This is a genomic window from Spirochaeta cellobiosiphila DSM 17781, from assembly GCF_000426705.1.
Classification (GTDB): domain Bacteria; phylum Spirochaetota; class Spirochaetia; order DSM-17781; family DSM-17781; genus Spirochaeta_E; species Spirochaeta_E cellobiosiphila.
Genome location: NZ_KE384555.1, coordinates 57,672 through 115,342, shown reverse-complemented (window position 1 = coordinate 115,342; position 57,671 = coordinate 57,672). Strand labels below are relative to the sequence as shown.

The following is a 57,671-nucleotide window of genomic DNA, read 5'->3' as shown; positions in this document are numbered from 1 at the left end:
TTTGACAGACTTAGGAACTAGTCCCTTTTGGGGGCAAAAAGCGGGAAAAGGGATTATTAAGGTTGCTATGGATAACGCTACAACTAGAGAGGGACGTTTGATTGCCATGCCTTTGAATATAGATCCTGTTGTCATTTTTTATCGAAAGAGTATAGCTGATCAAGCGGGTGTCGATTTTGATAAGATAAAAACATGGGATGAATTCATAGAAGGGTGTCAGAAGCTTCAGGAAGTCGGCGGGGGTGATTTTCTTCTCCCAAAGCCTGATGATTTGGTTCTTGCAACACTAAACTATGGAGTAGGCGTTTGGTTCAATCGTAAGGGGAGAGCTCTCATGCCAAGGGATAAATTCCTTTCTCGATTAAACTTGGCTTCTTATATGAAGCCAAGAGGTATTGATGGGCAGTATAGTATCTATTCTAATCATTGGCTCAGGGCCGTATATAATGGAAATGTACCTGTGATTGTTTCTGGTTCCAATATGAGAGGATATCTTGAAGCCTTTTCTTTGGATGGCTTTGTTGATTGGCGGATGGCATCCCTTCCTGAGAATAGCTATTCCTTTCACCAAGCAACCTACTTGGCTATACCCAGTAATGTTCCTGAAGACAAGAAAGCGGCGGCATGGGAACTAATTAAGTATTTTACTACTACAGAGGCAGGACAGTTAACATTCTATAAATTCTCAGGTAAATTTCCCGTATTACAGAGCGTTTATGATGATCCCTCTATCAATCGCACTCTCTCTTTTTATGGGGACCAGAACCAGGACAGGATATTGGTTGATACGGTCAAGCATATTCCCCGTACTACTATAAGTCCCTATGATTATGAGGCTTCAGCCGTCTTTATTAAGGCATTGGAGGATGTTATGAATCAGAACGCCACTCCTGAAAAAGCCTATGATAAGGCGTTGAAAGATATTCAAGCTTTGGCTGATTAGGATTCTACCACTTATATTCCCTTGCGCATTCAGACTATTCATATAATGTCTCTTTAGTACAATCTTATTCATAGGTTCCCCTATTATGTAGAATAAATATTATGATAGTTGTTGATGTCAACATATTGAGGGATGTCTTTCTATTAAATGGGACTGTTTATTTTGTGGGGCTTTCTTTGGGAGTTTATTTTAATTATTTGTTGTATAGGTAAATAATGATTTATTTATAGGTGAATATATCTGGGGAATGCCTTTTAGATTTCTATAAGTTTTTGTTGACAATTAACTAATGTCATTGCAAGATAATTTATATCTTAATAATAAAACTAGTATCTAGGAGAGGTTTATGAAAAAAATCACGGCAATCGTTTTTGCTCTGATAGCGGCTACCACTTTTATTTATGCCGAAGGACAGAAGGATAATTCTGACATTCCTGCCTTCGACCCTAATAAGGAATATAACTTAAGTATTGGAGGTTATGGGGATTTAGAAATCGCCTATCGAGCTGTTTTTGAGACAGAGGAATTTAAATCCAAATATCCTAACATTAATATAGAATACCAAATGGCTGATTTTGATGGTCATCACAATCGACTAACCACTGTATTAGCAGCTGGAGAGGCTACTAATGATATAGAGGCTTTGGAAGTAGGTTATATTGCCAAGTTCGTAGAAGGAGGAGGCTTAACTAACTTAGCGTCTGCTCCTTTTAACGGTCAAGAAGTAGGAAAGGACATTGTAAAGTTTGCAATGGCAAATGCAACAACAAGAAAGGGTAATTTAGTGGCTATGCCTGTAGATATTGCCCCTGCTGTTCTTTTTTATAGAAAAAGTTTGGCTGATAAAGCGGGAATTGACTTTGATAACCTTAAATCATGGGATGAATTTATTGAAGTATCCAAAAAACTAGTTGCTGATAGTGATGGTGATGGTACTGTAGATAAATTTGCTATACCCCATGCCAGTGAAGTGGCAATGATGCCCCTCAATGGTGGTAAATCAGGTTGGTTCAACAAAAAAGGACAAGCTCTGGAACCAAAAGAAAAGTTTATCTCCTCTCTTGAACTCGTTCGAGACATCAGACAAGCTGGTATTGATGGGGATTTGGCAGCCTGGACTGGTCCTTGGACTCAATCCTTCGCAGATGGTACAGTAGCGGCCATTGTGAATGGAGCCTGGTTCGGTGGTTCTCTTAAATCATGGATTGCACCTGATTTAGCTGGTGACTGGCGTGTTGCCTATCTTCCCGGTAAGACTTATGCCTTCCAGGGAGGGACTTACTTATCTATTCCTCAAAATGTTCCTGCAGAACAAAAAGCGGCGGCTTGGGAAATCATTAAATACCTGACTACAACAGCCAATGCTCAGTTAACTACTTTTAAAACTATTGATGCTTATCCTGCCTTAACTACTGTATATGACACTCCTATTATGCACGAACCTGTGCCTTACTTTGGAGGACAGAAGGTAAGAGAAATATACGCGGATGTTGCAAAGCATATTCCTAGTGATACTGTAACAGAATATGATGCTGCTGTTTTAGCTGTTTTCAATAATGCTATTACTGATGTTATCGTTAATGGAGTAACTCCTGAAGACGCTTATCAGAAAGCCTTAAAAGAAATCGCTGTCATTGCTGACTAATTAGCTTTTAATGAGATCTCCCTTAAGGGGGAGATCTTTTTTTATATTTTATAAGGAACCGAATATGAAGTCTTTAACATCAAAGTCTTTAACTTATTTTCTCTTAGTGGTCTTTGCCTTTATTTTTGCCTTTCCCTTTTATTATATGCTTGTACTGTCAACAGTTCCGGGAACACAGATATATCAGTATCCACCACATATCTTTTTTAAAACATCCTTGTTTACTAATATAAAGGCTTTGTTTGAAGATTTACCCTTTCTGGTGAACTTCTTTAATAGTGTAGGAATTGCTGTTCTCTCTACAGCTTCTGTAATCTTTTTTTGTACGATGGGAGGCTTTGCCCTCTCCAAATATGAGTTTAAGGGCAAAAAACTTGTTTTTCTTTTTATCCTAAGTACCATGGCTATTCCACCTTTTTTAAATATCATTCCTTTTTTTAAGATGATGGTAACTTTCCATATGTATGGTACATGGCTTCCTTTAATCGTACCAAATATGGCTAATGCCTTTGGAATCATTCTGATGACACAATTTATGAAGGATTCTATCCCTAATGAACTTATGGATGCCGCACGTATTGACGGATTAAGCGAATTGAAAATCTTGACGCATATTGGATTCCCTTTGTCCAAATCCGGGATCGCCGTCCTGGGAATTGTGACTTTTATTAATAGCTGGAACAACTTTATGGGCGCACTGGTTATGCTTCCTAATACGGAGAGCACTACCTTGCCTGTGGCCCTGTCAAAGTTATTTTTGCAAATGGATGGGGATCGGGGAGGTCTTATGGCGGGGACTGTCTTAGCCGTCCTGCCTCTTATGGTCGTCTTTATCATATTCAATAAACAAATCATTGCTGGTCTGACAGCTGGAAGTGTGAAGGGGTAGTCATGATATCAAAGCAACAAAGATGGGCTCCTTATGCCTTTATTAGTCCTTTCTTTATTTTATTTTTGATCTTTGGAATCTTCCCTATTGGATATTCTCTTGTGATGTCCTTTTTTAAATGGACTGTTAATGGTCCTCAGGAGTTCAGGGGGGTATCTAACTATATTAAACTCATTACGGTAGATCCTTTTTTTAGAGGCTCTTTGTGGACAACTTTTCTCCTTCTTATATGGGGATCTTTATTACAGCATGTATTTGCCATTCCTTTAGCTATCCTGTTGAATAATAATAAAGTAAGGGGCAAGACTTTCTATAAGATTCTGTATTTTTTGCCATACATCACCAGTACTGTTGTTATAGGGATGATCTTTAGTCAGCTTTATGACACAAACTATGGTTGGTTAAACTTTATATTAGAAAAAGTCTTCCATATGGAAAAAATCAAATGGTTACAGGAGCCTATAGCCATGAGGGTAAGTGTCTCTGCTATGGTTAACTGGCGATTTATCGGATGGAATACGGTTATTTATTTAGCTGGGTTACAATCTATTGATAAACAACTCTACGAAGCCGCTGAAATCGATGGGGCTTCTAAATTGCAGACTCATTTTAAAATCACTTTGCCCCTCTTGTTACCTATTATCTTCTTTGCTGTCTCAATGAGTATTATTGGCGGAATGCAACTATTTGAAGAACCTTTTATTCTCTTTGGGGGATATAAAAATATGGGGGGACCTAATAACGCTGGTTTAACAAGTGCCTATTATTTAATGGCCACTGGTTTTAGTTTTAATAGATTCGGTAAAGCATCCAGTATTGCCTGGATATTATTCCTGATCATTATTGCTATGACCTGGATAAATAAGCTTGTGACTGACAAGCTTCAGAATCGATAAGTTCCATAAACTTTATAAGTAGGAAAGGACAGCCCTTCCTTCTTTGGTTTTCAATCATGACGATTGGCTTAAATGTAAAGTTGTAGGGTTATCCTTGTTTGACTGATGGCGTAGCTTGGGGTAAATATTTTATTTACCTCTTGCTATCTTCCTGTGTGAATCCTATGCTTGGGGCATGTTTGGGAGCACACAATGAAGTATAACCGAATTATTTATCCAATCATCCTGTGGACTTGGTGTTTACCCCAAAGTCTTCTTGGTTTTTTTATCTTTCTTCTTATTAGAATCTTCGATAGAAAGTCCTATCACTATCCTTATCTCAGGTCTACGCGTATGGTTCGTACTAATGCCTTGGGTGGCGGATTAGCATTGGGATGCTTTATTTTTTCCTATGATTATGAGCGAGCAGGAAAGAATCCTTTTACTATTCAAACTCAATTAGATCGTCATGAATGGGGACATTTTAGGCAGAACCTTCGTTTAGGACCTGCCTATTTATTAGTGGTCGGGATCCCGTCCTTCTTTTGGGCTGTTCTGTATCGTATAGCCCATTCCAGGTTAAAGAGTTCTTATTATTCTCATTACCCTGAAGAATGGGCGGATAAATTAGGAAAAGTAGAGCGTTAGAGTTTTATACCAAAATAGTATCGAGGATAGAGTTTAAAATCAGTTCCTTTCCAGGATAATTGCTCAAAATCTCCTTCAAATATTTCACTTTCGAAAGTGACATCGTCAATGGAAGCAATCCAATTAGCTCCTCCATATAGGGCAATGCGTTTTGTCAGATAAAAACCACCTTGTATTCTGTAAGAGGGATATACATTGTGTTCTGATAGATGATAGTTATCGCTTTCGAAAGGGATTTGTTTGATAGCGATCGTTTGGGCGCTTAAATCTGTTTCCAGGAAGATTTGTTTGTATTGTTCTCTTATTCCTAAACCGACACCCAGAATGGCATAATCCGTCTGTTCAAAGAGATCCTCATTGGGCATTCCTGCATAGGCTATTGTGTAGAAATGTTTCGTCCCCTGTTGAAAACCTATATAAGAGTACTGATTTTGATCCATCCAGTAGGTTGGATGGAAGATTCCATCTTCACTAATATTAATAAGGCCCAGATTGAATCCTTTCTGATGTTTGTTAAAATTAACCAGTCCAATTTGCATCCCATTAGTCTCTGTGGCTTTGTTAACAAAGCCGAATTGTAATCCCTTTAATTTGTCCGCTCTGTTATAGCCGCCAAATTGTGCTCCTGAGAAATCATGGGCTGAATTAATAATACCTGATAATTGCAAACCTTTCGTTTGCTGTCCCATGATAATATTGATCAATCCAGTCGATTGAATCCCCGAGACATTTCCATGGACAATGCTCAAGAATCCTGAGTGTTGAATTCCTTTAAAGTTTCCATCTACATAGGCTACGGCTCCAGATACCTGGAGGCCAAACATGTCCTGTTGAACGTTTGTAATAATCCCTGATAATTGAACTCCATAGAAGTCATTTCTGGCATGGGATAGTATTCCCGATAATTGCCAACCAATCGCACGGCCGGAGGTCGTTGCAGATAAAGGGGCGGCTTGAAAGGAGTATAAGCGATTAACATTGCTGAAAAGAAGACCCATTCCCATGAGGGCATCCTGATCACTGGGGCCTAACATCGGTGTGGATAGCCATTCCCAATAGAAAATATCAAAATCCGGATCTTCCTGTGTGTCTGTTGTATTCTCCTGTGCCCACAGGGGTGACATAAATATAAAAGATAAGGCCATAGCAAATAAGATATTTTTTTTCATCATAATCCCTTCCTTAACTATACTACTTAATAGAACAGTAATCACAGAAGTATCTATTACTTTTTTTTATCTCTTTCTCTGTACCAGTTTATTCATAAGTCATTGTTATATATTATGATGGGTATATTTAGAAGGGACTTAAGGTGAGGTGATATGCCTATTAATGTTGAAGATTTATATAGAAAGTATGGACCTATGGTTCATAGACGTTGTTTGGCCCTCCTTAAAGATGAGGATCGGGCTTTAGATGCCACCCAGGATGTTTTTCTTTTATTAGTTAGAAAGGAGAACAAATTGGAAGATAAAGGTTTATCCAGTCTTCTTTATACCATGGCAACAAATGTATGTCTGAATATTATGAGAAAGGATAAGAGATCCTTGGAAATATATGATGGAGATCAAGTTGTATTGACAGTAGCCGCCTCAGATAGAACAGAAGAGCAGGTTCTGACTAAACATTTTTTGGAACAATTGTTTACTGAAGAGAAATCTTCTACTCAAACGATAGCGGTTCTGCACTATGTGGATGGCTTTACTCTCCAGGAAACGGCCAAAATGGTGGGAATGTCCGTATCGGGAATTCAAAAACGTCTTCGCTTATTAAAAGATCGTGGAATAAGGCTTAAGGAGAAATAAATGATGGATGATAGAGTCCCAGATTTGTATTGGGAGCAATTAGCTTTAGGGGAATTGGATGATGACCTGGCTCGGGATTTACTCAAGAGACCTGAGGCAAAAGCTAAATTAGAAGCGATTCAAAGAGATAATGAAGCCTTTTGGAGTAAACCTTCTTCTATTTTCGTTGAGGAAAAGCTAAAGAAAAGTCAAAAAGAACATCGGAGAGGATTTAAGACTTTGGTGACTCTTGTACCTTTAGCGGCAGCAGCTCTTTGTTTGTTTCTCATACTGCCTACAGAAAAAGGAGATAATAGTTTAATCCCTACAGAACAGGGTATCCGTCTGAAAGGATCAACTCAACTAAAGATATATAAGCAAATGAAGGGAGAAGCTACCTTACTTTTTTCTGGTGACAAAGTAAAAGAAGGGGATAAGCTTCAATTGTCTTATTCTGCTGATCAGGGACAATACGGGGTTATCTTTTCCATTGATGGAAGAGGTATCGCGACTTTACATTATCCTGAGGATGGCACAGAGGCTGTGTTACTGGATGCTGGTTCTGTAGAGTTAAGCTATTCCTATATTCTTGATGATGCTCCTCAATTCGAAAGATTTTATTTTGTCTATGGCAAAGAAAACTTCTCTTTTGATTCAATCATTGATGAAGCAAAATCCGCTGGTACTCATGGGGCTCTTAAACTTCCAGCTCCCTTAGAGTATAAAAGTGTTCTATTAAATAAATAAGTAGGGAGTCTATTTAATGTGCCGAAAAATATTTACAGGAATACTTTTATTAACATTAGCTTTCTTTGCAGATGCTCAGAATTCAGAGATATCAAGGTTTGCTCTTTATATAGGATCCAATCAGGGGGGGCCAGGAAGAAGCACTCTGCGTTATGCAGGTGATGATGCCAAAGGCGTTGCAGATGTTATGGAAGAGATTGGCGGGATTGTATCCAACCAGCGTATCATCTTATTGGATCCTGACATCAAGGAGATCGATAACTCAATATCCTTAATAAAAACGCGTGTTGATAAGGCTAAGTCTAAAGGTCATCATACGGAACTTTTTCTCTATTATTCCGGTCATTCTGATGAACAAGGCCTTTTATTAGGGGATGAGACCTATCAATATTCTCATTTAAGATCTGCTATCAAGAATATCGATTCTGATGTTCAAGTAGCCATTTTGGATAGTTGTGCCTCTGGTGCTTTTACCAGAACAAAGGGGGGACGCAAAAGTTCACCTTTTATAGTTGATGAAGCAACAAGGACGGAAGGACATGCCTTTCTTACCTCCAGTTCTGAAAACGAGTCTGCACAGGAGTCTGATAGTATTGGTGGAAGTTTTTTTACGTATTATCTGATTACCGGACTACGAGGTGCTGCAGATTATTCCGGAGATAATAAAGTAACTCTCAATGAAGCTTACCGTTATGCCTTTGATGAAACTTTAGCTAGAACTATTAATACTCAGGCAGGACCACAACACCCTAACTATGAAATTCAACTTAATGGTTCTGGGGACCTTATTCTTACCAATATTAAGCAAGATGGAAGCCAGCTCATATTAACAGAAGATGTCATGGGCAGAGTTTTTGTTCAGGAAGAGACAGGACGGGTTTTAGCTGAACTTAGAAAAGATCAGGGAACTACCGTTAATTTAGCACTTCCCTCTCAAATCTACCTTATTAGTCTTGATTTAGGAAATACTTTGCTCAGCAGCAGGGTTAACCTGAAAAAAGGACGAATTGAGAATTTGTCGTTAGCTGACTTTAAGAAAGAAACAAGAGAAGCTACCGTCGTGAGAGGAACTGGTGCTCCATCAGGGACTTCTAATGAGGATGAAGACTTCGAACAAAAGATTGTTAAAACAACAGAAGAACTTCTTAACCAAATATATACTTTTCAAAGTACTGTGGATATCAATAAGGATGAAGACATTGATAAGGAAGTGTATCAAGGCATTAAATTAGGTCTTTATGCTAAGAATTATCGTGTTGAAGGTGCCAGTATCGGTTTTATCTCCCATGTGGAGGAAAATCTTAGAGGTAGCCAGCTGAGTGTTTTCGGCTCCTATGTAGGAAAGGATGTTCAGGGAGGACAATTATCCGGTCTGATTAATATCAATGGTGGTCAATTAGCAGTTATACAGGCCTCTGGGTTATTCAATATCGCCGGGAATCTGAAAGGTATTCAATTAGGTGGGCTATTTAATCACTCTTTGGGTTCTGTTCATGGCATTCAGGCGGGAGGTTTGTACAACATCTCCAGTGATGATAGTTCAATGGTTCAATTATCAGGATTATTTGGTTATCATAATGGTTCCAATAGGGGGATTCAGCTATCAGGGATCTTCTCTGTCGTAAGGGATGAAAGCGTTGGTATGCAGCTATCAGGCTTGCTCAATGTGGCAGGAGATAGTTTTAATGGGCTTCAGGGGAGCGGCTTGTTTAACTTTTCCAGGAATGACAGTCAGATAGCCCAATTTGGAGGACTTTCAAATTACCATATGGGTTCTTTTAAAGGTGCACAATTTGCCGGGTTGTTTAACTTTGCTTCCAAAGATGCTTCTGGCGCTCAGGTTGCCGCTATTATGAATTATTCTGGTGATGATATGTCTGGTATTCAAATATCTTCGATTTTGAATATTGCGGGTACACTTAAGGGAACACAAATCAGTATCATTAATACTGCTGGTCGCATGGAAGGACGTCAATTCGGGCTTATCAATATTGCAAAGAACTTAGAAGGTCCTGCTTTTGGTTTAGTAAGTATTGGGGGTAATACCAAGTATCACGCCATTACCTGGATAGATGATCATCAAAATACCTATGTAGGACTGAAAACGCAGAATAAGAAGGTCTACAATATCTACTATGGTGGTTTATACAACGATGAATTAGTTAATAACCAATTGAACCATGCTATTCTTGGAATAGGGCTTGGTTATACTTGGGAAATCGGACTCTTTGATCTATCAAGTGATGTATCGGCTAAGATTCATCTTGGGGATTATAGTTCTTCCTTTTGGAAAACAGCACCCTATTGGAGAACGAAGCTATCCCTTGATGTTCTGGATAAGCTGTCCGCCTTTGGTGGTATCGGTTTTGATATTAATCAAAACAATAGAAGGGTTATTAATGATGAAAACCAAAGTAATTATGCTGTAGTAGAAGCGATTGACATCGGTATTAAGCTTTATCCTAGTTTCTTTTTGGGGTTATCCTACTAACTCATAAAAGTTGACCGGCTAAATCTAAATTAGTAATTTAGCTATATTCAATTATCTTGATTATTAGGAGTGTAGATACTTTGGCGAAGCTTTTTTCTGAATTTAACATTAAAAATATGAATCTCAAGAATAGAATCATGATGGCCCCTATGTGTATGTTTAGTGCTGGTCCTGATGGTAAAGTTACTGATTGGCATTATGTCCATTATTCAACCAGAGCAGCAGGTGGTACAGGATTAATTATTCTTGAAGCTACAGGAGTTGAACCAAGAGGAAGAATTACTGTGAATGACCTTGGTATATGGTCGGATGACCATATAGAAGGTCTTAAAAAGATTGTAGATTCCTGTCATAGCTTGGGTGCCAAAGTAGGAATCCAATTAGCCCATGCAGGTCGTAAATCGGCAACTACTGAGGAAGCCATAATTGCTCCCAGTGCGATTCCCTTCAGTGATGACTACAAAACTCCAGTAGCTATGGAGGAAAAAGATATTGAAGCCGTTATAAAGGCTTTTGCAGAGGGGGCTCGAAGAGCACATGAGGCAGGTTTTGATGTTATCGAATTACATGGGGCTCATGGCTATTTGCTCAATGAGTTCTTGTCTCCTTTAACGAATAAAAGAGCTGATCAGTATGGGGGAACCCTTGAGAACAGAGCCCGGTTCCTAAAAGATGTCCTGGGAGCTGTTCGTAGAGAATGGCCTCTGGAAAAACCTATTATCCTAAGAGTATCAGCAGAGGATTACGTCGAAGAAGGAAACCACCCAGAAGACTTAGCCCAAATCATCAATATGGTTAAAGATTTAGGTATTGAGGCTATTAATGTAAGTTCCGGTGCTGTTGTTGATGCTGTTCCCACAGTCTATCCAGGTTATCAGCTCGCCATGGCAACACATATAAAAGAACAGACTCAGCTTCCTGTCATAGGGGGAGGATTAATAACGACCCCAGAATTAGGGGAAGAAGCTATCAGAAATGGAAAGCTTGATATGATCTTTCTTGGTAGAGAGCTATTACGTAATCCCTATTGGCCGATGGAAGCGGCCCATAAATTAAAAGAAGAACACCAATGGCCAGTACAGTACGAAAGAGGTAAGTGGCGAAGTTAAAATTATTACAAAAGAATATTTCTTATATATAATAGGAGAAGAAAAGGGAGGATTTAATGAAAACTATTAAGTTACTAGGAATTTTTCTTCTCCTATCCTTATTGGTAAGTGGTTGTGCCACATCCATTCCGGTAAAAATGAAGAGGCCTAGTCCCATGGGGTTACAGAAATTTAACTATGTTTCTGTGATTCCTTTTGAATATGATGAAGAAAACACCAAAAGTATCATTGAAGGTAAAGGTTTTTTAGAAAAGATCCTTTCAGCCTTAAGTGGTAGTCAGAACAATGAAGATTATAGTGAATTAACAAAGCTTTTAACCCAGGAATTGGGCAATAATGTCGCTAATTCCGGTTTCTTTTCCTACATTCCCTTTGAGACATTAAATGAAGAAAGCAAAAGGGATCAAATTGAAGTATATATATCAGGCAAAATAACCAGTATTGAAGATCGGGATATTGAATCAAAGGAATCTGAAACTTATACAGACGATCAAGGTGTTGAGCAAACTCGAATGGTTTCCTATACAACACGATCATCTGTTATCCAGGTTAATTATTACATCATTGATAATGACAATGTAATAATCAGTTCCAAAACCTCGGAAGCCACTGTAGAAAGTAAAGAAGAACATAGTATTGATCTAAAAAGCTTTGAAAAACTACACAAAGAAGCTATCGAAGAACTGGTTGAAATCATTTCTGATAACTTACTACCAGAGAATTATACTGCTTATCGTACTTTGGCAAAAGACAAAATGAAAGACGAGCGAATGGAACAAGCCAAAGAATATGTAGAAAATGGTTTTTACAAAGATGCCCTTGTTCTCTATCAGCTCATATATAGTGATACTGGTAACTTTGCTGCCGGTTATAATGGGGCTATCCTTACAGAAGTTCTGGGAGACATTGATAAGGCCATGGAAGACATGGAAGCCTTAGCAAGATCAACTATGAATAAGAAAGCTGTTAATGAACTAAAACGAATGAAAAACACAAAAGCTGAAATGGACAGTTTTAACTAGATATGACGAGCTGGTAATATTTATATGGCCAGCTCATTTATTACTTAACGCAAATATCCAAAAAATGAGCTGTTACAATAATCTATGCAACAGCTCTCTTTTCCTTAATTAGTGGTTTATGGTTGTTTACCAATGTAAGCCAGGATACCACCATCAACATATAGTACGTGACCATTAATAAAGTCAGAGGCACTGGAAGCCAAGAATACCGCAGGACCCATAAGATCATCAGGAATTCCCCAACGTGCTGCTGGAGTCTTAGAAATGATGAATTTATTAAAAGGATGCTCTGGTGTTCTTAAAGGTGCTGTTTGTGGAGTTTCAATATAACCAGGTCCAATACCATTACATTGGATGTTGTATTCTCCATACTCACTAGCTATGTTACGAGTAAGCATTTTAAGACCACCTTTGGCAGCTGCATAAGCAGATACGGTTTCCCGTCCAAGCTCACTCATCATTGAACAAATATTGATAATTTTACCAGATCGTCGTTTCATCATAGAAGGTAGAACAGCCTTCGCGCAGATAAAAGGACCGTTCAAGTCAACATCAATAACCTGTCGGAATTCATCAGCACTCATTTCATGCATAGGGATTCTCTTGATGATTCCTGCATTGTTAACAAGAATATCAATAGGTCCTACTTCCTTTTCAACCTTTTCTACCAATTCTTTCATTTGGGCTTCGTCAGTAACGTTAGCCACATATCCGTAAGCTTCTATTCCTTCTTCTTTGTAAGAAGCCATACCCTTATCTACTAGATCTTGGTTAATGTCATTAAAAACGATTTTGGCACCGTACTTAGAAAAACCCTTAGCCATGGCAAAACCTATTCCATAGGATGCACCAGTAACTAAAGCTACTTTGCCAGTCAAATCGAAACTATTCTCTGTGAACATTATTTCCTCCCTCACTGAAATTACAAACTATATTATAATGCTTTATAGGATTTGTTCTACAAAGATAGCGCTTGAAAGGAGGACAACTTTTCTACTTCAGTGACAATCCTTATGATATTCGCCAGTCCTGAGCTCTTGTGCTGTCTGACCCAGAACGGTTAATGCTCTTTTGCGTGACTCTGTTAATTTGTGTCCTACATTAAGTCGGATATAATGATCAAAATGATGACTTGTTGAAAACAGTGCTCCTGGTGCTGCAATAATCCCTTTACCAGCTGCTTTCTCGAAGACCTTGGTTCCATCGATATCCTCAGGTAAGGCTACCCATAATAGACAGGCTCCCGAAGGTTTTCTTATGTAACTGCCTGGGGGCAGAACCTCAGATAAGTATTGGATATGATCATCAATTCTCTTTTCCAGGGCCGATCTTAGGCCCAGCAAATGCTGGCGGTGAGCCTTTGTCGCCACAAATTGTTTCATCAGTTCCTGAGATAGGTGATTCGATTCCATAGATAGGGCTAATTTTGCTTCAGCCAATTCTTTTATCCGACCTTTAGCATGTATCCATCCCAATCTGATACCGGGGGCAATGGATTTGGAAAAGGAAGATAGGGTAATGATAAGGGGAGAATCAGAGTAATAACATAGATTTGTTGGTCGTACTTTGTTAAAGGAAAGATCTCCATAGACATCATCCTGAAGGAGATAAAATTGATATTCTATAGCCAGATTTACTAAACGTTTCTTCTCATCTTCCGCCATTGTAATACCAGTAGGATTATGAACATTCGGCTGTGCTATGACCATTTTTACTTTATTGTGTATAAGTTCCTCTTGAAGTATATCCAGATCCAGTCCCTTTTCTCCAACGGGAACTTCAATGATTTTGACATGACGTCTGGATAATTGATGGAAATAATTATGGTAAGTGGGGGATTCCACCACCAAAGTATCTCCGTCCTCCAATAGTTGCTGAAGGACTAAAGCTAAGCCTTCTGTGGCTCCATTTGTTATAAGAATGTCATCAGGATTTATACCGGGACTAACGTTTCTATATTGTAAGCTTATACGCTGTTTCATACGTGTATCCCCTTCCAGGTCTCCATAATTGAGCCAGGAATGATCCAGTTTTAACATCAGCTTTTTAAGAAGTTCACCAGGGAGAATATCATCCTCGGGAGCGGCACAGGCGAAGGTAGGATCAATGGTTATCAGCTGAGCATATAACTGGTCTAAACGTTGACCACTTTTTCTAGCTTCTGTTACATATCTGTCGGGGAGGGGATGGGGCGTTCCTATACCCTGCTGTGTCATAGGGAGAGCTTTCTGATTAATATAATACCCACCTCTCTCTGTGGTTTTAATAAAACCTTCATCTACAAGCAGATCATAGGCTTTGATAACAGTATTCAGTGAATATCCCGATTGGGAGGCTTGTTCCCTAAGGGATAATAAGCGCTCTCCCTGATCAAAATAGTCTCCTGTTATCTGATTCTTTACATTGTGGTAAAGCTGCTCATACTTCTTCATCTTTTTATTCTATTGTACCCATAATAAATACACAATCTGTATCTGTACCCTTTTTAGGTATTTATCTAACCTGCTATCAAGGAGTTAGCCATGAATAATGTAAAGAAATACTCTTTATTTATCCTTGTCTGTGCCATTTTTGGTAATACTTTTCTCGCCATCAGTCTGGGATTGAAAGCAGGGGCCTCTCCTCTGTTATATGGAGGAATACGGTTCACAGCCGCTGGTTTTATCATGATTATGGTGATGTTACTCACAGGAAAAGTATCTATTCAACAATTAAAATCCTTATGTCTGAGATCAGCCTTTCTATCCCTTTTTCTCGTGGTAGGAACTTTTGGTTTAATGTTTATAGCTCAGACAAAAGTTGATTCCGGCTTTATGGCTCGACTGGATGCTACAGGACCTATATTCACAGCTCTGTTTGCTTCACTATTCTTGCATAAAAGACTGAATCCTTATCACTATATTGCTTTATTATTAGGAACGATGGGATCATTCTTGATTGCCGCTCCTTCAAGTGCTACCCATCCTATTATGTATCTTATCGCAGCTTGGGGATGTGTGATTCTCTATGCTGTGGGTAATGTCCTGTATCCCCTTTTATTTAAAAAAGAGGAAAGTGCTGTTACTATTAATGCCCTTCAGTCCTTGATAGGAGGGCTTCTCTTACTGGGATTAAGTTATATAGCAGGGCAGACTGCCTTCCCGGCAAAGGCCATACTACCTCTTCTGTATCTTATCATTGCCGGTTCTATTATAGCCCACACTGCTGTGATGGTACTTGTGAAGGAAGCGGGGCCCTTATTCGCTTCTGGATGGTTATATGTGGCCCCTATCATAGCCACCCTATCTGGTTATATCATTTTAAAGGAAAGCATTTCCTTCCTTGAGATGGGAGGAACCATTCTTGCTCTGATAGGAACCTTTCTCCTGGGGGTAGGTGAGAATAAATCAGCACAAAAGCAAAAAACAGGGACAAAAAAATAATCTTGTGACATTATACTTTTATGATAAGGACAATGATAGAAAAAGATGGTCCAGGAGTCCTGGATGTGTACAAAAAAGGTTTGGATGCTCGCATTGCTACCTTTCAAACAGAAGTTCCCCCATGGGAAGAGTGGTGGACAGGCCATCACCACCATTCCTGCTTTGTCTATGAAGCAGATGGTGAGGTAAAGGGTTGGTCTGCCCTATCGCCTGTGTCCAAAAGGGACGTTTATCGAGGTGTGTGTGAGCTTAGTATCTATGTAGATCCTGAGTATAGCCACAAGGGAATTGGAACGAAATTATTAGAAAAGACAATAGAGTCTTCTGAGCAGGAAGGTATTTGGACATTGTTTTCCAGTGTCTTTCCCGAAAACATCCCTTCCTTAAAGCTTCATGAGCGCTTTGGTTTTAGAGTGATCGGCAGAAGAGAAAAAATCGCTCAATTAGACGGAGTGTGGAAGGACACAATCATTTTAGAACGGAGAAGTACTGTTATCAGTTAATATTATGGATAAGATAAAGATAGGTATTAGCAGTTGTTTGCTTGGTAATCAGGTTCGCTATGACGGGCAACATAAATGGGATCGTTATATTACAGAGACTCTCAGCCAATGGTTCGACTTTGTTCCCGTCTGTCCTGAAGTGGAATGTGGAATGACCATTCCCCGGGAGTCTATGCGTTTAGTAGGTGATCCTGAAAATCCCCTCTTGTTAACTGGTAAAACGAAGCTGGATAAAACAGAACAGATGCAGTCCTGGATTCCGGGTAAACTGGATCAATTGGCCCAGTCGGATATTGTGGGTTTTATATTCAAATCAAAAAGTCCTTCTTCCGGTTTCTATAATGTAAAAGTATATAATGAAGAGGGCGTTACCATTAGTCATAAGGGACAAGGTTTATTCGCCAAAGCCTTTGCCCGAAGATTCCCGGATATTCCTGTCGAAGAGGAAGGACGACTTCATGATCCTGGTCTCAGAGAACGCTTTATAGAAGCTCTTTTTACCATGCAAGATTGGCGTAAGCATGTGAAAGGGAAAAAGGCCAGGGACCTTGTTGATTTTCATAGTCGACACAAATACACCTTTATGGCTCATAGTCCTTCTTTACTTAAAGAAATGGGAGCTCTTGTGGCTTCCTTAGGTCAAAAAGATCTGGATAGCCTTCGTTCTGAATACTTGGCTTTACTTGTTAAGATGGTGGGAGAGCAGAAATCCTTAAATAATAATTACAATGTTCTCCTTCATATGCTGGGATATTTTAAGAAGAAGATATCACCTGAAGAAAAACAGGAATTACTACAGGTCTGTGATCAGTACCACAAAGGTTATGTTCCTCTGGTTGTTCCTTTAACCTTAATCCGTCATTACTCTCTTATTTACAAAGAAGAGTACCTCTTAAGCCAAAGGTTCTTAAATCCCCATCCCATTGAATTGGGCTTGTTAAATCATGTTTAAGTTCTACGAGAGCTGATATTCAATATAAAATTCTAGGGTAAACTCACCATTCTCTGTATAGGGAGGAGGAAAGGGTGCCGCCCTTTTGGCACTGACCATAGCCCCTTTATCTAACAAGGGATAACCTGATGATTCAAGGACGAGGCATTGGGCTAACTTCCCTTTGGCGTTGATTACCAGACGAATCTTTACTTTCCCTGTTTGATTACGCCGTTGGGCTGCCTTCGGGTAGAGTTTATTACGTCCTACCTCAGTGAGAACCATATTCTGATAATTCACAAAAGCTGGTGATACTTGAGGTTCTGGCTCCGGCTCTGTAATGGGATCCTCCTTCTGGGGGAGGACTTCCTCAATGATAGGAGCTTCCTCTTTAACCGGTTCTGGTTTAGGAAGCTCTTTAGGAATAGGGGGCTCTGGTTGAGGTTTTGTTCTAATAGGTTCAGGTGCTTTGGGAGGAATCACTAGACTTACTTCTGTAACCTTTTTATCCATAGAGCTGGGAACAAATTTATCCACAGTCTTATCTGGGGCAAAGAAGAAGGCTCCTCCCCATAGAACAGCATTTACAGTAATACTAAGGACCAGACGATTCATATTGAATTCCTATTTTCTCCCCGCCGCCCTTACGTATTTCATCCAGGACTTTGACAAACATCCCAAAATCAACCTGTTCATCACTGGCGATGCTAATAGTTCCTTCAGGTGTACTAGCCACCCATGTTGATATGATAGGGCTGATTTCCTCTAATTCCACGATTTGGTCATCAACGGCGATTCTACCATCTTCCCCAACGGATAGGCTAATGTGAGTCTTTTGTTGTTCTCCTGTGGTTGCCTGAGGTAAGTCCATAGGCAATATAGACTTGTTAAATTCAGAGGCAATCATGAAGAAGATAAGTAAGATAAAGATGACATCAATAAGGGGCATGATATTGATATCCTCTTCAGATTGATGATAGGCCTTGATTTTATTCAGTGGCATTCGATTCTTCCAAGGTTAAAATCGCTATTTGCATATCTAAAGTTCTATCTGTGATGATCTTTTTGAATATCCGTAAACATACCAGAGAGGGAATCGCCACAACTAGCCCAAAAGCTGTGGTCAACATTGCCTCCCATATTCCTCCAGATAACTGTCCAATATCGACCGAAGCCCCTGCATTGGCCATTTGCTGGAAGGCTTTGATTAGACCTGTAACGGTTCCTAATAATCCAAGTGAAGGAGCAATGGTCATGATACAGGATAATATCCATAAGCCCTGCTCCATTTTATCAATTAGAAGGGCATTGGCTTTATCCAGTGAAGCATTATACTGCTTCTGAGGTAAATATTTGCTAATATGGTATTGGTTCATGATCTGTTTTGCTTGAGATCTTTTGTTTAATTGGGTTCCCTCCATGGTGATATGTTTACGATTATAACTGGTAATAATAAAAAACAGGATGCGTTCCAGGACGATAACTGATGCCAAAAAGAGAAGGGCAACCAAAACATAGTTAATGACTCCGCCCTTCTGAATTAATGAAAATAATGACATAAAAAACCTCATAGTGATGTCTATATAGTAAATACAGATTAATTCTTATGACATATATGGGAATAGTGTGTCAATGTCGTAATAAAAGACTATAAGATGTTATTTAACATAGGAATATTATCTATATATCCTTATGTTCAAGTATTGCTAACCAGGTGAATAGAGAATTGTATAGTTAATGGGAGCTAATTTAATTGTTGCCTATAGAATTATTTGTCTGATTATTTTAATAATAATTAATAATAAGAAATGGGGACGATCTACACTCTTTATAGGGGGATTTATTTCATTATTGATCTCAAAGATGTGATTATTACGGGAAAAATGTAAATAAATAAAAGATAAGAAATATTAGCGCGCCTACTTGAATAATTAACATTTCTTCTAATAAATTAACCAGGATTAATACATATTAACTGACTAGGAGAGTAATATATGTCTTTTTGGCGAGAACGTTTTCGCTTGGCTATCATGGTTATTGGCACCTTATTGTGTGTCGTAAGTCCCTTGATGGCCGAAGATTCTGACACAGAATCAGAAGCTCCCACCATCATTGTTGAGGGAGAACAGGAAAGTAATAATGGGATTACCAATCCTAATGATATGGACGGATATGTCCCTAATGAAGTAAGTGCTGGTGCAAAAGTCGCTACACCTATCGAAGAAATACCTCAAGCCATCTCTGTTATTGGAGAGGAAGAGCTTAAGGACCGGGGTGTTCAGAAGATTGATGAAGCTTTGAGATACACTGCTGGTGTTGTTACTCAGACTTATACAGATACGGATTCAGAATGGTTTTATATGAGAGGTTTCAACGCCCGAGAGACTGGTCTCTATCTGGACGGATTACAGATGCTCAGTTTTGGATTCGCCGTTCCCATGATTGATTCTTATTTGACTGAACGAATAGAGGTTCTCAAGGGGCCTTCCTCTGTTCTGTATGGTGGATCAAGTCCCGGTGGATTAGTGAATAGTGTCAGCAAAAGAGCCAATGGACAACGAATCCGTAAGCTGGATCTAGGGGGGACACTAGATCCAAATGGGTATGTTGCTTTTGATATGGGAGATACGTTTGGTGCTGATAGTCCTTGGAGTTATCGATTAGTAACAAAAATCAAAGGGGGTAACACCCAGGTTGAATATGCCTATAACTTTAGAGGTTTAGTGGCGCCCAGTCTACTATATCAACCAACTGATCGTACCCGTGTTCAGTTGTATGGTAGTTATCAATATGATAATCAGAATCATGGAAATGGATTCTTTCCTTATGTAGGAACTGTGAAGAAAGCTTCCTATGGTTATATCCCTCGCGATTTATATACCGCCGGTGATCCTGATGAAGATCTGTTTCTTAATAATCAAGTACTTACAGGTATCGAAGGAGAGCAAGTCCTCAATGATCATCTGGTGCTTCATTCTCACACAAGGTTTGCTTATCTACACAGACAGGAAAAATATGATTTTGTGTATGATACAGATCATACTGATAATGTTCTTAATCGAGCACGATATAACATTGACGTTTTTAGCCTCATTCTTGAAAGTGATAATAATGCCCTCTTTGATTTTAATACAGGAAGTATTTCTCATCAGGCAATGGCTGGCATAAATTATCAGTATTATAATCATGATGCAGCTCAAAATTACGCTGCAGCTGATCCATTGAATGTCGATAATCCCGTTTATACCAATAATACAGATGTTGAAAGAGTAGAAAAAGATTTATTCTATTTGAATAAACTTGGTTTCTATTTACAGGATCAAATGGATTTAGGTTATGGATTCTTAACGACAGTTAATGGCCGTTATGATCTTTTTGGTATTGATTATGAGAACAGAAGTACACGGGATAACGCTAATACTCTGGATCAGGCCTTTAGTGGCAAAGCTGGTTTAATATACCAAAGTAAGTGGGGTATTAATCCTTATATCAGTGCAAATAGATTCTTTAATCCACAAATGGTTCCTGCCGCTGATGATGAGGCATTAATCCCGGAAACTGGTGAACAATATGAAGCAGGATTAAAGTATAAATCTGATATTTTTAATACCTTCTTAACGACATCCCTTTATCAAATAACAAAAAGAGACACTCTTCAAAAGATCGGGACAAAATATGTCCGTAATGGTGAAGTCCGGTCTAGAGGGTGGGAAGTGGATGCTAAGGTAAGTCCGTTAATGGGCTTGGACTTAACAGCAGCACTAACTTTACAGGACATTGTGATTGTTAAAGATAAGGATTCTAGTATAGAAGAAAATCGTCCCTTATTTGCCCCTGAGGTAATAGCTTCCCTTTATCCCAAATACACTTTTCAATCGGGTACTTTTAAAGGTGTAGGATTTGGTGGTGGTATTAGATATCAAAGTGAAACTTTTGCAGATACTGCCAATAAATTAGAAATCCCTGGATACACCTTATATGATGCTTCTCTGCATTATAATAGGGATAATTGGGGACTCAATCTCTCTGTTACTAACCTATTGGATACGACCTACTATGCCGGTGAAGGTGATTATATATTCTACGGTGAAGGCCGAAGAGTCCTCCTTCAAAGTCACCTATCTTTCTAATCAGTAAAACATTACAGTCCCTCTTTGGAGGGGCTTTTTTATGCCTATTCCCTGCATGTCCTTATCAGCTTTCTCCACTTTTCAACATAAGAATCAAAGTTAGAAGGCCCTTCTAAAAAAGTTAGAAGGACTAGCTAAAGATATTAGAAGGCCCTTCTAAAAGTTTTAGAAGGCCTTTCTAATATTGTTTTTCCCACTAGCTTTATCTGTATATGTTGTTATGTATCAATAGAAGTAAGTAGGGCGCTAAAGATTAATGATCCCGTCTTTCATCAGAACGTTCATTCTTTGGTAGAAAGGGGGAGATGATACGGGAATAGGGCAGGATTTGTTACGTGTAGCCTATTATAATGTAAAAGGTAGGTAAATAGTTGTAAAAAGGAGAAAATAAAATTGAAAAAACAATTATTTTTGATCTATCTCTTAATCTTAGGTGTTACTGTATACAGCCAATCTCATTACCAAATACAGTTCAATGAATTAATCGGTGAAGGAAGGTATGAAGAAGGATTAGTTCTTCTCAAGGAATGGGAGAAAGCTGAGCCAAATGATATTGAAATGCTTATCGGATATGGTAATTATTATTGCAATGTTAATAGGCAAGAGAATCCTTCAATGGGGCGTAATCCTGAAGATGGTAAATACTATGCTGCCTATCTTCATGTTATATGGGATGTTGATGATATACACAAAGCTGTCAGCTATTTAGACGAAGCTCTAACCCTCGCACCTTATCGTCTCGACATCTATCTTGGTAAGAATTACATGTTGGATTTGATTCATGATACAGATTTGATGACAGAATCCATTCTGAAAATGTTGAACACACAAAAAGAAGATCAACCTAACTGGCTATGGACAAATAATAAGCCACTATCTTCTATTGGTCGAACTGTTGAGGATGTCCTCGTTTCTTCTGTAAAAGATCGGTTGCAGTATATGAATAGAAATCCTGTAAACAATAAGAACAATATACAAAAAATTATCGATGCTGAATTAGCCCTTTATCCTGATAACATAATATTCCTAAACATTGCAGGAAACTTTTATGATGATTTGGGAAACAGGAACAAAGCTATTAATATGTATAATCGTGCTCTTGAAATCAATCCAAAAGACTATATTGTGATGTACAACATGGGCTTGGTTTATGAAGCTTTGGGAGAAAAGGAAATGGCTAAAAAATATTATCAGTCTGCTTTGGATAACGCAACAAACTCTCAACATAAAGAACTATTGAAAAAAAGAATTCAAGGGATCAGTCAGTAGCTTTCTTCTGAGTATAAAAAGATATCCCTCTTAAAAAAGAAGGAGGGATATCTGCTTAAATCTTAAAAACGTCGTACAGCTCTGGCTCTACCTGCGCTAGCTTGATTGATTAGTCCATTGCTTCCATTTGACATGTCAATGTATCGGGCCTCAGTAGAACCATAATCCGATGATACCCAATAACGTCCAGAGCTCGATAAATTACTAAGAGCAGACTTGTTTTTATAGATTTCTTTCATCTCATATAATGAAGGTAGGAACCAGTCTGAGTAACCATTGATACTAAGATTATTACAAGTTTTGGCTAGAAAAGTTGTATTTCCTAAATTATTGGAATTATAGGATGCTATGATTAATGTTGTATTTTCTAATCCTTTTCCCATATCAAAGGATAACCCACTGGTTGTTGGGGATGGTGTACTTGAATCCCAAGTAACAACAGATGAACCAATATCACTTGGGGCTGCCTCCAAATACTGCCATCCTGCAGAATTATCCGCTGCTACATAGAAGATAACACCCCCTGCTGGGCCTGTATCTCCCACGGAATATCCATCAGAAGAACCGTCTTCCTCGGAATATCCATCAGAAGAACCATTTTCCTCGGAATATCCATCAGAAGAACCACCTCCTCCAGCGCTTGCTTCACTACATCCCGCCATGACTATAATGCTGGTCAGGGTTAAAAGGCTTAATATGCCTACCATTTTGTTTCTCAATTCATACTCCTTTACTTACATAATTCATAAATGACTGGTTGGTTAGTAATTTAGCACGGTTCAGCTTTTTAACAATGATTCTGAAAAAAAAGAGAAGGGGAGCCTTGAGTCTTGCACGGGAAAGGCAGGATTATTGAAACATTTGCGTTATTAATGTGTATATTCAGGTAGAAGACCCAGCACATAAAAAGGGAAGATAATGCAACAAGACTTTTTTAAGAAATTCAATATAAACCCACTCAAATTTGATCAAAGCGGACTAAAGTGGGAAGATCTTCTGGCTATCAGCACCCATTACGATACAATCAAACCTGATTTAGCCGCTGTGGGCAAGTTCGCCGTAGAAAGTATTCTCAAGTGTAAAAACGTTCATTCCATTAATTACAGGGTAAAGGACAATGAACATCTCATAGAGAAAATCATTCGTAAGACTATTGCTGATCCCTGTCGTCGAATTAGAATCGATAACTATCAAGAACAAATCACTGACCTTGTGGGAGTTAGAGCTTTACATTTATTTAAGGAAGATTGGAGCGCTATCCATGAGTTTATGATGGATAGTTGGAATCTTGCTGAACCTCCAAAGGCCTATGTCCGGCATGGGGATTCTCCCAGAATCATCGAGTACTATAAGGAAAAGGACTGTGAAGTAGAGGAACATCCCTTTGGGTATCGTTCTGTTCACTACCTTATTGAAGCAGGATTGGGCAAAGAAAAACTCAAGGTGGAAGTCCAGGTACGCACTATATTTGAAGAAGCTTGGGGAGAAATCGATCATGTTGTCCGCTATCCCTATCATAAGGATAAGGATATGCTCGTCCGTCTATCATCCATTCTTAATCGCTTGGCTGGTGATGCAGACGAACTGGGAACCTACATGCGTTATTTTAAAACCTACAATGATCAAGTTGAGGCTTCCCATCAACAGGAGATCGAAAGTAAAAACCAAATCATTGACAGCCTTCGCCAACAGATCAATCAACTAACTTTGGATGAAAATCAACTTCAAAGCTTGACGAACAGTTTGGATGCTCTCGAAGGTACGAAGCAGAATATTAAAAAACCAAAACAGGAATATCTCTGGTTAGATTCCTTTATGGATTCGCCCCTGTTCAAGAACCTAAGCCATCAATTGGAGAAAATCGTTCAATCAGAAGGTTTCCAGCCCATTGAAGTGTCCGAGGAAGACTTTGCTATTATGGAGAATGCTCAGAAGGAATTGTTTCAGATACTGGGTAATCCAGAGAAGCTTAACCGATTTTTATCAGATGGTCATGTGAAAAACTTAATGAACCAGATTGAATTTGTGGAACCGAAAAAGTCCTAATCAAGGAAAAAGTATGGATCTTTACCAGGACACACATTACATTAGACAACATGACATTAAATGAACAAATAACTCAAACCTATTTATCCTACCATACTCCCAAAGAGGAAGCTTTTTGGGAGTCCTACATGGGACTTAGTTCTTATGTAGAGGGCACACTTGAACAAAAAGAAGAGGAATACCTCGACTTTGTGAACGATCCCCAATGGTTGGATAAAATCAGGGAAGCCCTTAATCATAATTTGGAAGATAGCGAAAGATTTGTCTTGGAAGGTTGGAAGAAATTCTTTCAAGTTAATCGGATCGATCATCCCAGGGCTCTTGCTATCACAAAGGAATTACTTCCTATGGTCGAGAGGCTTCTAAAAGTACGGAAAAACTATAAGGCCCAATTCGTCAATCCTAGGACAGGCCGGGAAGAAAGCTATCCCGTTAGTAAGCTTCTCGTTCTTGTTAAAACCGATCCTAGTGAAGAAGTGAGAAAGGCTTCCTGGGAAGCTCTACGAGCATTAGAGCATCAATATTATGAGGCTGGATTCCTTGAAGTTGTGAAGAAGCGTAATCAAATGGCTCGTTTACTGGGGTACTCCGATTATTATGATTACAAGAGCCAAATGTATGAAGGAATGAGTAAAGATCAAATCTTTCATTATTTAGATTCTCTTAAGGAAGCGGCTATTAAGCATCTCAGTCCCAGGACGGCATGGAATATGGCTTACGAAAATATGGGAGAGCTCAACAACCTTATCGATCCCTTTGTTCCTTTAGAGACCTCCCTGGATGTGTGGGGACAATCTTTTAGTAGAATGGGATATGGTTTTGCCGGTGCCCAGATCAACATTGACCTTATAGCCAGGGATGAAAAATATTCTAATGGTTTTATGCATGCCCCCCTTCCTCCCTATGTGGGTCCCAAGGGATGGGTTCCTGCCCGTATTAATTTCACAGCCAATGCCTTACCAGGACAGGCTGGTTCCGGTTTAAAAGCCATAGAAACCCTCTTCCACGAAGGAGGACATGCAGCACATTTTGCTAATGTCCGTCAGAAGGCTCCTGTCTTTAGCCAGGAATTTCCCCCAACTTCGGCAGCATTAGCGGAAAGCCAATCCATGTTTGCTGACAGCTTTATTACCGATCCTAATTGGCTTCGTGTATATGGCAAGACACTAGAGGGCGTTTCTATCACAGAAGAGCAAATTGCAAAGATTCAAAAGGAAAAGATTCGTACCTTGCCTGTTGCGATGCTAAGCCTCATGACTATCTGTTACGCAGAGAAAGCCCTTTATGAAATTCCTGAGGATAAGCTAAGTCCTGACTATGTACATAGGGTAATCGAAGAGGCTGAAAGGGAAATGTTTGGAGGCGAACTATGCTTCCGACCTACCTTCGCTGTTCCCCACCTTCTTACAGCTGATGCCAGTTGTACTTATCATGGTTATGTTCTTGCGGAGATAGCTGTACATCAACAAAGGCATTATTTCTATGAGAATTTACCCTATGTAGTTGATAATCCTGCTGTTGGGGAACGTCTTAGAGATAAGCTTTGGTTCTGGGGAAGTAGTAAAGGCTTTGAACAATTGATTGAAGCCGTTACGGAAGAACCCCTTAGTTCTCAATACATCATTGATAACATCAATGGAAAAGCTACTCCTCACAGGGATTCTCAAAGGACAGAAGCTTCGGTTCTAGAGGGAAATATTACTTTGTGTCACGGGGATGAAGTGATCTCTTCTTCCACACAGGGGAATGGGCAAAAGTTATCCAAAGACTTTAGTGAATGGTTGAAAAAATATTAAATTAAAGGTCGACTCATTGATATTATTGAGAAAAAATCCTAAGTTAAAAGTTGACTAAAAGGAGGAGGAATTATTTTAGTTTCTCCTCAATTTTCCTTTTAAGGAAGTATAAAATGAGTAAAAACAAGCTGTACATAGGTTTAGATGTAGGTTCTACAACAGTTAAAGCGGTTGTCATGGAGCCAGATACAGAATCTATCCTATACCATAACTATCTGCGTCATCATGCCCATCAAAGGAATTCTGTAAATGTCTTATTAAAGGAAATAAAAGAAGCTTTCCCTAACGAGTCCTTTCAAATGGCTATCTGCGGCTCTGGTGGGCGGGATATTGCTGATGATCTGGGTGTATTCTTTATCCAGGAAGTTGTATCCAATGCTCTGGCTGTAAGAGAAAAACATCAGAACACCAGTGTAGCTGTGGAGCTGGGGGGACAGGACGCAAAGATCATTTATTTTCACCATGATGAGGCCACTGGTAAACTCATTGCCTCTGATATGAGAATGAATGGTTCCTGTGCTGGGGGAACTGGTGCTTTTATTGATGAGGTCGCTAAAATCCTTCAGGTCCCTGTAGAAGAGTTCGAACAACATGCCTCTCAGGGGAAAGATGTCTATGATATATCCGGTCGATGTGGGGTTTTTGCTAAAACAGATATTCAACCCCTCTTAAATCAAGGGGTGTCTAAAGCTGATATTGCTTTATCCACATTCCATGCTATAGCTAAGCAGACCATTGGTGGTCTAGCTCAGGGATTGGAGATTCATCCTCCTGTTCTCTTTGTTGGGGGGCCTTTAACTTTTAACCCCACCCTTATTCGGGTATTCAAAGAGCGTTTAGGCTTAGAAGAGGATGAAGTTCTTATTCCTGTTAATCCGGAAGTCTTTATGGCTTTTGGTTCTGCCTTGAGTATGAAGAGTCTCTTTATCGATCAAGAACAAACCTTTGATATACAGAAAGGGATAGATACCCTGGCCAATCCTGTTAAAAGGGAAAAGACAAGTGATAACTTTGAGGCCATACCTTTCTTTGATAATCAAAAAGAATTGGATACCTTTGTTGAGCAGAATCAACTTCCTCAAATCACTCCTCCTGATCTAAAGGCAGGAGATACACTACAAGTCTATGTCGGTATTGACGGCGGATCTACCACTAGTAAGTTCATCTTTATGACTCCTGATGAAGAAGTGGTAGATGCTTTTTATTCTTCTAACAAAGGGGAACCTCTAAAAGTAGTCAAAGAGGCTCTTCTTCAAAAGCAGCAGTATTATGCTGATAGGGGAGTCACTTTAGAAGTCCTCGGCCTTGGAACAACAGGTTATGGAGAAGGATTATTCGCTAAAGCCTTTGGTGCGGATTACCATACCGTTGAGACTGTTGCCCATGCAGAAGCCGCTTTGAAACATGTCCCGGAAGCTTCTTTTGTTCTGGATATCGGTGGGCAGGATATGAAAGCCATTACCATATCTGAAGGGGTTGTTACGGGTATCACTCTTAATGAAGCCTGTTCTGCAGGTTGTGGTTCCTTTCTGGAAAACTTTGCCAGTAATTTAGGTATTCCTTTAAGTGATATTGAGAACAAGGCTTTTGAGTCCAAGAGTCCCAGCCGTTTGGGATCCCGATGTACGGTCTTTATGAACTCCAGTATCATTACGGAACAGAAAAACGGGAAAAGCCCTTCTGATATCGTAGCCGGGTTATGTAAGTCCATTATTGAGAATGTTTTCACCAAGGTTATTCGAATCAATAACTTTGATCTTCTTGGCAACACTATTGTGGTCCAGGGAGGAACTTTTAAAAACAGAGCTGTTCTGAGAGCCCTTGAAATGTACACCAACAAAAGAGTTGTACGTGCTCCCTATCCGGGGGAAATGGGAGCCATTGGTATTGCTCTTTTGACAAAGCAAAGACAACAAGGCCGGCCTTCCACCTTTATCGGCTTTGATAATCTACATGAGTTCGGTTTCACCCAGAAGAGCGGGATTATTTGTAACTACTGTTCTAATAACTGTTCCCGAACATTGATTACTTTTCCATCAGGGGAGATTTTTGTAACTGGTAATCGCTGTGAAAGGGGAGAAGTGATTGGCGATTCTGCAGAAGATAAGCAAAAGGTTAAGGACTTAGCCAAGAAGCTTCGTAAAACAACAAACCTTGATGAGTATCGACGCCGTCTGTTATTCAAAGATTATGAGATCAAACAGCTTAGTCAGCCTAAGGACATTACCCTTGGTATTCCCAGGGTTCTTGAATTCTGGTCCAGTATGCCCTTCTGGAATGCTTTCCTCAGGTCCCTTGGATTTAAGATTCAACTATCAGCCCCTTCCAGTATGAAGCGTTTCGAAGAGGGCCTTCCTACTATACCTTCGGATACTGTGTGCTTCCCGGCTAAGTTAGTGCATGGTCATATTCTTGATCTTATTGATAAGAAGGTTGACCGTATTTTCTTCCCTATGATGAACCGTATGGCACCGGAAGTGAAGAATGTTCAAAGTGAACATGTCTGTGCCGTTGTTAAGGGGTATCCTCTTGTGATTAGAGAGAATCTGGAACCTCAGACCAAATATGGAGTAACCTTTGACACGCCTCTGTTCCACTGGCTCGATGATAGAACCCGTCTCTTACAATTACAAGACTATTTCTCCCAGACTTTCGGTTTAAAGAAAGAGGATATTGCTGCTGCTGTAACTATTGGCCAAAAGGCCCTGGATACGTTCCATGAAGAGCTGGTTCTCCAGGGACAGGAAGTTCTGGCTTCCCTGGAAGGTTCAAATGACTTCGCTGTTCTTATGGCAGGTCGTCCTTACCATACGGATAATCTTATTAACCATGATTTGGCTAATCAGTTCCGTAATATGGGGATTCCCGTACTAACCATCGATAGCCTTCCGGGCATCTGGGAAAAGGAATTAAATGTTACAAGAGCCGAATTAACCAATAACTTCCATGTGAGAATGATGGCCGCTGCTAAGTATGCGGCTACCCATCCTAATCTGGAATATGTTCAGATCGTAAGCTTTGGCTGTGGTCATGATGCGGTTATCACCGATGAGATTACCCGTCTTCTCAAAGATGGAGGGGATAAGGATCCTCTTGTTCTTAAGATGGACGAAAGCGATGTGGCGGGACCTCTGGCTATCAGAGTGAAATCTTTTGTAGAAAGTATTCGTACAAAACGAAAGAAAGTGGGACCTCCCACTCCCAAGGCATTTAAGGATCCTTATGAAGTTAAGTTTCATAAGGAAGATGTGAAGGAAAAGGTTATCCTTGTTCCTAATGTCTCAGAGGCTTTTGGTATCCTTATATCAAGCGTTATTAGAAAGCAGGGGTATCGGGTAGAGTCTATGCCTTTGGCAGGGGATAATGCCCTTCGTCTTGGTAAGAAATATGTGCATAATGATATGTGTTTCCCTGCCCAGATTAATATTGGGGAATTCCTGGATTATATTGAAAAGTCGGATTATTCCCCTGATGAGGTGGTTCTTGGTTTGGCAAAGGATCAATGTGACTGCCGTTTAGCCCATTATGCAACAGCCGCCCGTCGTGCTCTGGATGAAGCAGGATATCCTCAGGTTCCTATCATTACCACAGACCGTGACACTAAGAATATGCATCCAGGTTTTAATCTTAATCCTCTCTTTGACTATAACATGGCATGGGGATTAGTTATGATGGATAATCTGGAAGACCTTCGTCATAAGATCAGACCTTATGAAAAGACAGCTGGTCAGACGGATAAGGTTTTTATAGAACAAGTGAAGATTATTTCTTCCGCTTTGGAAAAGAAGGGCGTTCGCGGGGCTCTAAAGGCCTTCCGAAAGTCTATAGGCATTCTTGAAAAGGTTCCCCATGATCGAAGTGAACCTTATCCAAAGGTCTTTATCATAGGGGAGTATCTTCTCAACTACCATCCTGCCAGTAACTATAATATTGAATATTATCTGGAAAAGAATGGTATGGAAGTGATAATGCCCCGCATGATAGATATCTTCCGTCGAGAGTTTGTTAAGCAAAAAGCAGAGGCTCATAATTACCATGTGAAGTATCCTGTCATGGATTGGATGATGGTGAATATAAGTGACAAAATGATCCAGTTTGTTAACGATAAGATTGATAAGATTTGTCGTCAAGAATCGGAAATCATTACTCCTTATACGGACTTGTATGAAATAGCTCGTCTCTCAGATCCCTTGGTAGACCGTATCTTTACGTCTGGTGAAGGTTGGCTTATCCCCGGTGAGATCAGTCATCATGCCCAGCATGGGGTCAGCAGCTTTGTGATTATGCAGCCCTTTGGTTGTCTTCCTAATCACATAACAGGGCGGGGGATTGTTAAGTCTCTTAAGAAGAAGTTCCCCGACTCTCAGATTCTTAGTCTGGATTTCGATCCTGATACAAGCTTTGCCAACATTGAGAATCGTCTACAGATGTTGGTTATGGGAGCCAAAGAACGGGTTCAGGAAGAAAAGAAAAAACAGATAGAAAAGGAAGGAATTGAGGTATGAGTTTTGATATAACCTTTAAAGTGAGGGATTACGAGTGTGACTTGCAGGGGGTTGTTAATAATGGGGTTTACCTTAATTATCTGGAGCATACTCGTCATGAGTATCTTCGCAGTCTTGATATCGATTTTAAAGCCCTCCACCAGGAGGGTATTGATCCTATGGTCTCCAGGGTAGAGATGGATTATAAAAGACCTCTCACCAGTGGAGATGAATTTATTAGCAGCCTTTCGGTCCGCAAGGAAGGGAGGCTTCGCATTATCTTTGATCAAAAGATCTATCGGGGAGAAGAACTTGTTCTTGCGGCTAAAGTTATAGCTGTTGTCGTCAAAAACGGTCGCCCTGTTCCTCCCGAGCAAGGTGTACCCGGTTGGAACTTAGAACATTGATTTGATCCTGATCCATCTCTCTTCAGCTCTTTTGGCAGATACCTTCATAGAAGGTTTTACTTCTGGACTGAAGAGGGATAATTTCCATTCTTCTATAAACCATCTATATTCATGGTACAGCTTCCTCTTTTCCGGCGACCAGCTCTCATTGGGATCAAAGCGATAGAGTTGCTCAATCCAGGGATCTATTTCCAGCTGTTTATTATGATCTTTAACAGGATCGAGGATTCCCCTTTCTGTTCTCTTAAGAATTCCCCGGGCATAACGCCCCAGATTAAAGACTTCGTCCACAGAGTATCCCTGGGGAAAGTCCTTTGGAAAGAGTGTTTCCAGATCAGACATTCTCTCCTGAACAAAACTACCCTTTGTTTGACTATCTGCTTTGGCTAGGAATCTTCGTGTCACCCCATACTGAATAATGCTGTCCTCAAGTATTTGGAAAGCCTGCTCTGTTCGTTGAGGCAAGAGATCTCTAACAGTTTCCAGGCCTCGTTGCCAGTCCTCTTTGGTCAGGGTTTGCTTATTCCATAAACCTGTTAATAGGGAAGACCAGTAACGTTCTGCTATGGCCGTTCGACCACCGAAGTATACAGCATCATTGTGCCGTTCCTTACTTAACTCAGAGGATCGCTTTAACGCCTGGACTTGATGGGATAATTGGTGAAGCATAAGATTTTCTACTCCCCCTATCATTAGCTCCTTTGCCAGAAGGGGATCTTTGTAGAGCCGGAAGGCTGTATTGCTTCCTTCCTTCGTTAGGGCAGGATAGAGGGTTATACTCTGCTTTTTACGGAGGGTAACCTTAAGTTCTGATGGAAATTCCTCCCATATCCAATCTTCTATGATATTGATTTCTTCTTTTTTCTTGATCTTGTTGAGATCTGTGCTTGTGGCGATCTTTTCATTGAGTACCCCTGCATTTCTGGCTGTCTTGAGCTCTTTTCCTTCAGAGTCTGTTAGAGATACTCTCATCTTCAGATGATCCGGGAGTTTATCCTGATTCCATTCATCGATGGGAATTTGGTGTTGATATTCTTTGAGTATGATCGTGCTTAAGTTTTGGAGAAAAGGGGTCGTGTGGTCTGTGAGTAAGCTTGTGATATGATCAACTTTATCCGGTACTGGTACTAAAGGAATCCGATAGGCTTTGGGAAGCCCTTTGATAAGGGCTAAAACCTTTTCCTTTAATAAACCTGGCACAAGATATTCCACTTCATAGGGACTTACTTCATCCCTTTGGGCCAGAGGTACTTTGAGAGTCACCCCATCTTTGCGGCTGTCTGGATTGAAGCTGTATTCCAGAACAAAATCACTTCCCCCTGAGGTGAAGCGATCAGGAAATAACTCTGCTAAATCTTCTGGTTTATCCTTCTGGAGTAGATCCTCTTCCTGTAGGATAAGGTCATCCTGCCCTTTTTCTCTGATTCTTTGAATCAGGCTGTTCAAGTCATAACAGGTTTTAAGCTTCTTTTTGTAGAATTCAAGGAGCTCATAATCGCTGATTAGGAGATCTTTTCTTCTCGTTTTGTCTTCTATATTCTCGAGGGATTGGCGTAATTCACTATTGTACTTAAGAAACTCTAATTTTATCTTCTGCTGAGGGAATAGATCTTCTTCTATTAAAGCCCCCTGGATAAAGATATTTGTACTCTCTTCGGGACTAATAGGTCCATAGGGAGCCTGTTCGCCATCTTGTAGAAGAAATCCATAATAGGTGGTTTTTCTAGCGGCTTGTACTTGTCCGCTTTTTTTATTCCAATGGGGATTACTATAGGAGTATTTTACCAAATGACTGGCCAGGTCTATTAACCAGGTAGGATCAATTTTGGCTGCTTCCCGGGCGTACAGTCTTCCTGTCTTGATCATAAGCCCACTCATTATCCAGGGATGTCCTTGACCAAAGAGACTTGAACCGGGAAATACCATAGCTTCTTTAGAACCTACGGTTTTATACATATTAGGATTAGGCTTGCGACCTTTGGGTGCTTCCATGATGATTTGCTTAGCAACCTGAGTCAGAAAACCTGATAATAAAGCCCTATGCAGTCTGGTATAACCGGGGGGAAAGTCTTCTGATTTTGAAAGGAGTTCCTGATCTCCCAGATTCTTTACAGGTAGCTTTTCCTCTTCTAACATCTCTTTTATTTGTCTGTAGATATCCTGCCATTCATTGACTCGCTTAAAAGATATGAAGTTCCTTTTACAAAATTTGCGGACAGCTCCTTTACCTTGAGATCTCTCCCTTTCAATAGCAGTCCATAAGTTTAGATAGAAAAGCATATCCGAATCTTTACTTCGGAATTGTTGATGGGCCTGATCTGCTTCTTTCTCTTTGTCTGTAGGTCTTTCCCTGGGGTCCTGTATGGATAGGGCTCCGATAATGACAAGACTATCTTCCAGACATCCTTCTTTGGCTGCTTGAATCAGAATACGACTATGTCTGGGATCGAGTGGAAGGCGGGCCATGATCTTCCCTTCTGTGGTGAGACGGTAACTTTGGTTATGGCCTGATTTTTTTTGAGGGATTTGTTCGATGGCTTTTAGTTCTAATAGAAGTTTATACCCATCCCTGAGGTGTTTATCTGTAGGGCGGTCAATAAAGGGGAACTTTTCCATGTCATCCAGACGAAGGTTGATCATTCTGAGGATAACTTCTGATAGATTTGTCCTCAGGATCTCAGGAAGGGTGAATTCCTCCCTATTTCGATAATCCTCTTCTGAGTATAAACGTATACAGATCCCTTCCTGAACACGGCCGGCCCGTCCCTTTCTTTGATCTGCACTGGACCTTGATATTCTTGTAATTGGCAGGCTCATTGCTCGGGAGCCTGGACTATATTGACTGATCCTGGCCAGGCCTGAGTCAATTACATAACGGATTCGGGGAATGGTAAGGGAGGTCTCTGCTACATTAGTAGAAACGATAACCCTTCTAAAATCACCAGGTTTAAAGACTTTGTTTTGTTCATTTCTACTGAGTCTGGCGTAAAGGGGAAGGACTTCTGTATGTCCCAATCCTAAACCTTGTAGATTATCCACTGTCTCTCTAATATCATTTTCTGTCGGGAGAAAAATGAGAATATCCCCTGTATTCGTGGAGCTGAGTATGTCTGCTGTTTTCAGTGCACAGGCTTCGGCTACATTGTCCTCTTCTTCAATGGGGGCATACTTTACATCAACAGGATAGGTTCTCCCTGATACTTCGATGATAGGAGCCCCTTCAAAAGCCTTGGAGAACTTCTGTGTATCAATAGTTGCTGATGTGATGATGAGCTTAAGATCTCGTCTCTTATGAAGTAGGCTTTTCAGAATCCCTAATAAGAAGTCAATGTTCAGACTACGTTCATGGGCTTCATCAATGATAAGAGTATCATATTCATTGAGGAAGGGATCTCCCTGGGTCTCGGCCAGGAGGACCCCGTCAGTGATTACTTTTATATAGCCCTCATTGTTAAGGTTCTCAGCAAAGCGAATTTTAAAACCTACGTCTTTACCAAGGGGCTGACCTAATTCTTCTGCAATACGGGAAGCGACCGACGTGGCGGCAATACGCCGGGGCTGTGTACATCCTATACGGCCACTGACACCCCGACCGGCTTCCAAGCAGAACTTGGGGATTTGGGTCGTCTTACCAGAACCAGTGGCTCCTGAGAGAATAAGTACTTGATTATTTCTTATCGTTCGAATGATCTCGTCTTTCTTGGCTACTATAGGTAGATCTGGATAACTGGCGATCCTTGGTAGGTTCCTCTGCCTTCTCCGGCGACGTTCTTCTGCTTTGGATATTTTATTTTTTAACGATTCTATTTCTTCGTCTGTTGCTTGTTTCTTTCTTTTTAATCGCCCTAGTTCTTTGCGTAAGCTTAATTGCTCCAGTCGTGGCGCTTTGCGAACCAGACTTTCTAATTCTTTCATGAAGAGAATCTTAACAGAAGTTTGACCCCTAACCAAGGCTTTATTGCTTATTAGAGTATAAGTGATTGGGTGAGTTTATAATGACTGTTAGTAAACCCATTCTTTTCATAGAAGGCATGAGCTTTTAACCTTTTTTTATTGGAGGCGACTTCAAGACTGACACAACCTTCTGTGACCGCAATGTCTTTGAAATGTGACAGCATTTGAGATCCTATGTGGGAACCTCTGGCTTCAGGGAGTACGATTAATTCTAGAATCTCTGCCACTAAACCGCAATGATGGAGGTGAGGGGCTATGATCATGGAGCCAAAGGCTAAGGTGGTATCCTCCCTTTGCCCTATTAAGAGTGTATGATTAGGATTAAGAAGACATTGAGTGTAATAGCTTTGGAAAAGTGTTTCATCAAAAATGCTGTCTTCTAAAAGATTGATCATTCTGTAAGCCTGTTGAGCATCCTCTGTGGTCGCCTGTCTGATGGTTAACTTCATGAATACCAGAATATCACTTTACATGAAATGGGACAATTTTATTAATGTGAGAAGTTGATTTGTTAGGATTTTTAAGGGTAACTTATTATGAGGGGGAATAGTATGAAATGTATCGGTTTAATTGGTGGAATGAGTTGGGAGTCAACTCTGGATTATTATAAATATATAAATGAAGCTGTGAAAGCTCGTCTGGGCGGACTACATTCCGCTCAAGTTATCATTCATTCTGTAGACTTCGCTGAGATCGCAAGGTTGCAGTCCTTGGGGGATTGGTACGAATTAACTAAGTTTATGACAAATGCAGCCCAATCTTTAGAAAGGGCTGGGGCTCAAATGGTTCTCATTGGGGCTAATACTATGCATAAGGTCTTTGATCAGGTTCAAGTCGAAATCGATATCCCTCTTGTCCACATAGCCGATGCGGCTGGTGAAGACATCAAAAGGAAGGGATTCTCTAAGGTGGCTCTTTTAGGTACTAAATATACTATGGAAGAGGATTTCTATAGAGGGAGACTTAAGACCGTTTATGACATTGATGTTATGCTCCCCCAGGCAGAAGAACGGGATTTGATACATAAGGTCATCTATGAAGAGCTTTGTATTGGTAACTTAAAAGAAGATAGTAAAAAGGCTTATCTAAATATAATGAATAGACTCATAACTGAGGGAGCTCAGGGCATTATCATGGGATGTACAGAGATACCTCTCTTAATCAAACAAGAGGATTGTGAATATCCCTTATTCGATACAACCCGACTTCATAGTGAGTGGGCTGTGGATATGGCCTTAAGTGATGGATAGTCTCTTCTTCCTTATCAATGGAATGGCTGTTTTTTTTGGTTTAGGATCTTTAGCCTTTACTGTGACCTTATCTGTTGTCACTAAAAGTGCAAAGCTTCGTTTATACAGCTTCATTCAGTTGCTTCTCATACTCCGTCATGGGCTTTATATTTTTAAAGCAGATATTCCGGTATTGGATTTACCTGAAGGAATCATCAATTATTTGTATTTGTCAGATTTCTGCCTGATTCTTCTTTTGATCTACTCCGTATGTTTTTACTTGAATAGGATTCTCTCTTTAAATTATAAAAGGCAGTTGCTGCCTTTGTTAATTCCTTTTACTGTGCTGTACTTTTATGCGGGGATCTCCTCCCTGGGCTCATGGTCAACATCGGCTATAGGTAGCTTTTCTCCTTTAGTATGGATTATCTGTGGATATGGATCTCTTATCTATCTTGGAGTCCTTTCCTTGATCAATTTGTATAAATTGAAAGCAGAGGAATTACGAAGCCTGGGTAAAATAGCTTCTGTCATTGTTATTGTCTTTTCTGTTGTAATGGCTGTGGATGATCTGTATCTCTTTCCTTCTCTTAATAGGTATGGCTTCTTTTCTTTTCCTCTGTTTTTACTGGTTTGGAATGTCTTAAGTATTGTGATTTTAGTGAGTCTTTATTTAAAGCCAAGTGAAGGTAGGGGAATTAAACTGGCCAAGTTAGCTGATACTTATAGTCTTAGTGCGCGAGAGAAGGAAATAGCTGAGCACTTAGTATCTGGCTTATCCTATAAGGAGATAGGGTCTTGTCTGAATGTCTCTATGGGGACTGTGAAAACTCATGTCTATAATATATACAATAAAACAGGGGTCTCTAGTAAATTAGAACTCATCTCAAAGGTGCGTGATTGGGAATCATGACAATTCCTTAGGTCTAATTTGGCAATTTCATGAACATTCATGATTGTCGTCTCTCTTCCGGAAGTTGATGATTATCTCATTAGCTTTTTAGGAGGCGATATGCGCTTTATCTATCTATGTTTTGTTTTGTTTTTGTGTGGTTGTCATTTAATGAATCCCAATCAACCTGGTAATCTTGTCCCTGCTACTGTAGATCAAGACTCTTCTCTTCCGTCTTTTCCTTTGAAAGATACACTACTTCATCTAGAAACCATGGGTAATCCGGATAATCCGGTTATTATTTTTCTCCATGGAGGGCCAGGTAATGACTACCTTTCTATGACCCGCCTAGCTGATGAGTTTGAAGGCGTTCGTCTTAGTGATAATTATTATCTTGTCTTTTGGGATCAGAGAGGTTCTGGGCTGTCCCAGCGACAAAATGATCCAAAGACACTATCTCTAGATCAATACCTTGCGGATTTAGAATATCTGGTTGACTCTTTTGCTCCTGGAAGACAGGTAATATTATTTGGACATTCCTGGGGAGGGCAGTATGCTGCCCAGTATATGAATGCCCATCCTGACAGGATTGCCGGAGCCGTTTTATTTGAGCCAGGTGAGTTTAGTACAGCGCTAGGTAGGAAAATGGAAAGTTCTTCTGTTAATTTCTTGAGTGAAGTTATTAATGATTTCCTTTGGATTAGACAGTTCTTTTCCGTATCTGATCATGAAATGGCTGACTATCTATACCTTATCAGTTTAGGAGATCCTGCTTATGGTGCTGATAGGCATAATGATCCTTCTCCTAATTGGAGAATCAGTGCTTCTGTTCTGCAATTTCTCTATTTTGAAGAGTTGGTGGATGGGGAGTTCGATTTTACTTTGAACCTGGGAAAAGTAAAACCTGAGATTCTCTTTATAGCTGGTGGTTTGTCGACAGAGATGGGCGAAGGTTTTCAAAAACACCAAGCTCAGCTTTTTAAAAGGGCCAGGGTAGAAGTCGTCCCGGATGCTGGTCATAGCGATGTGACATGGTCAAAGGGGGATGTCAGTATGAAAATCGTGAATCAATATTTGGCAACTCTTGATTTATCAGGAGCACGAAAATGAAGCGATTAATCATTATTACATCCTTTTTACTCCTACTCTTAACCTATTCGCTAAGTGCAGAGACTTCACATAGTACCATCTATATTGCCTTTGGTTTTGATTATGGCCTGGCAAGTTTAACAACCGGTTACAGCCATAGTATCAATAAGGATTTGGATGTTTCTATAGATTTTACCATCCCCACTGTTAAAATGGATACGGACGAGTATCGATTGCGCGTAGGGGGAGATCTGCGTATCTTTGAGGCAGGGTCTATTTCTATACCCCTGCATTCTTCTCTGGTCTATCGTGGTTTTGGTAATTCTTTAGTAAAAGGACATGGCTTGGGCATGGAGTTAGGTATGCGCCCAGGTGTTTATTTTGAAAACTGGTCTTTGGGAGGGGAGTTTATTTGGGATCGTCAATTGGTAACTTATTTAAAGCATAGCGACTATTATAAAAGATGGTTCTATAAGGATGTCAAAGATGGGTGGTATTCTGCTTCGGGAGATACTCTTCGTTTAGGCATAGTAAGTACTTATTCTCTCTCTGATAGCTTTGCCCTGGGTTTTAATGGAGGATATGAATATCATGGCCTTTACAAAACGGTAGCCCCGCCGGCTTATCTTGTAACCACTGCACGTTATATATACTGATATTATTATGATACTATTTTATAAAGCAGTAATCACAGAAGTATTTATTACTTTCTCTTATCTCTTTCTCTGTACCAGTTTATTCAAAAATTATTGTTATATATTACGATGAGTATCATTATAAGTGATCTGTTTATTTTTAAGATTTATATAGAAAGTATGGACCTATGGTTCATAGCTGATAAGAAACAAAGGAGTGTTTTGTGAAGAATAAATTTATGGGGCTTATATTTATCCTGTTATGTCCCATGGCTATAATAGCTGGTTCTTTTTCTATTGATGAGAGAAAAGTAGAGAATGTAGAGGGAATTAAAACCATTGTCTTTGAATTAGATGGTCCTAGCAGTGTGATAACGATAGATAGGGCTAGGCAGTCCTATCTATTAAGGGGAGGAAAGAATAAAGACAAACTTGAACTTACATTAAATGGTTTTCTGGATACCTCAAACAAGAAGAGTGTTCCCTCCCTATTAGTAGAGAGAAAAGATTCGGTTCTGGTTATTAGAATATTTAAAAAATCTCTGTTCATGTTCCAGCTTATTCAGAAAGGATCATTTAACTTTGAGGTTGTTTTACCTGAATCCTTTGAGGGAGATCTTTTGGTCCGTGATATTTCAAATGATATTCAACTTAATCAAATTGAAGCAGCTAGTCTGACAGTAAACTCCAGCTCTGGTGATGTATTCCTTACTGACGTGGACAGTTCTGAAGTAGAAATTAATGCTAGCTCTGGTGATATAACAGCTAGTGATATGAGATCGGATAAACGGATTAATTTTAAAGCTTCGTCTGGTGACATTGATATAGATCAGTGGACTGTTAATCTTGCTAACCTTTCCGCTAGTTCAGGATATATTAGAGGAAAAAACATTCTTGGTTCTGTTCTTAGTATTGACGCTAGTTCAGGTAGAATTGAACTGGATAAAATATCTGTGGACGATCTAATGACAAGAGCTTCCTCTGGTAAAATAAAGATTGCTCATCTATCCTCTTCTCATTCTGACATTTTTGCTTCTTCTGGTAATGTTTTAGTAGGTATGGATTCCTGGAAAGGGAATATGAATATTAAAAGTAGTTCAGGAGACGTTTTAGTAGAACTACCCTCTGGGTCAAAGTTTAATTTTAGTCTTAATGCCTCTTCTGGAAAAATAAAAAGTGACTTCAAGTTACTAACAGAAATTTCTGGACTATCACATAGTAAAATCAAAGGTGAAGCCAATGGCGGGGGCTACGAACTAGATATTAAAGCTTCCAGTGGAGACATCACCATTAAAGAGCTTTTGTAAATTGGTCTGTTTGGTGAAGCATTTGGGAGTATAAACTATCTCTCTGCTGGAAATATTTATAATATAGTCATGCAATGAATAGTATTGTTTAATAATGCTGACCGGTTGGTAAGTTTTTTATTGTTATATTAATGTCTTCCTTTTATAGTTTAGTTAAGCTAGCAATTAAAGGAGATGAATATGAGAAAAAAAATAGCGTTCAGTACGTTCATTGCATTGCTCTTGGTTTTCTATTCCTGTGAGAACTTTATGATGGATTCACAATCCTCAGATAAGGTGAATTCGATTGAAGAGGAATCCTCATCCCGTTCTGTAAGTGATTTTTTTGTAGGGCTACAATTAAGTGATGCTGGTATTACAGGAAATAATTTTGGTGAAGAAGTATATACATATTCTGTAGGTCAGAAGCGAAGTCACTGGTCCCCTTGGGCTTTTGATAGTAACAAATACAATCCTGACGCTCTAAGAGTGAATCTTGAAATCGCTAGTACTATTTTAAAAGATGGAATTGATTTTAGAATAGGGTTCCAATGTTCAGATGACAAAGGTGGTAGCCAGTATGGGGATATTTTTTATACTCAATGGGCCAGTGAAGCCATAAACAATTCAGAATGGTCTGATTGGGGTGGTGATTCTAATCTAGTAGGCTTTGATGGTATTCGTGCACGTATTGAGACAAGAATAATAGAAGAATTTAAATGTTCTGATGTTAGGCTGCTGGTCCAATTGGCTGACGATAAGGGAACAAGTCAATATGGGGATATTGGATATACAAATTGGGCTACACAAGGGGGCGGATGGTCTGCCTGGGTGTCTGATTCAAATAGATATGACCCAGATACTGTTAGAGTTAAACTTGAAGTAAAATAGAAATTTTATTGCTAGCTATAATAAATAGAGAATTACTAAAACGTATGAACATAAAAAAACTCCTAATTAATTGATAAACAATTATTAGGAGTTTTACACCATAAATCTTTATTGATTAAAGATTTGCTAAACATGAAAGTTTAGCAGGGGCAGGACTCGAACCTGCGGCCTCCGGGTTATGAGCCCGACGAGCTACCTACTGCTCTACCCTGCGTCGTTCGTTGTGAGTGGTAATATAATGACTCCACGAAAAAGTGTCAACAGTGATTACCAAATTTATATTAAACTTTCTTTGAGTGCTTTTAATACAGCTAAGTTTTGCTTTTCTGTTCCAATGGTTATACGTATCCATTCAGGCATCCCAAAGCTTATGAGAGATCGTATTGTTACTCCCGCTTTTAACATTCTATCAAAGATCTTTTTAGAATCTTGATTAACATTCACACAAATAAAATTGGCCTGAGTTGGATAATAAAATAGTCCAAGTGAAGTAAGTCCCTCTTCCAATTGGGCTAGGCCCGTTTTGTTACTTTGAAAGGATTGTATAACAAAATCACGATCATCTAGGGCCGCTTTAGCGGCTACTTGCCCCAGAGTCCCTACATTGAACGGTTGTTTTGCTTTCCAGATATCTTGAATAATATCTTTATTGGATATTCCATAACCAACACGAAGAGCGGCTAAACCATAGATCTTTGAGAATGTTCTTAAAATAATGAGGTTGTTGTACTTATTAAGTAAATTGACGGAATGGGGATAATCTTCTGCACGAACATATTCATTGTAAGCTTCATCTAACACGACTAACACTTCGGAAGGTACTTTATCCAGAAATTTAAGGATATCTTTTTCGGGCCAATAGGTTCCTGTAGGATTATTGGGATTACATATAAAGATCATCTTAGTACTGGACGTTATAGACGCCTCCATAGCTTCTAAGTCATGATATCCCTCTTTCAAAGGTACTTGTATAGGAGTGGCTCCCATAATTTTTGTTGCAAAGAGATATTCACTAAAAGTCTCTTTAGCCAATATGACTTCATCATTTGGAGTTAGATACGTGAGCCCTAAAAGGGTAATGATTTCATCAGAACCATTTCCAATTATCAAGTTATCATTCTGAGTTCCAAGATGTTGTGACAATCTAGTTCGTAGCTCACTATACGCTCCATCTGGATAGATAAATGACTGATCTAGGTATTGTTTCATAGCCTGAGTGGCTTTTGGTGAGGTCCCTAGAGGGTTTTCGTTGCTTGAAAGTTTAATAGCCCCCGGTACCTTAACACCAGCACTATAGGGAATTAAGTTCTGTATTGTTTCTCTTGTCTTCATAAAAGTACTCTATCCTTAAGTATTAATGGTTGAAAAGATCCTCACTTGTAAATATTCTAAAAGATCCGTACTTTTTAGTTAATTTAGTGAGAGAAAATAATAAGAGGAGATATGATATGGCAGAAATGAGAGACGGTAAGGTAATATTATTAAATGGTTTTAATACTGATGAGATAAGAGCTATTATGAAGGCCGTTAAGTCAGTAGTTGAGAATCCTAAGGATATCGCTTTTTGTATGACAACAGATAATAATAAAGAATGGAAAATCAAAGACCTTATTCATGATGTCAGAGGTGACCACGAATATTTACAAAACAATCCACCCCAGAGAGGTTAAACTTTCATGAATGTAAAAAGCATAGCAAAAGTTACTCCTATATTACTTTTAACTTTAATAACAAGTTGTAATTTGTTTTTTAGTAACTCCTCTGATGATGATATAGCTGGCCATTTAATAATCCAGAATTCATCAAGTTATTCACCCAAGGAAATTTATATTACAGAAGTGGGTGCCAGCTACTATTCGAATAGCTCTATTTGGTTTGAAGTTTATAATCCCAATAATGTATCCGTAAATTTATCGGCTTATTCGTTACGAAGTTATGGAACTAATAATAGCCAAGATGATGTATATGTCATGGAAATCCCCTTACATTCTTATACGTTGGCACCTCATGGTTATGCCGTATTAAAAATTAAAAATAGCCATTCTCCTGATTCATTACACTCCCAAGGTGATTTTATACCCACTGTTGTCTATAAAAACGTGACCTATCATTCATTTTGGTCTGACTCAGGTTATGTTGAATTGGTTAGGGATGGAGTCACTTATGACTTTATTAGATTTGGTAACTGTTCTATAGAGCCTCAAAGTGGTTATTTTTCTGGTAAAGCTGAAGGGTTTCCCTCCTCTTTATCGTCTTATAAGTACTATGGCTATTATGGTAATTCCTTATCCAGAAATCAGAGTTCTGAAATGTATATAGATACCGATTCTAATAATGATTGGGCTCTTCGTAAATTTTCGACGCCCAGCTCTATTAATGATATAACTAATGATACTGATGCTGATAATGATGGTATTCCAGATCAAGCAGAGAGTCCAGGAGGAACCTATGGAGGTCTTCCCTTGTATGATTATGGAGCTAGGACAGGTAAAAAAGATATCTTTGTATATGTGAGCTATATGGATCCAACTTCAGTAGAACTACTGGGATATAACAAATCGAATAATGAATATTATTTCACTGGCTCTAGGGGATATGATGCTGGTGTAGATCCTCAGATTGAAGCATTTAATAAGGTAGTTGAAGTGTTTGAGGCAAATAATATCTCCCTCCATATAAATATTGGTAATAAATTTAGTTCTAGCTTTAGTAAAGAAAAGTACAACTTAGACAATACAAGTCATGAAATACCTTACAGTCGATTGGTTTCTTTAGGTAACTACAGTTCTAGTTCTAACTTGTATGATATTAAAGCAAAGTATTTTCCCATGGTAGGTAAATGGATATACCATTATTGTGTCTTTGGCTTTTTACAAGGTGCAGGAAATGCAGGCTCCTCTGGGATTGCAGAATTGGGCACTAATGGGGCCGGAAATGATCTTATCATTACTTTAGGTGGTGTTTGGGATTTAAACACCGATAGTAACGAAAAAAAGCAGGAATTAATAAATCTCCAAGCATCTACTTTTATGCATGAATTAGGACATAATTTAGGATTACATCATGGTGGTGATGAGGATCAGAATTATAAACCCAATTACTACAGTGTTATGAATTACCTATACCAGTTATATGGGCTTCCAGATACTAATAGTGAAACTGTAGGTGATAGGTATTATTTAGAGCAATATAATAATGCGCAACCTGATATAAAAACTAGGTGGCTTTCCCTAATGAGTGACTCCTCCAAGGAACCTATTTCCTTTGGAGTTGAGAATGGACCTAATACATCTTCCTTTAGCCTTGACTATAGTCATGGTATGGGCAACGATATAGATGAAAAAGCTATAAATGAGAATGATGGAATTGGACAGGGTAATGCAAGGTTAGATTATAATGGAAACAAAAGTATTGATGCTTCAGTTTCCTATGATATCAATTTTACTAATGGAGAAAAATCTAAGCTTAAAGACTATGACGATTGGTCTAACCTAATATTCGCTTTTTCAAGAGATTTCTATGCTGATTCTAGAAGTACTTCAAATAGAAACTTAGAAGACATTGTCAATGATCGTATGCCTTATGCCGAAGAAATTCCTTTAAAAAGTATAGCTTTTTAAGTGTTCGACAATGTCATATTGATAGTCCTACGAACAGAGGTTGAGAAAGTAGTTCTTTTTTAATTCTATTATTTGACTGGAAGAGGGGGGAGCAAGCTATTTCACTTTAGCAATTAGATAATCAGTTTACTTAGAAATATGGATGTCTGTAAGGAATTTAACAGAATTATGTTAAATTCCTTTGTTATTGTCTATAGAAACAGTTTGACAGAAATAGCTAAGTCTATCATAATCTGTGCAAATGAACGCAAATAGATCCTATTTTACCAGCTATTTTTTCTTCTTTTACTTTGCATGGTATGCACCAGGGCCTGTTTGCGGTAGATCCTCCAAGTAAGAGGAATTATTTTGAATAACAGGCCCGGAGCAAACGCTTCGGGCTTTTTTTATACCTGGGAGGTAAGTAATAAATGCAAGTAATTGATTGTACTATTCGTGATGGTGGATTAATGAATAAATGGCAGTTCGATGATGCCTGTGTGCGAGAAGTTGTTTCGGCTGCTGTTCGTTCTGGAGTTGATTATGTTGAGGTTGGTTATAAAGCCAGTACTGAATATTTTGATCCGACGGTATACGGAAAATGGCGTTTTAGTTTGGAAGAAGATTTGGCTGACATTTGGTCAAGTTCATATTCTAATTCCAAGTTGTCCATTATGGTAGATATAGGACGATTTAAACTAGATATGTTCATCCCTCAGAGTGACTCTTTGATTAAGACATTTCGAATAGCTTGTTATATTGATCAAGTGAAAGAAGCTATCGAAACCTCCCTATATCTAGATCAATTAGGATATGAAACCTTCATAAATATCATGGCTATTAGTTCTTCCTCTCAAGGGGAGTTAAAAAAAGCATTACAATTGATTGATCAGACTAGCCCATGTAAAGCTGTTTATGTTGTGGATTCTTTTGGATCATTAAGTATGAATCAAACAGCCGGTTTAATTAAATTGTACAAAGATAGTTGTCCCTCTAAGAAAATTGGATTCCACGGACATAATAACCAACAATTAGCCTTGGCCAATACTTTAATGGCTATAGAATGTGGGGCTGAATATGTAGATGGAACATTTTACGGTATGGGTAGAGGGGCCGGGAATTGTCCTCTTGAACTTCTTTTAACCCAATTGGGCAAGACCCCTACAGAGATTAAACCCATTGCATCAGCTATTGAAAGACATATCAATCCTCTTAGGCAAAAGTTACGATGGGGATATCATCTTCCTTATGCTCTCTCTGGGCTTCTCAATACCCATCCTCGAAAAGCAATGGCTGCTATGCTAAAAGATGAAAGTGTTATGACTGATGAGTTTTGGAATGTGGCTTATTGAGGAATTGATTGAGATTCTCCGAGAGTTGTTTTTCCAGCTCCTGTATGTGTAATCCAAGTAATTGGCTTACCTGTATAAGTAGTTTTCCCATAACTTGGGGATACTCAAGAAAGCTTTGATTTTCTTTATAGGGAAAATCCGAGTCTAACAGTAATCTGTTAAGAGGAACATTTTGGAGTGCTTTTCTCCCTTTTTTGTTATTCTCTCTTAAGTTAAAAGGGGCAAAACTGATATAGGCTCCCATTCGTATAAGTCTTTCGATTAATTCCGGACTTCCTGAATAGGCATGAAAGGCAATAGGTATGGTCATGCTGTGTTCTTCCAGGATTTCAGTCATGGCACCCCAGGCTTTGACACAATGGAGGCTAACAGGACGGCTGTGTTCTATCGCTATGTCTAATTGTTGCCTAAAAGCTTTTTTTTGTAAGTCAAAAGAAGGTCCCTTATTTTTATCCAAACCGATTTCTCCAACACCGGCATTGTTTTGTCTGCTCAGGTATTGAATTAATAGTTGTTTTGTTTCGTTATTCCATTCTTCTGCCCACCATGGATGTATTCCATAATAAGGTTTACACTTCGTTTCTTTTAAACTTCGATTGTATATCCCCTTCCATTGAATAAGTGAGGCTGACATATCCCAACATTCATGGGGTAAGGTATGTATATTGCTACAGTAAGATAAATGGATGTGAGTATCTACCATGAAGTCCTCATATTCTTATACCCCTTATTGCCAGACCCGTATTCTAAGGATAGAATACAGGTCATATGGATGAACAGTATTTAACTGATAATATTGATCTTATTAGAGAAGTATTTCAATACACTCATAGATTCACAGGTACAACATTCGTGGTTAAAATTAACTACAAATTGTTTGATCATATCTATTTCCCTTTATTGGTAAAAGATTTAGCGACTCTCCATAAAGCAGGGATCAGGATTGTATTGGTTCCCGGAGCTACAGAACGTATTGATGAAATTCTCAAGCAATTCCAAATGGACACGGATCGAGTTAATAATATTAGGATCAGTACCCAGGAATCCATTCCTTTTATAAAGATGGCTGCTTTTGATGTTTCTAATAGACTCATGACCATGTTGGCAGGACATAGTGTAACGGCTGTTACGGGGAATTGGGTTAGAGCTAGAGGCCTTGGCGTTCAAGGGGGAATGGATTATCAGTTCTCCGGCAGAGTGGAGCGCATTGATGCCGCTCCTATCCATACCGTTTTAGACGAGGGGTTCATTCCTATATTCCCTTGTATCGGGTGGAATAGTAAAGGGCAACCATATAATATATCAAGTAATGAACTAGCCATGCAGGTCGCTCTTAATTTGCAAGCCGAAAAGTTATTTTTCTTAACAAATTACTCTCCTTTTCAAACAGATTCCTATAATGTTCAAAATCTTTCTTTAGTGGTGAATGAGAATAGAATCAGTCGTATGACCATAGAAGAAGCGAGAGCTTTTATTACACAAAATATGGATAATTCTGAAGATCTGTCCATGCTGGATCTAGCCGCTCAAGCATGTGAGGGAGGCATTAGCCGGGTTCATATTCTGGATGGGCAAATACAAGGGGTTTTACTAAAAGAGATATTTAGTAACCAAGGAATCGGTACGATGGTTCACCAGGATCCTTTTGAGTCTATTCGACCTATGTTACCTGAAGATGTATCAGAAGTCCTGCGTATGATGAAGCCCTTTGTTGATCAGGGTATATTAGTTCCCCGTTCTGAGAAGGATATGTTTCAACGTATCAAGGACTTTGTTGTTTATGCTGTGGATGGGGCTATTCATGGATGTGGGGCTCTTCACCTGTATGGAACGAAAGGGGAGATCGCTGCAATAGCTGTTGACCCCGGGTTTCGGCATTTAGGTTTAGGCCAAAAGATTGTTGCTTATTTGATACACAAAGCAAAAGAATTAGGGCTTGATGAGGTTTTTCTTTTAACAACCCAAACTTCTGATTGGTTTATCAATCTTGGCTTTGAGTTAGGAAGTGTCAAGGATCTACCTGAGCCCAAACGCAGTCATTACAATCCTGGCCGAAAGAGCAGAATCTATTCGAAGGTTCTAAACCATAAATGATTAATGATTTTATTAAAAGTCTTCCTCCCTTAAAATCACTGGGGCGATTATTCCATGGTAGGGGATATCTTTCCTCTCCCTGGAAGAATCTTGTCATCGAGTATTATCCCCCTTATATTAGGTTTGTCATTTATGGTGAGCTTCCTGTTTCTCTTGATTTGTTATGCTCATCTATAGTTGAACATTATCAAGTTGATTGTGAAAAAATAATAGTTCAAGATAGAAGATCTGTCCCTTGGACTGTTGAAGTTGGTTTAAAAGATCAGGAGCCTTTTGTTGTTCAAGAGGGGAGTTTATCTTTTTGGGTGAATCCCTTCACTCCTCAGAACTCTGGTTTATTCCTGGATACGAAACCATTACGTACCTGGCTTCTCAAGAATTCCGATAATAAAAAAATCTTAAATTTATTCAGTTACACATGCAGCTTATCTGTAGCAGCGGTCGCTGGAGGAGCTGTGTCTGTACACAATTGGGATATGAAAAAATCATCTTTGAGTAAGGGGCGTGAGAACCATCGATTGAATGGACATGACTTGAGTAAAGTAAAATATTTCGGTCATGATATTTTAAAATCCTTTTCCAAGATAGGGAAAAATGGACCTTATGACATTGTTATTATGGATCCTCCTCCCGGACAGAGCTTTTTTTCCCCTCAAAAGGATTATCCCAAGCTTATTAGAAGATCAACAGACTGGGTATCAGAAGAGGGTTATTTGATTGCCGTTCTTAATTCTCCAGATATTTGTTTTGAAGAGTGGAGGTTGACCGTGGAAAACTTAGGTCCATACAAGTTAAAAGAGGAAATGACTTCTGGTGATGACTTTTATGAGCAAGATCGCAACAAGGGCTTGAAGATTTGTGTGTTTCAGAAGTTTAGGTAGAAAAAAGAGAAGAAACTTTCTATAATTTGATTGTATACTGGAGTGGTAATGGATTATTGGTCTCTAGATGCAATAAGTACGATGGAAACAAGTAAACAACCTTGGAAGGTTTTGATTGCAGATGATGAAGATTCTGTACATCTCGTCACTCGTTTGGCTCTCACAGATTTTGTGGTTGACGAACGTCCTATCAAATTATTAAGTGCCTATAACGAAACTGATATTAAGAATACTCTTCAGGAATATCCTGATATAGCTCTGATATTGCTGGATGTTGTCATGGATAGCATGATGAGTGGGTTAGAGATAACCCAATATATTAGGGATGTTCTGGGCAACAAGAATATCAGAATTATTCTCAGAACAGGTCAATCCGGATTAGCTCCAGAGGATGAAGTTATCGTTAATTATGATATTAATGACTACAAAGACAAAACAGAACTAACTGTCAGTAAGCTTCGGACCGCCGTTATATCCAGTGTACGTGCTTACAGAGATCTTATCCATATTCAAGAAAATGAAAAAAGACTTAGTGAGGCACAGAGTTTTCTTAGTCTTGTATTGAATTCCATGGATTGGTTTGTTATCGCAGTGGATTGTAAATTAAGGATAACCCTATGGAATCGTTTTGCGAATGCCTACTATCATTTAGAAGAGAAACAGGCTTTAACTTCACCCCTTATCGAAGTCATACCTTCTTTACAAATATATGAAGAACGTTTTCATCAGATTATTTCTGATCGTACTCCTGTAATCCTTCAATATCAGGTGTTGGATGAACGTTTTTGGGATATTGCCTTTTATCCTATGATACAGAATGAGGTTGTTACAGGTATTGTCATGCGACTTGTTGACGTTACTGACCGAAAAAAAACAGAAGATCAGCTTCGACAAAGTCAGAAGCTGGAAGCGGTTGGCGCACTAAGCGTAGGATTAGCTCATGACCTGAATAATATATTAGGTGGTATAACCGGTTCGGTATCCCTTCTTGAATATGAAATCGATGAATGTCAAGGACCAAAAGATTCCTTATTTGATCATTTGGATATGATTAAGGAATCGGCAGATAAGGCTTCGGGTATAGTCAAAAGACTACTGTCTATCACTCGTAAATCAGAATCAAGACTTAAACCTGTCAATATAGAAGCCGCTATAAAGAATGTCTTGATAGTGTGTGAGTCTTCACTACCCAAAGTTATTAAGATAGAGAAGAAGAATGATTTGCCATCTCCCTGGATATTGGGTGATCAAGGTCAAATAGAACAGGTTCTCTTGAATTTATGTATTAATGCTGCCCATGCAATGACTATTATGCGTTCTTTAGAAGAAAGTCCCGGGGGGACTTTGACTATAGGGGTTCGATTGTTTGAAAAAGACTGTAGGGCCCATCGAAAATATACCATTCCAGATGGTTCTGATTACTTATGTCTTTATGTGGAAGATAATGGGATAGGTATGAATCAGGATATGGTAGACCATGCCTTTGAACCATTCTATACAACAAAGGACAAAGAATATGGAACGGGCTTAGGTTTAGCTATGGTCTACAACATTGTGAAAAATCATGATGGATATGTTGATATTGTCTCTCATGAAGGGAAAGGAACACGAGTTGAACTTGTTTTTCCTATTATTGATCAACAACCTGACGACATTCGTAAAGGAGATGTTGTTAATTTGCCTGTAATGCATGGAACTGTCCTTTTGGCTGATGATGAACCTGTAATGAGGAAGGTTGCCCGGGGGATTCTGGAAAAGTGTGGTTTCCAGGTGATCGCTGCAACTGATGGAGTAGAAGCTCTTGAGATCTTTAAACGAGAACAATTTCGCATTGTTTTGGTCATATTGGATCAACAGATGCCAAAATTAAATGGAGTGGAAGTCTTTCATAAAATTCATGCCATCAATAATCAGGTTTCTATTGTCCTAACTTCAGGCTTTGGTTCTACTAATGAGATTCAGAGTCTCTTAGATGCTGGTCTAGCAGCTTTTTTGCCAAAACCTTATGATATGAGTACATTATCAGGAGTCATAAAGGATGTATTGTGAAATTACTGTTGATATTGATTGCTGTGGTTGTTGCTCTAAGTTATGTTCCTCTCTTAAAAGATAAAGCCCTTAGAAAAGGATATTCAGATCTTCTATTTTATCAATTCATAAGTTTCTTATTGGTATTAAAAGGAAGTATTATACTCTTTGATATCCCTGAGTTTATTAATTCCCCTTTACTTGTTCTGTATAAGATGGGAAATCTTCCCCATTGGATATTGGCTTTTATTGGTATTGGGGCAATAACTATTTACTTTAGAAATTTATTATCCAAAAGAATGCTGATTTCTTATGTTATTTTGTTTGTAGGTATAGCCTCTATTATAGGAGCGAGTACGGCAATAAATAGAGAAGAAGTTGTTAGTACTGACAAGACTATTGTTTTATATGCCATGGATGGAGAAGCTGTTGATTATGAAGATCTTATATCTTCTCAGGATACGGTAATACTTAACTTTTGGGCCAGTTGGTGTCCCCCTTGTAAAGCAGAAATCCCCGAATTAAATATCTATAATGAGGATTGGCCGGGGCAATTATTAGCTATTAATGTATCTCAAACAGAGAAAGATAATAAACAATTTACTGAAATCGCTGATCAAATAGGCTATCCTATTTATAGAGATGTCACAGGAGCGTTGTCAGCTTTATACAATGTTGAAACTCTTCCTACAACCATCATAATAAAAGACAATCGAGCCATCAGGTTTGAAGGGGTTGTAAGTTATGATTGGTTAAAATACAACTCAAAATAAATAAAAGGAAGGTATATGGCTTTACCAACAGAAATTGAGAACCATCTAAAAGGATTAATTCAAACTTCAGATGGTGATTGGGCTAAGGAAGAAGGAGCCTGGGATAATATTAAATTGACCTGGGAGCAAAAAGATATCCTCTTTGAAGAACAAATACGTTTGCTCGGAATGGAAGAAGTTGAATCTTTATCTGAAGATGATTCGAGAGCTGTGCTTATCTTAACCTATTCTGGTTCACTTATCAGTATTGGTTGCGGTCCTCATCGATGGTTTGAATACGCAAGTATTAAATTAAGGAATGATGTCCCGGATATTCTCCTATCTGATAACATAAAGTGGGAAAGCGCTCCTACTATCAAGCAAACATTAAGTATAAAAGGTGGGCCTGTCAAAAACACCTCTGCCCTCTATCGTATTGCTGTATGCAAAGAAGGCATAGATACAGGTGAGCAGGATAAGCGTGTGAGAGAAGCCACTATCTTTTTGACTAATTCCTTTGTTAAGTTGAATCGGGAACTAACAATGAACAAAGAAGTTCCTTTTGATCAATTCAATAGACAAAACATACTTTCCTATCTAGCTAAAAAGAATGGTTTAACTAAAAAACAAGTGAGACAATTGTTGGATGACTACCATATGACAATGGAAACAGCCATCCTATTACAACAGTCCATCAATATTGGTCGTCTGGGTAAGTTCGCGGTTAAAAAGAAAGCAGCCCGGAAGGCTCGCCTAGGAAGAAATCCTAAAACCGGTCAAGAATTAACCATAGCAGCTCGAGATGAGCATATGGCTCCTGATTTCCGATTCAGTTCTTATCTTAAAGAAAGAACTTCTCAATTACCTATTCCTGAGGATGATGAGACTTAAGTTCTTTTATCTCTCTAGTGACTTCACCTGCATCTGCAAGATTCCATTCCAACAGTCGACGCAGATGGGTGAAGGTTTCCGAGTCTGTTTCAGTAAAAGTGAGTCCCACTTTTGTATCAAAACAATGAGCAACAGTAGCTTCAAAATCTAAGGTAATCTCTTGATTGTTTAAAAACAAAGTAAAGGTAACTTCTTGACCAATTTTAAAGCTGTGAGTTGTATTAAACTCAACTAACACCCCCTTCAATGAGAGGTTCTCTGACTCACCTGTCCAAACTTGTCCATCCAGGCTTATTTGGCAACTGGATTCAAATCCTGTTCTATCAAAATTTCGTTTACTCATCCTCTTGAAGTTTATGATAAGTTCCCTTGTTTTTCCACAAAATTTACTTGTTTATTTATGAGTGCAGCACTACATTAGGTTCATGAACATAATTGATGCCCTTGATCGTAATTGTATAAGAATTGATGCCAAACCCTCCACAAAAGAAGATGTCCTCAGGGCTATCACTTATCTAGCTAAACGTTCTCCTCTCTTAGAGGAGATGTCAGAGGTTGAAATACTTGAACGTTTAACAGATAGGGAAGTGCTATCCAGTACGGGGTTTCTTAAAGGTGTGGCCATACCTCATTGTCGGATTCCAGGGTTAAAACAGTTTCTTCTTGGTTTATTAATGGTTCCTGATGGGGTGCCCTTTGACTCTTTTGATGGTGAATCCTCTCGGTACTTTTTCTTTATTTTGGCCCCGGAAGAAGAACGGGACGTGCATGTTCAGATTTTGAGCTCCCTAAGTCTTACCTTTAAACAGGAAGAAAATTTAAAATTACTCGATTTATGTAAGAATAAAAGGGAGCTTTATGAAAAGGTGGTTGAGCTTTTCGGCCAAACAACATTAGTGAGCAAAGGCCCTTCCTGTTTGTTTAATATCATACTGCAAGTAGATAATATCAGGTCTGAGCTGATTAGGCTTCTGTCACAAATCTCAGGGGGGCAGGTGGCTGTCATCAATGATACTCTAATACAAGCTGTCGTTAACAAGAATCTTGTTAACGAAACCATTAGGCGTATAGACTTACTCAAAAAACAAAATGCTGTAGAAAAAGGACTTTTAGTTACTGTTCAGGATTTAATTTATCAAACTGGTGGTCTGTATTTTTAATCAGTATTGGTAAATTATTGTCAAGTTAATAACAAATATATATAGTGTGCCAATGGATCGTTTTTTAAGAACTAGGCGTTTGTATGGAGATAATGAATTTGCTAAACTTATAGATCATACTGTTATGATAGTAGGTTTGGGTGCTGTTGGAGGATATGCCTTTGAAGGCTTGGTCCGGAGTGGCATAAAGCGTTTAATAATAGTTGATTTTGATAGAGTAGGAATGACTAATATTAATAGGCAGATTCTTGCTACGGACGCCACTATGGGTAGATCTAAAGTTGAAGTAGCCAAAGAACGAGCATTATCTATCAATCCTGATGTACAAATACAAACCATAGACACTTACTTTAATTATGAAAATAGTGAAGACCTCCTCTCTCTTTCTCCTGATCTTATCGTTGATGCTATTGACTCTGTGGGGGCAAAGGTAACTCTTCTTTCAGAAGCATACAAAAAAAATATTCCTATATTTTCCTCTATGGGAGCTGCTTTAAAAACTGATCCCACCAAGGTCCAAATCGCAGATCTCATGGATACAGAAGGCTGTCCCTTGGCTAGAGTGATACGTCGTAAATTACGTAGAAGAGGAATAGGTAAGGGCATTACCTGTGTCTATTCACCAGAAGTCATTAATTATGAATATCGTCCTCCGGAAGAAGAAGGCTCAGAGTTTTTAAAGGGACCTCCCAGGCGTACTTTAGGAAGTCTAGCTTCACTGACGGGTATATTTGGTTTTTCACTTGCTACATCAGTAATTGATTATTTAAGGAGGGCTTAATGTCTGAACAATCTAGTTGGTCAATCAATGACGCTTGCCAACTCTATCGTATTAATAATTGGGGACATGATTATTTTGAAGTCACCCAGGATGGCCATGTGGGGGTTTACCTCAATAGTCCAAAAGGTAAGAAGCTTTGTAGTTTATATGAAATGGTTGAAGGATTAGATTCTCGAGGTATCAATATGCCTGTTCTATTACGTTTCCCAGATTTAATTCAAGGTCAAATAAAAGAACTAAATGAGAACTTTCGTAAAGCTATCAAAGAATATGAATACAATGGTGTCTACCGCGGTGTTTATCCTATAAAAGTTAATCAGCAAGAGCAAGTAGTCGAACAAGTCGTTAATTATGGAGTCAAATACCACCATGGATTAGAAGCGGGAAGTAAAGCAGAATTGCTTATCGCCTTAGCTTATATAAAAGATCCAGAATCTTATATTGTATGTAATGGGTATAAGGATGCTGAATTCATAGATCTTGCCTTGTGGGGGTGTAAATTAGGGCTTCCAGTCTTTCTTGTAGCAGAACGACCAGGAGAGATAGAAACCATCATTCGACGATCAAGAGCTTTAAATATCAGTCCTAATATTGGAATAAGGGCTAAGTTGAGTTCCACTGTAGAAGGCAAGTGGGCTGAATCTGCAGGTGATCACTCCATCTTTGGCTTAACCTCAAGTCAAATGGTAGAGGCTTTAGATACTCTTAAAAATGAAAATATGTTACAACATCTTAAATTACTTCATTATCATTTAGGCTCACAGATTCCCAAGATACGAAGTGTCCGTAAAGCTGTAGATGAAGCTACTAGATATTATATTAGTCTTGTTCAGGAAGGAGCTCCCATGGGGATCCTTGATATAGGCGGTGGATTAGGTGTTGATTATGATGGTTCTAAAGCTGCGAATGATAATAGTCGTAACTACTCCTTGATGGAATACTGTGCTGATGTTATTGAGGTCGTTAAAAAGAACCTGGATGATGCTCAAATAGATCATCCTAATATCATTACCGAATCTGGTCGTGCCATCAGTGCTTATTCTTCTGTTCTGCTTTTCAATATTCTTGATACTAACAGTCTGACAGAAAAAGGAATGCCCTCAGAGTTACCAGATGGAATGAGCCAGCATTTGGAGTATTTATTTGGTGTTCATAAAGACCTAAATGAAAACAACTTACAAGAATCTTATCACGATGCCATCTATTATCGTGATGAGATTAGAAATCTTTTTCAAGTTGGTAAAATATCCCTAAGAGAAAGAGCTTTAGGGGATGAGATCTTTTGGGCGACTCTCAAAATTATCAATCAACATCTTGGTGGATTAGAACGTATTCCGGATGAACTACAGAATATAGAGAAGAACCTGAGTGAAATCTACTATGCAAACTTTAGTGTTTTTCAATCTTTACCTGATGCTTGGGCTATTGACCAATTATTCCCAGTTATGCCTATCCATCGATTGGAAGAAAAACCGTCCTCCCATGCTATTTTGGCAGATATAACCTGTGATTGCGATGGTAAAGTAAGTAATTTTATAGATGATTATAGGGTAAAACCATACCTTCCTCTTCATAACCTCGATAAGAAACCATATATCGTTGGTGTCTTTTTAGTAGGGGCCTACCAAGAAACACTTGGTGATCTTCATAACCTATTTGGTGATACTAATGTTGTCGGTGTTACTTTGGCCAATGACGGAGAGATTGAATACAAAGAGGAACTGGCCGGTGATTCCGTTGAAGATGTCCTGTCTTATGTTGAATACGATATCAAATTCCTTAAGGAATCCTTTAGACAACTTGCGGAGAGCGGAGTTCGACAAAAGCTGATAACAGGACCAGAGCGAAGACATATTTTAGAAGTATTTGATTCGGGACTCCGTGGATATACATATTTCGAAGAGAATTAGTTAGGAGTATTTATGAACAACGATTTTCCCCATGATTTTGTATTTGGTGTGGCTACCAGTGCTTACCAAATTGAAGGTGCTGTAGGAGAAGGGGGGAGAACCCCTTCCATATGGGATACCTTCAGTCATACTCCTGGAAAGACAGAGTTAAATCATAATGGCGATATAGCCTGTGATCATTATCATCTATACAAAGATGATGTTCAACTAATCAAAAACTTAGGAGTCGGAGCCTACCGTTTTTCTACCTCATGGAACAGAGTTTTTCCTAAAGGTTATGGTGAAGTTAACCAAGAAGGGATGGATTTTTACAAAAAACTAGTAGATGAACTCTTAGAGAATAACATAGAACCTTTTTTAACCTTATATCATTGGGATCTTCCCCAATGCCTTTATGATGAAGGTGGCTGGATGAACAGGGATACTCTTAAAGCTTTTGAAGAATATGCCGGGACGATGGTTCATGTATTAGGTGACAAGGTCAAGAACTGGATGACCCATAATGAAATGTGGTGTACGGCGATGTTAGGTCATCATCAAGGCATATTTGCCCCTGGAGAAAGTAATTTTAAGAATGCTCTTCAAGTAGCTCATGGTGTTTTAGTCTCTCATGGGATGGCTATTCGGGCCATGCGAAGTACAGGGCAAGATCTTAACCTTGGTATTGCCCCTAACTTTTTACCTTCTTATCCTCAGGATCCTGACAAAGAAAGGGATAGAAAAGCGGCTGCTAACTTTGATGGTTATTTTAATAGATGGTTCTTAGATCCTCTTGTAGGAAGAGGATATCCGGAAGATATGTTGAATCTTTATGGTCCTCTATGTCCAAAGGTTGAATCAGGGGATATGGAGATTATCGCCAGTGATATCGATTTCTTAGGAGTTAATTATTATAATTCTAACTGGTATACTTGGAGTGAAGAGGATAAACTTCTTCATACGGCAAGTGTTGACCAACCCCATTTAGAATGGACCGCTGATCGTGACATTTATCCAGAGGGTCTATATGACACTTTAGAACGCTTATACAAAGATTATGGCTTTAAGAGTCTATACGTTACTGAAAATGGAGCTGCCTACGATGATCATATTGATAGCCTGGATAG

At 39.1% G+C, this 57,671-nt stretch carries 49 protein-coding genes and 1 tRNA gene (2 of these 50 cut by a window edge); 37 read left to right on the top strand and 13 right to left on the bottom strand.

Translation table 11 applies throughout. The features are described from left to right. The 5 genes from K345_RS0110880 to K345_RS0110860 form a co-directional block, all read left to right on the top strand. On the top strand, positions 1–943 hold the 3' portion of the coding sequence (locus K345_RS0110880; protein ID WP_028974170.1) for an extracellular solute-binding protein. Its footprint begins 338 nt before the window's first position; 943 of the gene's 1,281 nt are visible here — the last part of the coding sequence; the start codon falls outside the window, past its left edge; its stop codon occupies positions 941–943. A 346-nt stretch (positions 944–1,289) separates the two neighbouring features. Then, a complete protein-coding gene (locus K345_RS0110875; RefSeq protein WP_028974169.1) occupies positions 1,290–2,588 on the top strand; it encodes an extracellular solute-binding protein in 1,299 nt (432 codons plus the stop codon). Between the two features lie 64 nt (positions 2,589–2,652). After that, the gene (locus K345_RS0110870; protein WP_053228234.1) at positions 2,653–3,477 is read left to right on the top strand and encodes a carbohydrate ABC transporter permease; all 825 of its coding nucleotides are present in this window, start codon (positions 2,653–2,655) and stop codon (positions 3,475–3,477) included. A 2-nt stretch (positions 3,478–3,479) separates the two neighbouring features. Next, positions 3,480–4,373, top strand: a complete 894-nt coding sequence (locus K345_RS20735; RefSeq protein ID WP_037572066.1) for a carbohydrate ABC transporter permease — start codon at positions 3,480–3,482, stop codon at positions 4,371–4,373. 192 nt (positions 4,374–4,565) lie between these two features. Next, positions 4,566–5,000, top strand: coding sequence for a hypothetical protein (locus K345_RS0110860; RefSeq protein WP_028974167.1), 435 nt, complete (start codon positions 4,566–4,568; stop codon positions 4,998–5,000). Here the strand turns inward: K345_RS0110860 and K345_RS0110855 are convergent. Beyond that, the gene (locus K345_RS0110855) at positions 4,997–6,172 is read right to left on the bottom strand and encodes an LA_2272 family surface repeat-containing protein (RefSeq protein WP_028974166.1); all 1,176 of its coding nucleotides are present in this window, start codon (positions 6,170–6,172) and stop codon (positions 4,997–4,999) included. The two genes, K345_RS0110860 and K345_RS0110855, sit on opposite strands and share 4 nt — an antisense overlap. Positions 6,173–6,322: 150 nt before the next feature. On the opposite strand from K345_RS0110855, the gene K345_RS0110850 reads away from it, so the two are divergent. The 5 genes from K345_RS0110850 to K345_RS0110830 all read left to right on the top strand — a co-directional run bounded on the left by K345_RS0110850 (position 6,323) and on the right by K345_RS0110830 (position 12,153). Then, complete coding sequence (locus K345_RS0110850) at positions 6,323–6,805, top strand: RNA polymerase sigma factor (RefSeq protein WP_028974165.1); 483 nt, start codon at positions 6,323–6,325, stop codon at positions 6,803–6,805. Beyond that, a complete protein-coding gene (locus K345_RS22385; protein WP_028974164.1) occupies positions 6,806–7,531 on the top strand; it encodes a hypothetical protein in 726 nt (241 codons plus the stop codon). Between the two features lie 16 nt (positions 7,532–7,547). Further along, a complete protein-coding gene (locus tag K345_RS0110840; RefSeq protein WP_028974163.1) occupies positions 7,548–10,022 on the top strand; it encodes a caspase family protein in 2,475 nt (824 codons plus the stop codon). Positions 10,023–10,102: 80 nt separating this feature from the next. Next, a complete protein-coding gene (gene namA, locus K345_RS0110835; protein ID WP_028974162.1) occupies positions 10,103–11,131 on the top strand; it encodes an NADPH dehydrogenase NamA in 1,029 nt (342 codons plus the stop codon). Between the two features lie 56 nt (positions 11,132–11,187). After that, positions 11,188–12,153, top strand: coding sequence for a hypothetical protein (locus tag K345_RS0110830; RefSeq protein WP_028974161.1), 966 nt, complete (start codon positions 11,188–11,190; stop codon positions 12,151–12,153). Positions 12,154–12,269: 116 nt separating this feature from the next. Here K345_RS0110830 and K345_RS0110825 read toward each other — a convergent pair whose 3' ends face one another. Both K345_RS0110825 and K345_RS0110820 read right to left on the bottom strand, forming a co-directional pair. Further along, positions 12,270–13,055, bottom strand: coding sequence for a gluconate 5-dehydrogenase (locus tag K345_RS0110825; RefSeq protein WP_028974160.1), 786 nt, complete (start codon positions 13,053–13,055; stop codon positions 12,270–12,272). A gap of 96 nt (positions 13,056–13,151) precedes the next feature. Beyond that, positions 13,152–14,585, bottom strand: a complete 1,434-nt coding sequence (locus K345_RS0110820) for an aminotransferase-like domain-containing protein (protein ID WP_028974159.1) — start codon at positions 14,583–14,585, stop codon at positions 13,152–13,154. Between the two features lie 90 nt (positions 14,586–14,675). Here K345_RS0110820 and K345_RS0110815 point away from each other — a divergent pair, with 90 nt between their 5' ends. The 3 genes from K345_RS0110815 to K345_RS0110805 are packed head-to-tail and all read left to right on the top strand — an operon-like array spanning position 14,676 to position 17,030. Beyond that, positions 14,676–15,575 carry a DMT family transporter gene (locus tag K345_RS0110815; protein WP_028974158.1) on the top strand — a complete coding sequence of 300 codons (900 nt, stop codon included), beginning with the start codon at positions 14,676–14,678 and terminating at the stop codon, positions 15,573–15,575. A gap of 32 nt (positions 15,576–15,607) precedes the next feature. Further along, a complete protein-coding gene (locus K345_RS0110810) occupies positions 15,608–16,078 on the top strand; it encodes a GNAT family N-acetyltransferase (RefSeq protein WP_211227880.1) in 471 nt (156 codons plus the stop codon). Positions 16,079–16,082: 4 nt separating this feature from the next. Further along, entirely contained in the window at positions 16,083–17,030 is a 948-nt protein-coding gene (locus K345_RS0110805; RefSeq protein WP_037572064.1) for a YbgA family protein, read from the top strand. Positions 17,031–17,033: 3 nt separating this feature from the next. On the opposite strand, the gene K345_RS0110800 is transcribed toward K345_RS0110805, so the two are convergent. The 3 genes from K345_RS0110800 to K345_RS0110790 are packed head-to-tail and all read right to left on the bottom strand — an operon-like array spanning position 17,034 to position 18,568. Beyond that, entirely contained in the window at positions 17,034–17,624 is a 591-nt protein-coding gene (locus K345_RS0110800; protein ID WP_028974155.1) for an energy transducer TonB, read from the bottom strand. Next, entirely contained in the window at positions 17,605–18,012 is a 408-nt protein-coding gene (locus K345_RS0110795) for an ExbD/TolR family protein (RefSeq protein ID WP_053228233.1), read from the bottom strand. The genes K345_RS0110800 and K345_RS0110795 overlap by 20 nt, the downstream gene beginning before the upstream one ends. After that, on the bottom strand, positions 17,999–18,568 hold the full coding sequence (locus K345_RS0110790; RefSeq protein WP_028974153.1) for a MotA/TolQ/ExbB proton channel family protein: 570 nt from the start codon (positions 18,566–18,568) through the stop codon (positions 17,999–18,001). Before K345_RS0110790 ends, K345_RS0110795 begins: the two co-directional genes overlap by 14 nt. A gap of 435 nt (positions 18,569–19,003) precedes the next feature. Between K345_RS0110790 and K345_RS0110785 the strand changes: the two genes are divergently transcribed. Further along, positions 19,004–21,139, top strand: a complete 2,136-nt coding sequence (locus K345_RS0110785) for a TonB-dependent siderophore receptor (protein ID WP_028974152.1) — start codon at positions 19,004–19,006, stop codon at positions 21,137–21,139. A gap of 393 nt (positions 21,140–21,532) precedes the next feature. After that, complete coding sequence (locus K345_RS0110780; protein ID WP_028974151.1) at positions 21,533–22,408, top strand: tetratricopeptide repeat protein; 876 nt, start codon at positions 21,533–21,535, stop codon at positions 22,406–22,408. 62 nt (positions 22,409–22,470) lie between these two features. On the opposite strand, the gene K345_RS0110775 is transcribed toward K345_RS0110780, so the two are convergent. Then, positions 22,471–23,127 (bottom strand): Lcl C-terminal domain-containing protein, encoded by a 657-nt coding sequence (locus K345_RS0110775; RefSeq protein ID WP_156888376.1) that lies wholly within the window; start codon positions 23,125–23,127, stop codon positions 22,471–22,473. Positions 23,128–23,326: 199 nt separating this feature from the next. Here K345_RS0110775 and K345_RS20725 point away from each other — a divergent pair, with 199 nt between their 5' ends. From K345_RS20725 to K345_RS20715, 4 genes are all read left to right on the top strand, one after another. Continuing rightward, on the top strand, positions 23,327–24,454 hold the full coding sequence (locus K345_RS20725; RefSeq protein WP_053228232.1) for a RelA/SpoT domain-containing protein: 1,128 nt from the start codon (positions 23,327–23,329) through the stop codon (positions 24,452–24,454). Positions 24,455–24,504: 50 nt separating this feature from the next. Then, a complete protein-coding gene (locus K345_RS0110765; RefSeq protein ID WP_028974149.1) occupies positions 24,505–26,250 on the top strand; it encodes a M3 family metallopeptidase in 1,746 nt (581 codons plus the stop codon). A 113-nt stretch (positions 26,251–26,363) separates the two neighbouring features. Beyond that, a complete protein-coding gene (locus tag K345_RS20720; RefSeq protein WP_053228231.1) occupies positions 26,364–30,755 on the top strand; it encodes an acyl-CoA dehydratase activase in 4,392 nt (1,463 codons plus the stop codon). Further along, positions 30,752–31,141, top strand: a complete 390-nt coding sequence (locus K345_RS20715) for an acyl-CoA thioesterase (RefSeq protein WP_053228230.1) — start codon at positions 30,752–30,754, stop codon at positions 31,139–31,141. The genes K345_RS20720 and K345_RS20715 overlap by 4 nt, the downstream gene beginning before the upstream one ends. Here the strand turns inward: K345_RS20715 and hrpA are convergent. Further along, positions 31,130–35,056, bottom strand: coding sequence for an ATP-dependent RNA helicase HrpA (gene hrpA, locus K345_RS0110750; RefSeq protein WP_037572062.1), 3,927 nt, complete (start codon positions 35,054–35,056; stop codon positions 31,130–31,132). The genes K345_RS20715 and hrpA overlap by 12 nt on opposite strands. A gap of 50 nt (positions 35,057–35,106) precedes the next feature. Continuing rightward, on the bottom strand, positions 35,107–35,544 hold the full coding sequence (locus K345_RS0110745; protein WP_028974147.1) for a GNAT family N-acetyltransferase: 438 nt from the start codon (positions 35,542–35,544) through the stop codon (positions 35,107–35,109). Between the two features lie 102 nt (positions 35,545–35,646). Between K345_RS0110745 and K345_RS0110740 the strand changes: the two genes are divergently transcribed. The 6 genes from K345_RS0110740 (at position 35,647) to K345_RS0110715 (ending at position 41,117) form a co-directional block, all read left to right on the top strand. Further along, entirely contained in the window at positions 35,647–36,345 is a 699-nt protein-coding gene (locus K345_RS0110740) for an aspartate/glutamate racemase family protein (protein ID WP_028974146.1), read from the top strand. Continuing rightward, positions 36,338–37,237 (top strand): response regulator transcription factor, encoded by a 900-nt coding sequence (locus K345_RS0110735; RefSeq protein ID WP_028974145.1) that lies wholly within the window; start codon positions 36,338–36,340, stop codon positions 37,235–37,237. The genes K345_RS0110740 and K345_RS0110735 overlap by 8 nt, the downstream gene beginning before the upstream one ends. A 39-nt stretch (positions 37,238–37,276) precedes the next feature. Next, the gene (locus K345_RS22380) at positions 37,277–38,326 is read left to right on the top strand and encodes an alpha/beta fold hydrolase (RefSeq protein ID WP_083963729.1); all 1,050 of its coding nucleotides are present in this window, start codon (positions 37,277–37,279) and stop codon (positions 38,324–38,326) included. After that, the gene (locus K345_RS0110725) at positions 38,323–38,961 is read left to right on the top strand and encodes a hypothetical protein (RefSeq protein WP_028974144.1); all 639 of its coding nucleotides are present in this window, start codon (positions 38,323–38,325) and stop codon (positions 38,959–38,961) included. Before K345_RS22380 ends, K345_RS0110725 begins: the two co-directional genes overlap by 4 nt. Before the next feature lie 203 nt (positions 38,962–39,164). Next, entirely contained in the window at positions 39,165–40,247 is a 1,083-nt protein-coding gene (locus K345_RS0110720) for a DUF4097 family beta strand repeat-containing protein (RefSeq protein WP_028974143.1), read from the top strand. 180 nt (positions 40,248–40,427) lie between these two features. After that, the gene (locus K345_RS0110715; protein WP_028974142.1) at positions 40,428–41,117 is read left to right on the top strand and encodes a hypothetical protein; all 690 of its coding nucleotides are present in this window, start codon (positions 40,428–40,430) and stop codon (positions 41,115–41,117) included. A gap of 141 nt (positions 41,118–41,258) precedes the next feature. Here K345_RS0110715 and K345_RS0110710 read toward each other — a convergent pair. Together K345_RS0110710 and hisC are read right to left on the bottom strand one after the other, a co-directional pair. After that, positions 41,259–41,331: transfer RNA gene (locus tag K345_RS0110710), tRNA-Met, on the bottom strand. Between the two features lie 62 nt (positions 41,332–41,393). After that, entirely contained in the window at positions 41,394–42,449 is a 1,056-nt protein-coding gene (gene hisC, locus K345_RS0110705) for a histidinol-phosphate transaminase (protein WP_028974141.1), read from the bottom strand. Between the two features lie 116 nt (positions 42,450–42,565). Between hisC and K345_RS0110700 the strand changes: the two genes are divergently transcribed. From K345_RS0110700 to K345_RS0110690, 3 genes are all read left to right on the top strand, one after another. After that, positions 42,566–42,787 carry a DUF3783 domain-containing protein gene (locus tag K345_RS0110700; RefSeq protein WP_028974140.1) on the top strand — a complete coding sequence of 74 codons (222 nt, stop codon included), beginning with the start codon at positions 42,566–42,568 and terminating at the stop codon, positions 42,785–42,787. Between the two features lie 6 nt (positions 42,788–42,793). Continuing rightward, a complete protein-coding gene (locus tag K345_RS0110695; RefSeq protein WP_028974139.1) occupies positions 42,794–44,737 on the top strand; it encodes a zinc-dependent metalloprotease family protein in 1,944 nt (647 codons plus the stop codon). A 410-nt stretch (positions 44,738–45,147) separates the two neighbouring features. Continuing rightward, the gene (locus K345_RS0110690) at positions 45,148–46,068 is read left to right on the top strand and encodes an aldolase catalytic domain-containing protein (protein WP_028974138.1); all 921 of its coding nucleotides are present in this window, start codon (positions 45,148–45,150) and stop codon (positions 46,066–46,068) included. Here the strand turns inward: K345_RS0110690 and K345_RS0110685 are convergent. Then, positions 46,034–46,771 (bottom strand): TatD family hydrolase, encoded by a 738-nt coding sequence (locus K345_RS0110685; RefSeq protein WP_028974137.1) that lies wholly within the window; start codon positions 46,769–46,771, stop codon positions 46,034–46,036. The genes K345_RS0110690 and K345_RS0110685 overlap by 35 nt on opposite strands. A gap of 65 nt (positions 46,772–46,836) precedes the next feature. On the opposite strand from K345_RS0110685, the gene argA reads away from it, so the two are divergent. Genes argA through K345_RS0110660 form a run of 5 tightly spaced genes read left to right on the top strand, consistent with a single transcriptional unit; the run spans position 46,837 to position 52,714 of the window. Next, a complete protein-coding gene (gene argA, locus K345_RS0110680) occupies positions 46,837–48,162 on the top strand; it encodes an amino-acid N-acetyltransferase (RefSeq protein ID WP_028974136.1) in 1,326 nt (441 codons plus the stop codon). After that, entirely contained in the window at positions 48,159–49,043 is an 885-nt protein-coding gene (locus tag K345_RS20705) for a class I SAM-dependent methyltransferase (protein WP_053228228.1), read from the top strand. Before argA ends, K345_RS20705 begins: the two co-directional genes overlap by 4 nt. 48 nt (positions 49,044–49,091) lie before the next feature. Continuing rightward, positions 49,092–51,092 carry an ATP-binding response regulator gene (locus K345_RS0110670; protein ID WP_028974135.1) on the top strand — a complete coding sequence of 667 codons (2,001 nt, stop codon included), beginning with the start codon at positions 49,092–49,094 and terminating at the stop codon, positions 51,090–51,092. Next, positions 51,089–51,844 carry a TlpA family protein disulfide reductase gene (locus K345_RS0110665; RefSeq protein ID WP_028974134.1) on the top strand — a complete coding sequence of 252 codons (756 nt, stop codon included), beginning with the start codon at positions 51,089–51,091 and terminating at the stop codon, positions 51,842–51,844. The genes K345_RS0110670 and K345_RS0110665 overlap by 4 nt, the downstream gene beginning before the upstream one ends. A gap of 15 nt (positions 51,845–51,859) precedes the next feature. Beyond that, positions 51,860–52,714 carry an HU family DNA-binding protein gene (locus tag K345_RS0110660; protein ID WP_037572057.1) on the top strand — a complete coding sequence of 285 codons (855 nt, stop codon included), beginning with the start codon at positions 51,860–51,862 and terminating at the stop codon, positions 52,712–52,714. Here K345_RS0110660 and K345_RS0110655 read toward each other — a convergent pair. Beyond that, positions 52,689–53,057, bottom strand: a complete 369-nt coding sequence (locus tag K345_RS0110655; RefSeq protein ID WP_028974132.1) for a PilZ domain-containing protein — start codon at positions 53,055–53,057, stop codon at positions 52,689–52,691. The two genes, K345_RS0110660 and K345_RS0110655, sit on opposite strands and share 26 nt — an antisense overlap. Before the next feature lie 82 nt (positions 53,058–53,139). Here K345_RS0110655 and K345_RS0110650 point away from each other — a divergent pair, with 82 nt between their 5' ends. The 4 genes in view from K345_RS0110650 to K345_RS0110635 are tightly spaced (at most 52 nt apart) and all read left to right on the top strand, a layout consistent with a single transcriptional unit that may run on beyond the window. Beyond that, positions 53,140–53,874, top strand: a complete 735-nt coding sequence (locus K345_RS0110650; protein ID WP_028974131.1) for a PTS sugar transporter subunit IIA — start codon at positions 53,140–53,142, stop codon at positions 53,872–53,874. A 52-nt stretch (positions 53,875–53,926) separates the two neighbouring features. Next, complete coding sequence (locus tag K345_RS0110645; protein WP_028974130.1) at positions 53,927–54,655, top strand: tRNA threonylcarbamoyladenosine dehydratase; 729 nt, start codon at positions 53,927–53,929, stop codon at positions 54,653–54,655. Beyond that, entirely contained in the window at positions 54,655–56,565 is a 1,911-nt protein-coding gene (gene speA / locus K345_RS0110640) for a biosynthetic arginine decarboxylase (protein ID WP_028974129.1), read from the top strand. Before K345_RS0110645 ends, speA begins: the two co-directional genes overlap by 1 nt. Positions 56,566–56,577: 12 nt before the next feature. Beyond that, positions 56,578–57,671: the 5' portion of a GH1 family beta-glucosidase gene (locus K345_RS0110635; RefSeq protein ID WP_028974128.1), read on the top strand. The gene runs 244 nt beyond the window's last position; only the first 1,094 of its 1,338 coding nucleotides appear in the window; the start codon lies at positions 56,578–56,580; its stop codon lies beyond the right edge, outside the window.

Coding starts and splice junctions, on each gene's coding strand:
- K345_RS0110875 (WP_028974169.1), top strand. CDS start 1,290: ATGAAAAAAATCACGGCAATCGTTTTTGCTCTGATAGCGGCTACCACT.
- K345_RS0110870 (WP_053228234.1), top strand. CDS start 2,653: ATGAAGTCTTTAACATCAAAGTCTTTAACTTATTTTCTCTTAGTGGTC.
- K345_RS20735 (WP_037572066.1), top strand. CDS start 3,480: ATGATATCAAAGCAACAAAGATGGGCTCCTTATGCCTTTATTAGTCCT.
- K345_RS0110860 (WP_028974167.1), top strand. CDS start 4,566: ATGAAGTATAACCGAATTATTTATCCAATCATCCTGTGGACTTGGTGT.
- K345_RS0110855 (WP_028974166.1), bottom strand. CDS start 6,172: ATGATGAAAAAAAATATCTTATTTGCTATGGCCTTATCTTTTATATTT.
- K345_RS0110850 (WP_028974165.1), top strand. CDS start 6,323: ATGCCTATTAATGTTGAAGATTTATATAGAAAGTATGGACCTATGGTT.
- K345_RS22385 (WP_028974164.1), top strand. CDS start 6,806: ATGATGGATGATAGAGTCCCAGATTTGTATTGGGAGCAATTAGCTTTA.
- K345_RS0110840 (WP_028974163.1), top strand. CDS start 7,548: ATGTGCCGAAAAATATTTACAGGAATACTTTTATTAACATTAGCTTTC.
- K345_RS0110830 (WP_028974161.1), top strand. CDS start 11,188: ATGAAAACTATTAAGTTACTAGGAATTTTTCTTCTCCTATCCTTATTG.
- K345_RS0110825 (WP_028974160.1), bottom strand. CDS start 13,055: ATGTTCACAGAGAATAGTTTCGATTTGACTGGCAAAGTAGCTTTAGTT.
- K345_RS0110820 (WP_028974159.1), bottom strand. CDS start 14,585: ATGAAGAAGTATGAGCAGCTTTACCACAATGTAAAGAATCAGATAACA.
- K345_RS0110815 (WP_028974158.1), top strand. CDS start 14,676: ATGAATAATGTAAAGAAATACTCTTTATTTATCCTTGTCTGTGCCATT.
- K345_RS0110810 (WP_211227880.1), top strand. CDS start 15,608: ATGATAGAAAAAGATGGTCCAGGAGTCCTGGATGTGTACAAAAAAGGT.
- K345_RS0110805 (WP_037572064.1), top strand. CDS start 16,083: ATGGATAAGATAAAGATAGGTATTAGCAGTTGTTTGCTTGGTAATCAG.
- K345_RS0110800 (WP_028974155.1), bottom strand. CDS start 17,624: ATGAATCGTCTGGTCCTTAGTATTACTGTAAATGCTGTTCTATGGGGA.
- K345_RS0110795 (WP_053228233.1), bottom strand. CDS start 18,012: ATGCCACTGAATAAAATCAAGGCCTATCATCAATCTGAAGAGGATATC.
- K345_RS0110790 (WP_028974153.1), bottom strand. CDS start 18,568: ATGTCATTATTTTCATTAATTCAGAAGGGCGGAGTCATTAACTATGTT.
- K345_RS0110785 (WP_028974152.1), top strand. CDS start 19,004: ATGTCTTTTTGGCGAGAACGTTTTCGCTTGGCTATCATGGTTATTGGC.
- K345_RS20725 (WP_053228232.1), top strand. CDS start 23,327: ATGCAACAAGACTTTTTTAAGAAATTCAATATAAACCCACTCAAATTT.
- K345_RS0110765 (WP_028974149.1), top strand. CDS start 24,505: ATGACATTAAATGAACAAATAACTCAAACCTATTTATCCTACCATACT.
- K345_RS20720 (WP_053228231.1), top strand. CDS start 26,364: ATGAGTAAAAACAAGCTGTACATAGGTTTAGATGTAGGTTCTACAACA.
- K345_RS20715 (WP_053228230.1), top strand. CDS start 30,752: ATGAGTTTTGATATAACCTTTAAAGTGAGGGATTACGAGTGTGACTTG.
- hrpA (WP_037572062.1), bottom strand. CDS start 35,056: ATGAAAGAATTAGAAAGTCTGGTTCGCAAAGCGCCACGACTGGAGCAA.
- K345_RS0110745 (WP_028974147.1), bottom strand. CDS start 35,544: ATGAAGTTAACCATCAGACAGGCGACCACAGAGGATGCTCAACAGGCT.
- K345_RS0110740 (WP_028974146.1), top strand. CDS start 35,647: ATGAAATGTATCGGTTTAATTGGTGGAATGAGTTGGGAGTCAACTCTG.
- K345_RS0110735 (WP_028974145.1), top strand. CDS start 36,338: ATGGATAGTCTCTTCTTCCTTATCAATGGAATGGCTGTTTTTTTTGGT.
- K345_RS22380 (WP_083963729.1), top strand. CDS start 37,277: ATGATTGTCGTCTCTCTTCCGGAAGTTGATGATTATCTCATTAGCTTT.
- K345_RS0110725 (WP_028974144.1), top strand. CDS start 38,323: ATGAAGCGATTAATCATTATTACATCCTTTTTACTCCTACTCTTAACC.
- K345_RS0110715 (WP_028974142.1), top strand. CDS start 40,428: ATGAGAAAAAAAATAGCGTTCAGTACGTTCATTGCATTGCTCTTGGTT.
- hisC (WP_028974141.1), bottom strand. CDS start 42,449: ATGAAGACAAGAGAAACAATACAGAACTTAATTCCCTATAGTGCTGGT.
- K345_RS0110700 (WP_028974140.1), top strand. CDS start 42,566: ATGGCAGAAATGAGAGACGGTAAGGTAATATTATTAAATGGTTTTAAT.
- K345_RS0110695 (WP_028974139.1), top strand. CDS start 42,794: ATGAATGTAAAAAGCATAGCAAAAGTTACTCCTATATTACTTTTAACT.
- K345_RS0110690 (WP_028974138.1), top strand. CDS start 45,148: ATGCAAGTAATTGATTGTACTATTCGTGATGGTGGATTAATGAATAAA.
- K345_RS0110685 (WP_028974137.1), bottom strand. CDS start 46,771: ATGGTAGATACTCACATCCATTTATCTTACTGTAGCAATATACATACC.
- argA (WP_028974136.1), top strand. CDS start 46,837: ATGGATGAACAGTATTTAACTGATAATATTGATCTTATTAGAGAAGTA.
- K345_RS20705 (WP_053228228.1), top strand. CDS start 48,159: ATGATTAATGATTTTATTAAAAGTCTTCCTCCCTTAAAATCACTGGGG.
- K345_RS0110670 (WP_028974135.1), top strand. CDS start 49,092: ATGGATTATTGGTCTCTAGATGCAATAAGTACGATGGAAACAAGTAAA.
- K345_RS0110660 (WP_037572057.1), top strand. CDS start 51,860: ATGGCTTTACCAACAGAAATTGAGAACCATCTAAAAGGATTAATTCAA.
- K345_RS0110655 (WP_028974132.1), bottom strand. CDS start 53,057: ATGAGTAAACGAAATTTTGATAGAACAGGATTTGAATCCAGTTGCCAA.
- K345_RS0110650 (WP_028974131.1), top strand. CDS start 53,140: ATGAACATAATTGATGCCCTTGATCGTAATTGTATAAGAATTGATGCC.
- K345_RS0110645 (WP_028974130.1), top strand. CDS start 53,927: ATGGATCGTTTTTTAAGAACTAGGCGTTTGTATGGAGATAATGAATTT.
- speA (WP_028974129.1), top strand. CDS start 54,655: ATGTCTGAACAATCTAGTTGGTCAATCAATGACGCTTGCCAACTCTAT.